General features: G+C 69.0%; 48 protein-coding genes and 1 riboswitch (2 of these 49 cut by a window edge). Of the genes, 23 read left to right on the forward strand and 25 right to left on the reverse strand.

All coding sequences use genetic code 11. The features are described 5' to 3' along the window. The 4 genes from gcvH to NNJEOMEG_RS02820 all read left to right on the forward strand — a co-directional run. A protein-coding gene (gene gcvH / locus NNJEOMEG_RS02805) for a glycine cleavage system protein GcvH (protein WP_173081060.1) crosses the window boundary here: on the forward strand, nt 1-224 show its 3' portion. Its footprint begins 154 nt before the window's first position; only the last 224 of its 378 coding nucleotides appear in the window; the start codon falls outside the window, past its left edge; its stop codon occupies nt 222-224. A gap of 11 nt (nt 225-235) precedes the next feature. Beyond that, nucleotides 236-1,567 (forward strand): aminomethyl-transferring glycine dehydrogenase subunit GcvPA, encoded by a 1,332-nt coding sequence (gcvPA, locus tag NNJEOMEG_RS02810; RefSeq protein ID WP_173081062.1) that lies wholly within the window; start codon nt 236-238, stop codon nt 1,565-1,567. Then, a complete protein-coding gene (gene gcvPB / locus NNJEOMEG_RS02815) occupies nt 1,564-3,009 on the forward strand; it encodes an aminomethyl-transferring glycine dehydrogenase subunit GcvPB (protein WP_173081064.1) in 1,446 nt (481 codons plus the stop codon). Before gcvPA ends, gcvPB begins: the two co-directional genes overlap by 4 nt. A 313-nt stretch (nt 3,010-3,322) precedes the next feature. Then, nucleotides 3,323-3,493: a hypothetical protein gene (locus NNJEOMEG_RS02820; RefSeq protein WP_173081066.1), complete on the forward strand. Its 171-nt coding sequence runs from the start codon at nt 3,323-3,325 to the stop codon at nt 3,491-3,493. A gap of 552 nt (nt 3,494-4,045) precedes the next feature. On the opposite strand, the gene rbp is transcribed toward NNJEOMEG_RS02820, so the two are convergent. Together rbp and fumC are read right to left on the reverse strand one after the other, a co-directional pair. After that, entirely contained in the window at nt 4,046-4,348 is a 303-nt protein-coding gene (rbp, locus tag NNJEOMEG_RS02825; protein ID WP_173081068.1) for an RNA-binding regulator, read from the reverse strand. Nucleotides 4,349-4,697: 349 nt separating this feature from the next. After that, nucleotides 4,698-6,098, reverse strand: coding sequence for a class II fumarate hydratase (gene fumC, locus NNJEOMEG_RS02830; protein WP_173081070.1), 1,401 nt, complete (start codon nt 6,096-6,098; stop codon nt 4,698-4,700). A 212-nt stretch (nt 6,099-6,310) separates the two neighbouring features. On the opposite strand from fumC, the gene NNJEOMEG_RS02835 reads away from it, so the two are divergent. Further along, nucleotides 6,311-7,660 (forward strand): dihydrolipoyl dehydrogenase family protein, encoded by a 1,350-nt coding sequence (locus NNJEOMEG_RS02835; protein ID WP_173081072.1) that lies wholly within the window; start codon nt 6,311-6,313, stop codon nt 7,658-7,660. Nucleotides 7,661-7,675: 15 nt separating this feature from the next. Beyond that, nucleotides 7,676-9,619 (forward strand): molybdopterin-dependent oxidoreductase, encoded by a 1,944-nt coding sequence (locus tag NNJEOMEG_RS02840; RefSeq protein ID WP_173081074.1) that lies wholly within the window; start codon nt 7,676-7,678, stop codon nt 9,617-9,619. A gap of 431 nt (nt 9,620-10,050) precedes the next feature. Here the strand turns inward: NNJEOMEG_RS02840 and glyA are convergent, their stop codons facing one another. Then, a complete protein-coding gene (glyA, locus tag NNJEOMEG_RS02845) occupies nt 10,051-11,310 on the reverse strand; it encodes a serine hydroxymethyltransferase (RefSeq protein WP_173081076.1) in 1,260 nt (419 codons plus the stop codon). Nucleotides 11,311-11,347: 37 nt separating this feature from the next. Then, nucleotides 11,348-11,431: riboswitch (ZMP/ZTP riboswitch) on the reverse strand. A gap of 106 nt (nt 11,432-11,537) precedes the next feature. Between glyA and NNJEOMEG_RS02850 the strand changes: the two genes are divergently transcribed. Continuing rightward, on the forward strand, nt 11,538-12,149 hold the full coding sequence (locus NNJEOMEG_RS02850; RefSeq protein WP_235956802.1) for a Maf family protein: 612 nt from the start codon (nt 11,538-11,540) through the stop codon (nt 12,147-12,149). A 14-nt stretch (nt 12,150-12,163) separates the two neighbouring features. Here the strand turns inward: NNJEOMEG_RS02850 and NNJEOMEG_RS02855 are convergent, their stop codons facing one another. Next, nucleotides 12,164-12,745: a class I SAM-dependent methyltransferase gene (locus NNJEOMEG_RS02855; RefSeq protein WP_173081078.1), complete on the reverse strand. Its 582-nt coding sequence runs from the start codon at nt 12,743-12,745 to the stop codon at nt 12,164-12,166. 100 nt (nt 12,746-12,845) lie between these two features. After that, entirely contained in the window at nt 12,846-13,217 is a 372-nt protein-coding gene (locus tag NNJEOMEG_RS02860) for a pyridoxamine 5'-phosphate oxidase family protein (protein ID WP_173081079.1), read from the reverse strand. 132 nt (nt 13,218-13,349) lie between these two features. On the opposite strand from NNJEOMEG_RS02860, the gene NNJEOMEG_RS02865 reads away from it, so the two are divergent. The 3 genes from NNJEOMEG_RS02865 to NNJEOMEG_RS02875 all read left to right on the forward strand — a co-directional run bounded on the left by NNJEOMEG_RS02865 (nt 13,350) and on the right by NNJEOMEG_RS02875 (nt 17,243). Next, complete coding sequence (locus tag NNJEOMEG_RS02865; RefSeq protein WP_173081080.1) at nt 13,350-13,838, forward strand: RrF2 family transcriptional regulator; 489 nt, start codon at nt 13,350-13,352, stop codon at nt 13,836-13,838. Nucleotides 13,839-14,243: 405 nt separating this feature from the next. Then, entirely contained in the window at nt 14,244-16,622 is a 2,379-nt protein-coding gene (locus NNJEOMEG_RS02870) for a methyl-accepting chemotaxis protein (RefSeq protein WP_173081081.1), read from the forward strand. A gap of 156 nt (nt 16,623-16,778) precedes the next feature. After that, nucleotides 16,779-17,243 carry a phosphatidylglycerophosphatase A family protein gene (locus NNJEOMEG_RS02875; protein WP_173081082.1) on the forward strand — a complete coding sequence of 155 codons (465 nt, stop codon included), beginning with the start codon at nt 16,779-16,781 and terminating at the stop codon, nt 17,241-17,243. Between the two features lie 190 nt (nt 17,244-17,433). Here the strand turns inward: NNJEOMEG_RS02875 and NNJEOMEG_RS02880 are convergent, their stop codons facing one another. The 5 genes from NNJEOMEG_RS02880 to NNJEOMEG_RS02900 form a co-directional block, all read right to left on the reverse strand. Beyond that, complete coding sequence (locus tag NNJEOMEG_RS02880) at nt 17,434-17,583, reverse strand: hypothetical protein (RefSeq protein WP_173081083.1); 150 nt, start codon at nt 17,581-17,583, stop codon at nt 17,434-17,436. A gap of 171 nt (nt 17,584-17,754) precedes the next feature. Then, nucleotides 17,755-18,651: a tetratricopeptide repeat protein gene (locus tag NNJEOMEG_RS02885; RefSeq protein WP_173081084.1), complete on the reverse strand. Its 897-nt coding sequence runs from the start codon at nt 18,649-18,651 to the stop codon at nt 17,755-17,757. A gap of 105 nt (nt 18,652-18,756) precedes the next feature. Beyond that, a complete protein-coding gene (gene mutM / locus NNJEOMEG_RS02890) occupies nt 18,757-19,584 on the reverse strand; it encodes a bifunctional DNA-formamidopyrimidine glycosylase/DNA-(apurinic or apyrimidinic site) lyase (RefSeq protein ID WP_173081086.1) in 828 nt (275 codons plus the stop codon). Next, a complete protein-coding gene (locus NNJEOMEG_RS02895) occupies nt 19,584-20,822 on the reverse strand; it encodes a ChaN family lipoprotein (RefSeq protein ID WP_173081088.1) in 1,239 nt (412 codons plus the stop codon). The genes mutM and NNJEOMEG_RS02895 overlap by 1 nt, the downstream gene beginning before the upstream one ends. Then, on the reverse strand, nt 20,813-22,078 hold the full coding sequence (locus NNJEOMEG_RS02900; protein ID WP_173081090.1) for a phenylacetate--CoA ligase family protein: 1,266 nt from the start codon (nt 22,076-22,078) through the stop codon (nt 20,813-20,815). The genes NNJEOMEG_RS02895 and NNJEOMEG_RS02900 overlap by 10 nt, the downstream gene beginning before the upstream one ends. 429 nt (nt 22,079-22,507) lie before the next feature. On the opposite strand from NNJEOMEG_RS02900, the gene NNJEOMEG_RS02905 reads away from it, so the two are divergent. The 3 genes from NNJEOMEG_RS02905 to NNJEOMEG_RS02915 all read left to right on the forward strand — a co-directional run bounded on the left by NNJEOMEG_RS02905 (nt 22,508) and on the right by NNJEOMEG_RS02915 (nt 28,703). Continuing rightward, a complete protein-coding gene (locus NNJEOMEG_RS02905) occupies nt 22,508-23,287 on the forward strand; it encodes an ethylbenzene dehydrogenase-related protein (RefSeq protein ID WP_173081092.1) in 780 nt (259 codons plus the stop codon). Between the two features lie 2 nt (nt 23,288-23,289). Further along, entirely contained in the window at nt 23,290-26,193 is a 2,904-nt protein-coding gene (locus NNJEOMEG_RS02910; protein WP_173081095.1) for an EAL domain-containing protein, read from the forward strand. 110 nt (nt 26,194-26,303) lie between these two features. Next, nucleotides 26,304-28,703 carry a methyl-accepting chemotaxis protein gene (locus tag NNJEOMEG_RS02915; protein WP_173081097.1) on the forward strand — a complete coding sequence of 800 codons (2,400 nt, stop codon included), beginning with the start codon at nt 26,304-26,306 and terminating at the stop codon, nt 28,701-28,703. A gap of 102 nt (nt 28,704-28,805) precedes the next feature. Here NNJEOMEG_RS02915 and NNJEOMEG_RS02920 read toward each other — a convergent pair whose 3' ends face one another. The 3 genes from NNJEOMEG_RS02920 to NNJEOMEG_RS02930 form a co-directional block, all read right to left on the reverse strand. Further along, nucleotides 28,806-29,120: a cupin domain-containing protein gene (locus NNJEOMEG_RS02920; protein ID WP_173081214.1), complete on the reverse strand. Its 315-nt coding sequence runs from the start codon at nt 29,118-29,120 to the stop codon at nt 28,806-28,808. 81 nt (nt 29,121-29,201) lie between these two features. Beyond that, nucleotides 29,202-30,524, reverse strand: coding sequence for a P-loop NTPase (locus tag NNJEOMEG_RS02925; protein WP_173081099.1), 1,323 nt, complete (start codon nt 30,522-30,524; stop codon nt 29,202-29,204). Then, a complete protein-coding gene (locus NNJEOMEG_RS02930; RefSeq protein ID WP_173081101.1) occupies nt 30,521-33,157 on the reverse strand; it encodes an HDOD domain-containing protein in 2,637 nt (878 codons plus the stop codon). The genes NNJEOMEG_RS02925 and NNJEOMEG_RS02930 overlap by 4 nt, the downstream gene beginning before the upstream one ends. Before the next feature lie 189 nt (nt 33,158-33,346). Here NNJEOMEG_RS02930 and NNJEOMEG_RS02935 point away from each other — a divergent pair, with 189 nt between their 5' ends. Beyond that, nucleotides 33,347-34,792, forward strand: coding sequence for an HD domain-containing phosphohydrolase (locus NNJEOMEG_RS02935; protein ID WP_173081103.1), 1,446 nt, complete (start codon nt 33,347-33,349; stop codon nt 34,790-34,792). Nucleotides 34,793-34,894: 102 nt separating this feature from the next. Here NNJEOMEG_RS02935 and NNJEOMEG_RS02940 read toward each other — a convergent pair whose 3' ends face one another. The 3 genes from NNJEOMEG_RS02940 to NNJEOMEG_RS02950 all read right to left on the reverse strand — a co-directional run bounded on the left by NNJEOMEG_RS02940 (nt 34,895) and on the right by NNJEOMEG_RS02950 (nt 36,286). After that, the gene (locus NNJEOMEG_RS02940) at nt 34,895-35,056 is read right to left on the reverse strand and encodes a rubredoxin (RefSeq protein ID WP_173081105.1); all 162 of its coding nucleotides are present in this window, start codon (nt 35,054-35,056) and stop codon (nt 34,895-34,897) included. Nucleotides 35,057-35,231: 175 nt separating this feature from the next. Continuing rightward, nucleotides 35,232-35,726 carry a rubrerythrin family protein gene (locus NNJEOMEG_RS02945; protein WP_173081107.1) on the reverse strand — a complete coding sequence of 165 codons (495 nt, stop codon included), beginning with the start codon at nt 35,724-35,726 and terminating at the stop codon, nt 35,232-35,234. Between the two features lie 101 nt (nt 35,727-35,827). Next, complete coding sequence (locus NNJEOMEG_RS02950; RefSeq protein WP_235956803.1) at nt 35,828-36,286, reverse strand: Fur family transcriptional regulator; 459 nt, start codon at nt 36,284-36,286, stop codon at nt 35,828-35,830. A gap of 162 nt (nt 36,287-36,448) precedes the next feature. On the opposite strand from NNJEOMEG_RS02950, the gene purD reads away from it, so the two are divergent. Beyond that, entirely contained in the window at nt 36,449-37,729 is a 1,281-nt protein-coding gene (gene purD / locus NNJEOMEG_RS02955) for a phosphoribosylamine--glycine ligase (protein ID WP_173081109.1), read from the forward strand. Continuing rightward, nucleotides 37,726-38,214 carry a 5-(carboxyamino)imidazole ribonucleotide mutase gene (gene purE / locus NNJEOMEG_RS02960; protein ID WP_173081111.1) on the forward strand — a complete coding sequence of 163 codons (489 nt, stop codon included), beginning with the start codon at nt 37,726-37,728 and terminating at the stop codon, nt 38,212-38,214. The genes purD and purE overlap by 4 nt, the downstream gene beginning before the upstream one ends. Before the next feature lie 324 nt (nt 38,215-38,538). Here the strand turns inward: purE and recJ are convergent, their stop codons facing one another. The 7 genes from recJ to NNJEOMEG_RS02995 all read right to left on the reverse strand — a co-directional run bounded on the left by recJ (nt 38,539) and on the right by NNJEOMEG_RS02995 (nt 45,351). Then, on the reverse strand, nt 38,539-40,233 hold the full coding sequence (recJ, locus tag NNJEOMEG_RS02965) for a single-stranded-DNA-specific exonuclease RecJ (RefSeq protein WP_173081113.1): 1,695 nt from the start codon (nt 40,231-40,233) through the stop codon (nt 38,539-38,541). Nucleotides 40,234-40,299: 66 nt separating this feature from the next. Next, nucleotides 40,300-41,163 carry an HDOD domain-containing protein gene (locus NNJEOMEG_RS02970; protein ID WP_173081115.1) on the reverse strand — a complete coding sequence of 288 codons (864 nt, stop codon included), beginning with the start codon at nt 41,161-41,163 and terminating at the stop codon, nt 40,300-40,302. A gap of 6 nt (nt 41,164-41,169) precedes the next feature. After that, nucleotides 41,170-42,030 carry a tetratricopeptide repeat protein gene (locus NNJEOMEG_RS02975; RefSeq protein ID WP_235956804.1) on the reverse strand — a complete coding sequence of 287 codons (861 nt, stop codon included), beginning with the start codon at nt 42,028-42,030 and terminating at the stop codon, nt 41,170-41,172. 96 nt (nt 42,031-42,126) lie between these two features. After that, a complete protein-coding gene (gene gmk, locus NNJEOMEG_RS02980) occupies nt 42,127-42,750 on the reverse strand; it encodes a guanylate kinase (RefSeq protein ID WP_173081117.1) in 624 nt (207 codons plus the stop codon). Further along, complete coding sequence (locus NNJEOMEG_RS02985) at nt 42,737-43,000, reverse strand: DUF370 domain-containing protein (RefSeq protein WP_173081119.1); 264 nt, start codon at nt 42,998-43,000, stop codon at nt 42,737-42,739. The genes gmk and NNJEOMEG_RS02985 overlap by 14 nt, the downstream gene beginning before the upstream one ends. 9 nt (nt 43,001-43,009) lie before the next feature. Next, nucleotides 43,010-43,891 (reverse strand): YicC/YloC family endoribonuclease, encoded by an 882-nt coding sequence (locus NNJEOMEG_RS02990; RefSeq protein ID WP_173081121.1) that lies wholly within the window; start codon nt 43,889-43,891, stop codon nt 43,010-43,012. 86 nt (nt 43,892-43,977) lie between these two features. Then, the gene (locus NNJEOMEG_RS02995; RefSeq protein WP_173081123.1) at nt 43,978-45,351 is read right to left on the reverse strand and encodes a MiaB/RimO family radical SAM methylthiotransferase; all 1,374 of its coding nucleotides are present in this window, start codon (nt 45,349-45,351) and stop codon (nt 43,978-43,980) included. A 193-nt stretch (nt 45,352-45,544) separates the two neighbouring features. Between NNJEOMEG_RS02995 and NNJEOMEG_RS03000 the strand changes: the two genes are divergently transcribed. The 7 genes from NNJEOMEG_RS03000 to NNJEOMEG_RS03030 all read left to right on the forward strand — a co-directional run bounded on the left by NNJEOMEG_RS03000 (nt 45,545) and on the right by NNJEOMEG_RS03030 (nt 54,284). Beyond that, nucleotides 45,545-46,225, forward strand: a complete 681-nt coding sequence (locus NNJEOMEG_RS03000) for an EAL domain-containing protein (RefSeq protein WP_173081125.1) — start codon at nt 45,545-45,547, stop codon at nt 46,223-46,225. A gap of 122 nt (nt 46,226-46,347) precedes the next feature. Next, a complete protein-coding gene (locus tag NNJEOMEG_RS03005) occupies nt 46,348-46,761 on the forward strand; it encodes a Ros/MucR family transcriptional regulator (RefSeq protein ID WP_173081127.1) in 414 nt (137 codons plus the stop codon). 159 nt (nt 46,762-46,920) lie between these two features. Beyond that, nucleotides 46,921-47,163 (forward strand): hypothetical protein, encoded by a 243-nt coding sequence (locus NNJEOMEG_RS03010; protein WP_235956805.1) that lies wholly within the window; start codon nt 46,921-46,923, stop codon nt 47,161-47,163. A gap of 600 nt (nt 47,164-47,763) precedes the next feature. Further along, the gene (locus NNJEOMEG_RS03015) at nt 47,764-49,209 is read left to right on the forward strand and encodes an outer membrane homotrimeric porin (protein ID WP_173081129.1); all 1,446 of its coding nucleotides are present in this window, start codon (nt 47,764-47,766) and stop codon (nt 49,207-49,209) included. A gap of 163 nt (nt 49,210-49,372) precedes the next feature. Then, nucleotides 49,373-49,936, forward strand: coding sequence for a hypothetical protein (locus NNJEOMEG_RS03020; RefSeq protein WP_173081131.1), 564 nt, complete (start codon nt 49,373-49,375; stop codon nt 49,934-49,936). 510 nt (nt 49,937-50,446) lie between these two features. Next, nucleotides 50,447-52,876, forward strand: coding sequence for a glycosyltransferase (locus tag NNJEOMEG_RS03025; RefSeq protein ID WP_173081133.1), 2,430 nt, complete (start codon nt 50,447-50,449; stop codon nt 52,874-52,876). A 187-nt stretch (nt 52,877-53,063) separates the two neighbouring features. Further along, nucleotides 53,064-54,284, forward strand: a complete 1,221-nt coding sequence (locus tag NNJEOMEG_RS03030; protein WP_173081135.1) for a cyclic di-GMP phosphodiesterase — start codon at nt 53,064-53,066, stop codon at nt 54,282-54,284. Between the two features lie 72 nt (nt 54,285-54,356). Here NNJEOMEG_RS03030 and NNJEOMEG_RS03035 read toward each other — a convergent pair whose 3' ends face one another. After that, nucleotides 54,357-55,121, reverse strand: a complete 765-nt coding sequence (locus tag NNJEOMEG_RS03035) for a bestrophin-like domain (protein WP_173081137.1) — start codon at nt 55,119-55,121, stop codon at nt 54,357-54,359. A 130-nt stretch (nt 55,122-55,251) separates the two neighbouring features. Next, nucleotides 55,252-56,598, reverse strand: the 3' portion of a protein-coding gene (locus NNJEOMEG_RS03040; protein WP_173081139.1) for a C40 family peptidase. It continues 102 nt past the right edge of the window; 1,347 of the gene's 1,449 nt are visible here — the last part of the coding sequence; the start codon falls outside the window, past its right edge — the gene reads right to left on this strand; it ends in the stop codon at nt 55,252-55,254.

Here is a 56,598-nt window from a genome sequence, read left to right on the forward strand (position 1 = left end):
GCTCGGAGTTCGGCTCCATCGAGTCGGTGAAGGCCGCCAGCGAGCTGTACTCCCCGGTCACGGGCGAGGTGGTGGAGGTCAACGAGGCCCTGGAGGGCGCTCCCGAACTGGTCAACCAGGACCCCTTCGCGGGCGGCTGGATGATCAAGGTGAAGCTCTCGGCCGAGCCCCAGGGCCTGCTGGACGCCGCCGCCTACGAACAGACCGCCGTCTCCTGCCACTAGAAGGAACGCCCATGCCCTACGTCCCCCACACCCCGGAGGACGCAAGGGCCATGCTGGAGACCGTCGGCGTCTCTTCCGTGGAAGAGCTCTTCGCCGAGATCCCCCTGGCCCTGCGCCCCAAGAGTTTCGACCTGCCCCCGGGCCTCTCCGAGTCGGACACGCGCGCCAAGCTCGAAGACATGGCCTCGCGCAACAACACCGCCCTGGTGAGCTTCCTGGGCGCCGGATTCTACGACCACTACGTGCCCTCGGCCGTGGACGCCCTCACCGGACGCGGCGAGTTCTACACGGCCTACACGCCCTACCAGCCCGAGGCCAGCCAGGGCACGCTCCAGGCCATCTTCGAGTACCAGACGGCCGTGAGCCGCCTGCTGGGCATGGACTGCGCCAACGCCTCGGTCTACGACGGCGGCACGGCCCTCTGCGAGGCCGTGATGATGGCCGTGCGCCAGACCAAGCGCACCAAGGTGCTCATCAGCGAGACGGTGAACCCCATCTACCGCATCCTGGTGGACACCTTCACGCGCAACCTGCACCTGTCGCTGGTCACCGTGCCCCACCGCGAGGGCGCCACCGACTTCGCCGCCATGCAGGCCGCCCTGGACAAGGAAACCGCCTGCGTGGTGGTGCAGAATCCCAACTTCTTCGGCCGCGTGCAGGACGCCTCCGCCCTGTTCTCCGCCGCCAAGGCCGTCGGCGCGGTGTCCGTGCTGAGCGCCTATCCCGTGCTGGCCAGCGTGCTCAAGACGCCCGGGGCCATGGGCGCGGACGTGGCCGTGGCCGAGGGCCAGAGCCTGGGCCTGCCCCTCTCCTTCGGCGGCCCCTACCTCGGCGTGATGACCTGCACCAAGGCCCTGGTGCGCCAGATGCCCGGACGCATCGTGGGCCGCACGGAGGACTCCAAGGGCCGCACCGGCTACGTGCTCACGCTCCAGGCGCGCGAGCAGCACATCCGCCGCCAGAAGGCCACCTCCAACATCTGCTCCAACCAGGCCCTGTGCGCCCTGCGCAGCCTGGCCCACCTGTGCCTGCTGGGCGAGGAAGGCCTCAAGCGCACGGCGCTTCTCTCCATGGAGAACGCCCGCTACGCCGCCGGGAAACTCACGGCCATCAAGGGCGTGAGCCTGCTGGGCCAGGGCCCCATCGGCAACGAGTTCGCCGTCACGCTGCCCCGCGCCGCCCAGGACGTGTGCCTGGCCCTCATCGGGCGCGGCCTCGTGCCGGGCTTCCCCTTGGGCCGCTACTACCAGGGCCTGGAAAACGCCCTGTTGGTGTGCTGCACCGAGAAGACCTCCAAACGCGACATCGACATACTGGCCGCCTGGCTGGAGGACGAACTATGAGCACCGTGTTCCAGCAGTCGCGCCCCGGCCGCGAGGGCGTGTGGCCCAAGACCCCCTCGGGACAGGCCTCGGACCTCCTGCCCCCGGACCTCCTGCGCGACGGCCCCTCCGGCCTGCCCTCCCTCTCGGAGCTGGACGTGGTGCGCCACTTCACCACGCTCTCGCGCAAGAACTTCGGGGTGGACGGCAACTTCTATCCGCTGGGGTCGTGCACCATGAAGTACAACCCCAAGTTCTGCGAAAACGTGGCCGCCCTGCCCGGCTTCGCCCGGCTCCACCCCATGCTGCCCCAGCTGCCGCGCGGCGACGAGCTGACCCAGGGCGCGCTGGAGGTGTTGTACGAGACCGAGCGCTGGCTCTGCGAGATCACCGGCATGGACGAGTTCACCCTGCATCCCATGGCCGGGGCGCACGGCGAGCTGACCGGCGTGCTGATCATGGCCGCCTACCACGCCGACAAGGGCAACAAGAAGACCAAGATCATCTGCCCGGATTCGGCCCACGGCACCAACCCGGCCTCGGCGGCCATCGCCGGGTACGAGGTGGTCAGCGTGGCCTCCAAGGACGGCATCGTGGACCCCGAGGCCCTGGCCGCCGTGCTGGACGACCAGGTGGCGGGCATGATGATGACCTGCCCCAACACCCTGGGCCTGTTCGAGCAGAACCTGCCGCGCATCGTGGAGCTGCTGCGCTCCGTGGACGCCCTGCTCTACTACGACGGCGCGAACCTCAACGCCGTGATGGGCAAGATGCGCATGGGCGACGCCGGGTTCGACATCGTGCACGTGAACCTGCACAAGACCTTCGCCACGCCCCACGGCGGCGGCGGTCCCGGCGCAGGCCCGGTGGGCGTGTGCGCCCGCTTGGCGGACTACATGCCCATCTCGCGCGTGGTGAAGGACGCCTCCTGCCGCTTCCACCTGCGCTACGACTACCCCAAGTCCATCGGCTACGTGGCCCCGTTCTACGGCAACTTCGGGGTGGTGCTCAAAGCCTACGCGTACATGGTGCGCCTGGGCCGCGAGGGCCTGATCAAGGTGAGCGAGAACGCGGTGCTGGCGGCCAACTACCTGCGCAAACGCCTGGACGACGTGCTGGAGGTGCCCTACGACCGCATCTGCATGCACGAGTTCGTGGCCTCGGCGGCGAAGCAGTCGGAAAAGGGCGTGCGCGCCCTGGACATCGCCAAGGCGCTCCTGGACAAGGGCTACCACGCCCCCACGGTGTACTTCCCGCTCATCGTGAAGGAATGCCTGATGTTCGAGCCCACGGAGACCGAGTCCAAGGAGACCCTGGACACCTTCGCGGACGACCTGCGCGCCATCCTGGCCCAGGCCGAGACCGACCCGGCCGCACTGCTGGCCGCCCCCGTGACCCTGCCCGTCACCCGCCTCGACGAGACGGCCGCCGCCAGGGGCATGCACATCACCGAAGACATGTAGCGGCGACGCACGAACCGACCAGATGAACGACGCCGCCCGGATGCGAGTCCGGGCGGCGTTTCGCGTCCTGGCGGACGTGAACGGCGCGGCGGTCCGCGCTCCACGCATGCCCGCGCTACGCGGGCGGACGCACGGGAGAGGCCGCGGGCCTGTGCGGGGATGCCCTGGCGCGCCCGCTCCTCGTTCCCGCAACTAATCCTTGCCGCCGGGGCGTGGGTGGTTCATAATCCTACGTTGCCGGGGCAACGAACGCTCGCGCCCGAGGCGCGCACGTCCCCCCGGGACTCCCAACACCCATCACGAAGGACCATCCATGGCGAAGAAGCCCAACTATTCGTTCGAGAAGCGCCAGAAAGAGGCCGCCAAACAGAAGAAGAAGGAAGAAAAACTGCTGCGCAAGCAGGAAAAGAAGGCCTCGGGCGAGGAAGGCCAGGAAGAGCCGGGCACCGAAGATTCCGGACAGGCACACCCCGTCCAGGAGTGATCCCGGAGCGGCCCGGCCGCTCCGCCATCGCCGTGCGCCCCCCACGCAGGCCCGGCCCCGAACGGCATGGCGCGGCTTCACGTCCGCGTACGAAGCGCGCCGCAAGGCCTGATGCCAGCCGACGCCCTCTCCGGCGCGGGGCTTCAAGGCGGCGTCCGTTCCGGCTGCCCCCAGCGGAACCGCCTGCCCGCTCCGCCCAGGTGGCGGGTCCGGGGTCGTCCGAAGAGGCCTGCCGCCCCGCAGCCGTCAAGACCGCCCGCTGACCGGGAGTGCACCCGCATTCGTCCCGCGCTCATCCCGTGGCCGCCAGCCCGAGGCCGCGCATCCAGGGATCGGCCGCCACCGGCCGTTGCACCTTCAGTAGGATCGGCCATTCAGCCTCCGCAGGGAGACGGCGCGCCCCGTGCCGCCCGAACCGGGAGTACACGGCCGACGTCCTCCGCGCCGTGGCGTGCGCCGGGGCCGCCGCGACAGGCAAGGCAGGCGCTACGCAAAAAAAACGGGCCGGGATCGCTCCCGGCCCGCGGTCAGGCATGTTCTCCCGAAGGAGTTCTACCAGCGACGGCCGCCGCCACCGCCGCCGTAACCACCGCCGCCTCCGCCGGAGCGGGGCTTTTCCTGGGCCTCGTTGACCTTCAGCGTGCGGCCGCCCACCTCGGTGCCGTTGACGCCCTGGATGGCCGCCAGGGCGCCCTCGTCGTCCATCTCCACGAAGCCGAAGCCGCGCAGGCGTCCGGTTTCGCGGTCGGTGATAAGGGCCACGCTCAGCACTTCGCCGTAGGCGCTGAACACCTTGCGGATATCATCTTCGGTGGACTTGAAGGACAGGTTGCCGACATAAAGCTTCTTGGCCATGGGCATTCGCTCCCGGGTTTTGGCATGTCTTTTCTCATCGGCAGGAGCTGGCGTTCGGACGAGCCCAAGACCCAATGAATCCATGCGCGTTGAAGGTTGAGAAGTCCATACTATCATCCGCGCTCCGGGCGCAAGGAGCTTCCGGGGGGAAACATCGATTTTTCTGCCGGTTTTCGGGCCTTCGAGCACGTTGTCCGGCGTGTCGACGCGGAGCTGCCCATCGAACCGGAGCCCGTCCGCCCCTGACCGGGCATCACCTGAGCCGACCGCTTCGGCCCTGACTGGCCCAGGCCTGACCGGCCCCGGGCCTCTCCCCCCTGATCCGGCCGCCTCCACCGGGGCCGCATCCCTACCCGCCCGCCACGTAGGGCTTGGTCATCTTGGCCGGGTCCACCACCCTGTCGAAGGTGGCGGCGTCCACGAAGCCCAGCTCCAGGGCCGCCTCGCGCAGGGTCAGGTCGTGCTCCATGGCGTGGTGGGCGATCGCCGAGGCCTTGTCGTAGCCGATCACGGGCGAAAGCGCCGTCACCAGCATGAGCGAGCGGCCCACGAACTCACGGATGCGCTTCTCGTTGGGCCGCAGGCCCTCCACCAGATACTTGCGGAAGCTTTCCATGCAGTCGGCCAGCATGCGCACCGAGCCCATCACGTTGTGGATGATCAGGGGTTTGTAGGCGTTCATCTCCAGATGGCCGCCCGCGCCGCCCAGGGTGACGGCCAGGTCGTTGGCGGTCACCTGGATGGCCACCATGGTCAGGGCCTCGCACTGGGTGGGGTTCACCTTGCCGGGCATGATGGAGGAGCCCGGCTCGTTTTCGGGAAGGATCAACTCGGCCAGCCCCGCGCGCGGCCCGCAGGAGAGCAGCCGGATGTCGTTGGCCAGCTTGCCCAGCGAGGCGGCCAGGGTCTTCATGGCCCCGGAGAGCTGCACCAGGGCGTCGTGGGAGCCCTGCACGGCGAACTTGTTGGCGGCGCTCTCGAAGGGCAGGCCCGTGAGCCTGGCGACGTGCGACACCGCGGCCTCCGCGAACCCGGGCGCGGCGTTGATGCCCGTGCCCACCGCCGTGCCGCCCAGGGCCAGCCTGTAGACGTGGCCCAGGGCCTGCTGCAGGCGCTCCTCGCCGTCCTCCAGGAGCTGCACGTAGCCGGAGAACTCCTGCCCCAGGGTGAGGGGCGTGGCGTCCTGCATGTGCGTGCGCCCGATCTTCACCATGTCCGCCCAGGCGTCGGCCTTGGCCGCGAGCGCGGCGCGCAGGGCGCGCAGCGAGGGCAGAAGGCGCCCCGTGACGCCCATGGCGGCGGCCATGTACATGGCCGTGGGGAAGCTGTCGTTGGTGGACTGGGCCATGTTCACATGGTCGTTGGGGTGCACGGGCTTCTTGGAGCCCAGCGCCGTGCCCGCCATCTGGCAGCAGCGGTTGGAGACCACCTCGTTGACGTTCATGTTGAACTGGGTGCCGCTGCCTGTCATCCAGACGTGGAGGGGGAACATGTCGTGGCGCCCTCCGGCCAGGATCTCGTCGCAGGCGGCCACGATGAGGTCCGCGAGCTTCGCGTCGAGCCGACCCTGTTCGCGGTTGGCCAGGGCGCAGGCCTTCTTGAGCACGGCATAGGCCCCGACCAGCTCCCGGGGCATCAGCTCGCCGCCGATGCTGAAGTGTTCCAGCGAACGCTGCGTCTGCGCGCCCCAGAGCTTGTCCGCCGGGACCCTCACCTCGCCCATGCTGTCGGATTCGATGCGCTCTTCCATGAACCGGACCTCCTGATGGCCTGACGCGGCCTGCGAATAGGGATTACACATGACCGTAACACCCGGTGCCCCTTGCGCGCAAGAAAAAGCCCCGCAAGATGTCCGCCCCGCTCCGATCCGCGATTTTGCTTGCCTTGAAACCGCACCCGTTCTAGCGTGGTCCTCTTCGCACTTGTGATGTTTTCAGAACGCACCTCTAGCCAACGGACGCCATGGAAACCGAACTCTTCATCGTCGGGGGAGGCCCCGCCGGGTACGATGCGGCCCTCGCAGCCGCCCGCCGGGGCATCAAGGCCATCCTGCTGGAGAAGGAGCACCTGGGCGGCTCCTGCCTGAACTGGGGCTGCATCCCCACCAAGTTCCTGCTGGCCGCCGTGGCCCCCCTGGCCGAAATGGAAGGACAGGAGCGCCTCAAGGTGGCCTCCGGGCAGTACCGCGTGGACCTCCCCGCCCTGGCCGACCGCAAGAAGCGCCACATCGAGGCCACCCGCAAGGCCATGGCCGCCCAGTTGGAAAAGCTGGGCGTCACGCTCCTGCGCGGGGAGCTCAAGATGATCGGGGCCGTGAAGTCCGTGGTGGAAATCGAAGGCGAGCCCAAGACCGTCTCCTACAAAAGGTGCATCCTGGCCACGGGCAGCCGCCCCGCCGCCAAGCCCGGCCTCAAGGCCGACCACGACGCCGTGCTCAACTCCGGCGACATCCTGGGCCTGCGCGAGGTTCCCGAAAGCCTCGTGGTGATCGGCGCGGGCTTCATCGGCCTGGAGCTGGCCCAGTTCTTCTCCCGCATGGGCAGCGCCGTCACCCTGCTGGAGGTGGCGGAGCGCATCGCGCCCGCCGAGGACGAAGAGGTCAGCAAGGCCCTGGCCCAGAGCTTCAAGCGCCAGGGCTGGGCCATGCACACCGGCGTGCGCGTGGCCTCCCTGGCCACAGTGGACGGCCAGGCCCGCGTGGAACTGGAGGACGGCCGCGTCATCACCGCCGCCAAGTGCCTGCTCGCCGTGGGACGCCAGCCCAACTCGCGCAACCTCATGCTGGAGATGCTGGGGGCCGAGGTGAAGGGCGCGGGCTGGGTGCATACCGACGAACACCTTCTGGCCAGCCCCACGGTCTACGCCGTGGGCGACGTGAACGGCCGCACGCTCCTGGCCCACGCGGCCTCCAGCCAGGGCGAATGGGCCGTGCGCCACTTCGCGGGCGAGGAAACCCGGCCCTACGAGCCCGGCCCCATCCCCGGCTGCATGTACGGCGCGCCCGAAACCATGCGCGTGGGACTGCTGGAAGCCGAGGCCCGCGCCCAGGGCCTGGAGGACGTGACCGTCACGCGCGCCCAGCTCATCGCCAATCCCATCGCCCAGGCCCACGGGGCCACGGGCGGCCTCGTGAAGTGCGTGTGGAGCGAGGGACGCCTCAAGGGTGTCACGGCCGTCGGCCACGGCGTGGCCTCCCTGGCCACCCTCTCCACGGTGCTGGTGGGCCAGGGTTTCACCAGGAAGCAGTGCGAGGACGTGGTGTTCCCCCATCCCACCCTGGACGAGGCCCTGCGCGCCGCGCTCCTGGCCTGATTCCGGGGCCGGGCCGTGTCCGAGCGAACCGTCCGGAGCGCCTGCACGCGCCACTGCGGCGACGGCTGCGCCCTGCTGGTGGACGTGGGGCCTGAAGGCGTCCGAAGCGTCCGGGGCAACCCGGACCACCCCTTCACGCGGGGGCGCATCTGCGCCAAGACCGCGCGCTTCGCCCAGCGCCTCGCCAGTCCCCGGCGCGTCACCACGCCCCTGGTCCGCCATGGCGCGGACTTCCGTCCCGCCTCCTGGGACGAAGCCCTGGAGCTGATCGCCCGGCGCATGGACGCTCTGCGCCCCACGCCGGAGCGCATGCTCCACATCCACTACCACGCCTCCTTCGGGCTGCTGCATCAGGCCGGAAAATTCCTCTTCAACACCCTGGGCGCGTCGGGCTTCTCCGGGGCCATCTGCCTGGGGGCCGGCGCCGAGGCCATCCGCCGGGACTTCGGGGCCATCCGGCAGGGGCCGCTCGAAGAATCCGCGCAGGCCGCCCGCATCGTCAACTGGGGCCGCAACGCCCGCGCGCAGTCCGCACACCTGGCGGCCATGCTGGGCCAGGCCCGCGAGAACGGCGCGCGCGTGCTGGCCATCCACCCCGGCGACGCTTCCTACGACCGCGACCACGAGATCATCCTGCGCCCCGGCACGGACCGCTTACTGGCCGCCGCCGCGCTCAAGCTGCTGGCCGCACGCGGCCAACTCTCCCCGCTGGCCCTCGATCGCTGCGCCAACGCCGGGGCCTTCCTGGAACTTCTGGACCGCTGGCCCCTGGACGACCTGCTGGAAGCCTGCGACGTCCCCCTCGAACAGGCCCGGACCCTCGCGGACTGGTACGCCCCCGCCAACGCCCCCTGCCCTCCCGGACTCCTCGACGCCACAGCCACCCACATCGGCCGGGGCCTGCAGCGCTACGCCCACGGCGGGGCCAGCGTGCGCTTCGTGGACGCCCTGGCCATGCTCTCGGGCAACGTGGGCCGCCCCGGCGGCGGCGTGTGGTTCCTCTCCCCGGACCCCGGCCTCGCCGCCTGGGACTGGACCGGCGTCCCCCCCGGACCCTCCCGCCGCTTCCCCATCGCCGGACTGGCCCGCGCCGTGGAGGCCGCCGACCCGCCCGTGGACTTCGTCTGGGTGGAGGGCATGAACCTCGTCACCCAATGCCCGGAGAGCCTGGCCCTGGAGCGCATGCTCCGGGAACGCTTCACCGTGGTGGTTGAGCCCTTCCTCACCGACACGGCTCGCGCCGCCACCGTGGTGCTGCCCCCGGCGCTCATGCTTGAATGCGAAGACGTGCTGCGCCCGGGCGAACACGCGGGACTGCTCCACGCGGCCAAGGCCGTGGACCCGCCCGGGGAGTGCCTGCCCAACTTCGAGATAGCCGCCCGTCTGGGCGCGCGGCTGGCCGATCCCGTGATCCTGCCGGACGCCGAGACTGTGATGGAAGCCGCCCTGCGCGACGGCAAGGCGGGCTGGACCCTGGAGACCCTGCGCCGCGAGGGCTGGCTGGCCGCCCCCGTCGACCCCGCGCCCTGGTCCGGCGGCATCTTCGCCCACGCCGACGGGCTCTACCATCTGCCGGACGCCCTGCCCTCCTACTCCCCTGTGGACCCGGACTTCCCGCTGCGCCTGCTCTCGCCCGTGCGGCGCGAGCACCTGCTCTCCCAGATCCCCGAGGACGAGCAGCAGGCCCCGCCCACGCTCTATCTCTCGCCCCGGGCCGCGGCCTTCGACGCCCTGGACCTCTCCGGCCCCGTGCTCCTGGAGACGGCCCTGGGCTCCATGACCGTGCGCGTGGAGTCCCTGCCCGGCCTGCACCCCGAGACGGCGGTCTACCCGCGCGGCGACTGGCTCTCGCACGGAGGCTGCGTCAACCGCCTGATCCGGGGCCGCACCGCCGACCTGGGCGGGCAGGCAGCCTACTACGAAGAACGAGCCCGCCTGGTGAACGCCCCGGTCGCCTGACCCGCTCCCGCCTGAGCCACAGGCAGGGACGGCCGCGGCCCAGCAAGAGGAAGAGCCTCCGGCGGCCAGGGCTCCGCCCCGCACCCCGGCAAGGCTCTGCCCTGCACCCGCCGGGGGGAGAGCCTCCCCCCGGACCCCGGCAATTGCTTCGCGTCGGTGGGAGGGGCGGCAGGGCCGGGCGTCCGGGGTCTCTCCGCCCCCTCTCACACAGCCCTACCCGGTGAAACCCGCAAAGCAACTTGGGATTCCAAAGGGCGTAGCCCTTTGGCCGCCGGAGGCTATTCCTCCTTCCTCCTTCCCACCACCGCCGCAACCGAACCGTACGCCACCGCGAAACGGAGCGGGATTCCAAGGGCGCAACTCTCTTGCCGCCGGAGGCTCTTCCTCCGACGGCTTTCCTCCCCCAGCCGCAACGTCGGCGGGCGTTTCGTTTATTGCAGGCCTGGCACGGGGAATCCGGCGCACATCGTCGCCACTTCAGCGCGCACTGTCGCGCGCAGGGCAGCGTCCCGGGGGTTGCGCAACAGGGCGTCGATCCAGCCTGCCAGGCGGTCCATCTCCTGCTCCATCATGCCGCGCGTGGTGGCTGCCGGGGTGCCCAGGCGGATGCCGCTGGGTTTGAGGGGCGGATTGGGGTCGTCGGGGACGATTTGTTTGTTGGTGGTCAGGCCTGCTTCGTCGAGGAGTTCTTCGGCGGTTTTGCCGTCCAGGTTGTAGCCTTGCTGGGTGTTCACCACGAGCATGTGGTTGTCGGTGCCGCCGGTGACGAGGGGCGCGCCGCGTGCGGCGAGCGCGGCGGCCAGGGCGCGGGCGTTAGCGAGAACCTGTCGGGCGTAGACGGCGAAGGCGGGCTCCAGGGCTTTGCCCAGGGTGACGGCGATGCCCGCCACGGCGTTCATGTGGGGGCCGCCCTGGAGCCCGGGGAACACGGACTTGTCGATGCGCTGGGCCAGTTCCTTGCGGCAGAGGATGATGCCGCCGCGCGGGCCTCGCAGGCTTTTGTGGGAGGTGGTGGTCACCACGTCGAAGCCCGCGTCGAAGGGGTTGCGCATCACGCCGCCGGCCACGAGTCCGGCGTAGTGGGAGGCGTCGCACATGGTGAAGGCTCCTGCCTCGTCGGCCACGTCCTTGAAGGCGGCGTAGTCCAGGTCTCGCGGGTAGGAGGTGTAGCCGCAGAGCACCAGCCTGGGCTTGTGGGCGCGGGCCATGGCGCGCACGGCGTCGAAGTCGATGGTCCCGTCGGCGGGGTCGGTCTTGTAGCGCACGAAGTTGAAGAGCCTGCCCATGTGGGAGACGGGCGCGCCGTGGGTGAGGTGTCCGCCGTGGGAGAGGTCCATGGCCAGGATGGTGTCGCCGGGTTCCAGGAGCCCCAGGTAGACGGCCTGGTTCATGGGCGAGCCCGAGAGGGGCTGCACGTTGACGTGTTCGCAGCGGAAGAGTTTGCAGGCGCGCTGACGGGCCAGCTCCTCCACCTGGTCGGTGTAGCGCTGTCCGCCGTAGTAGCGGCGTCCGGGGTAACCTTCGGAGTACTTGTTGGTGAACACGCTGCCCAGGAGGGCGAGCACTTCGGGATAGGTGTAGTTTTCGCTGGGGATCAACTCGATGCCGGAGGCCTGGCGGGACTCTTCCCCGGCCAGGGCGGCGAAGACTTCGGGATCGGCGGATTGAAGCAGGTCACGGTGGGCGCGCATGGGCTCCTCCTTTGCGGGAAGGTTGGCATCGCGGTCGCGATGCAGCCCAGGCGAGCGGCTTGCAGACGGTTGCGCGCTCCCCCGTGGTTGCCCACGTTTCTCGCCAGTCACGCGCTCCGGTGTGTGGGAGGCGTGTAGCGCCGGGCCGGGGGTTGCGTCAAGGGTCGGGCTGGGGCAAGGAGGAGTGCCCGCGCGGCAGGCGCGGTCCGCAAGCAAAGGAGCAGGACGTGAGCAACGGAGCATTCGTGGAGAGAGCCGACATCGTGCTGGCGTCGGCTTCGCCCCGGCGCAAGGAGCTGCTGGGGTCGCTGGGCATCGCGTACCGGGTGATTCCCTCCCTGGTGGACGAGCCCGACCCGGACCCGGCCGAGACGCCGGGCGGCTACGCCCTGCGCATGGCGCGGCTGAAGGCGCGCGACGTGGCCTGGGGTCATCCGGGCTCGTACGTGCTGGGGGCGGACACGGTGGTGGCCGTGGGGGGGCACATCCTGGGCAAGCCCCGGGATCAGGCCGATTCCCGGCGCATGACCGCCATGCTGGCCGGGCGGGAGCACACGGTGGTCACCGGATGCTGCCTGATTGGCCCTGGCGGCGCGGCGCTCTGGGAGGAGGCCGTATCCTCCAGGGTGACGTTCGCGCGGCTCACGGAGGAGGCCATCGCGGCCTACGCCGCGACCAAGGAACCGATGGACAAGGCGGGCGGCTACGCCATCCAGGGCCTGGGCGCGTTCATGATCGAGCGCATCGAGGGTTCGTACACGAGCGTGGTGGGCCTGCCGCTGGCGGAGGTTGTGGCGGTGCTGGCGGCGCACAAGGCGATCGCCGCCAGGGGCGTTTAAGGGGCACTCGCCGGTCAGGCGGGCTTGATGCCCATGGCCCAGATGTCCAGAAACGGTTCCGGGCGCGTGGTGGTGCGCACGTTCGTGAAGCCCGCCTCTTCGAGCAGGCTTTTCAGCGTGTCCGGGGTGAAGCCCGTGCGGTGTGCCATGTGCTGGTTGCCCCTGGCCAGGCTGGGCCGGTAGCCGTAGACCATGTCCAGGGGAGTAACGGGTCCGGCAGGCGGCGAGAAGACGGGCTCCAGGATGCGGCCCTCGACGATGAGCCGGGCCACCTGCTGGAGGTCCGGGCAGGTGACGAGCGCGTGCCCCCCGGGCGCGAGCACGCGGTAAAACTCCCGCAACGCAAGGGGGACCTCGTGCGCATGAAGGTGCTCCAGGTTGTGCGAGGAAAACACGGCGTCCACGCTGCCGTCGGCGATCACCGGCATCTCGCGGATGTCGCCCACGAAGTCCGGCTCCGCCGCCGGATTGATGTCCAGGCGGATTTCCCGCCAGGCGGGCGGCCGGTAGTCGGGCGGGAGTTTCTCCGGGTCGCGCGTTCCGCACCCCACGTGCAGGATGAGCCGGGGGCCGGACTGGGGAGAGGCGTTTTCCATGGCCACAGCGAGTAGCCCGGCGGGAAACGCCCCGTCAAGACGATCGACGGGACCGCGCCCCGGAGCGCCCGGGCGTCGCCGGGGCAACGGCCCGTGGAGCCTAGATCGTCTGCCGCAGTCCGGTGACGGTGACCTCCAGCACCCGGGTGAGGAAAGGGAACCGTTCCTTCATCATCGCGAACTCCTCGCCCCGCTCCACGAAGCGCGCCGCGCCCTCCAGCAGGAAGCCCGTCCCCGGACCCATGCGCCCTTTCACCTCCCGGCTCCCGAGTGTGAGCAGCACCTTGGGGTTTTTGAGCACCTTCTCCTCGGTCTTGCGCATCTTCCAGGCCGGGATGAGCAGCCTCACGCCGTCGGCCATGACCAGGTAGGAGTTCCAGGTGTTCGCCACGTGGGCCTCGCCGTCCGCACACGACACGATGGACACCACGCCCTCGTGTGCCGCCACTTCCCTGAACGTTTCGTTGAACATCAGCCCGCTCCTTGTTTGACACAATTACAGATAAAAGCTATCCAGGATATCGCTAGTCCATAAAGAGGAGCCCGTCAAGACAAAACCTCCGGCATGGAGTAGTCTGCGTGAACACGCGGGAGGAGGAACAGGGTGCAATTCAGCGTCGGCGTGGAGTACGCCTTTCATTCGCTTTTCTATCTGGTGGACCTTCCCGAGGGGAAGACCGTCGGGATCAGGCGCATTGCGGAGTTGCACGGCATCACCGAGACGTACCTCTCGAAGATTTTCGCCAAGCTCCGCAAGGCGCAGATCGTCACGTCGATTCCCGGCGTCAACGGCGGGTACGCCCTGGGCAGGGACGCGGGCGACATCTCGTTCTGGGACATCATCGAAGCCGTGGAAGGCCCGGCCTCCATGTTTCAGTGCGCCGAGATCCGCAAGCGCAACCTCTTCGTGGACGATCCGTCGGTCTTTTCGGATCGCTGCCCCTGCCTGATCAAGGTGGTCATCCAGGAGGCGGAGGACCTCTTCCGCGACCGCCTGCGCGCGAAATCCCTCCGGTGGCTCTTCGAGCAGGTTCGCGAGGGTTTCGCTCCAGACAAGAAGGCGGCCATCGCCCAATGGATCGACACCGTGTAGCGCTCCGCCGCGAATGCTCCGCCGATCGCCCGGAGCGGCTTCCCCGAGGCGCGGTCACGCCTGCTTCGCCCGGATTGTCCGCGCAAGCCTGCACGCGAAACGACCGCCCCGAAGGGTCTCTGGCCCGGACACCGCCGCACTCTACGGAAGCCCCCACCCGGCAGGCCCCCGGGATCACCAGGGACGCGCCGAGGGCGTCGGTCCCGTGCGACACCCTTGACAGAATCGGCGTTTAGCGCTCTTAGTTGTTGCGGATATTAACGAGTTCAGAATGGCAGCGGTTTTTCAGGGCGTAGACGCCATCATCGCGGGGAGGCATCCCCATCTTGGAGCGGCTCCGGCATCGGCTGGGAGGCGGCGTGTTGTCGTGCGCCAAGCCGCCAGCTTGAAGCTAGGAGGCTTACCGTGTTTCGCAGGATCAAAAGCATCAACACCGTCATTTCCATCATCCTGACCGTTCTGTTGCTGGCGGGCATCGGCGCCATGGTCGCCGGGGTTTCGGCATCGGTATATTCCAGCACCTTCGACATCCAGACCGGCGGCATGCGCGAATCGGCCCGCGCGCTCCTCTCGGAGACCGACGAATACATCGATTCCTGCCTCGCCGTCGTGCGCACCCTGGCGCAGCAGGAGCAGGTGCGTGAACTGCTCTCCGGGAACCAAGCCCTGCACGGCACGGTGAAAGACCAGCTCGGCGCCTCCTTGAAGGCGCGGCCGAACCTCAACAGCGTTTTCCTCATCGACGCCAGCGGCAAAACCGTGGCCGGACAGACCGCCCAGGGCGGCTCCATGGACGAAACCGACCTCTCCGGCAGGCCCTACTGGACGGAAGTGCTCCAGGGCCGGGAATCACTCGGCCGCCAGATCAGCAAGGGGGCGTCCACGGGCGTGCTGGTCTTTACCGTGGTCGTCCCCGTGAAGGACGCCAACGGCCGGGTCATCGGCGGCGCGGGCCTGGCAGTGAACTGGTCGCGCTTCATGGAACGCTACATCCTGCCGGTGAAGATCGGCAGCCAGGGCTACGCCTACATCCTGGACGACAAAGGCGCGATCATCGCCCATCCGGACCAGGCCAGCGTCCTTCGCGACGTCTCCGATCTCGGCTTCGTGCGCGATACGCTGGCGCGCAAGAACGGCGTGATGCGCTACGAATACAAGGGCGTGGAAAAGGTGCAGGCCTTCGCCCAGGTTGAGCGCACCGGCTGGATCGTGTGCGTCAACGCCACCGAGGAGGACCTTGCCGCTCCGGCCGTCCGGCTGCGCAACGCCCTCATCCTGGGCGGCTTCACGGGCTTCGCCGCGCTTCTTGTCCTGATCCTCCTGCTCATGCGGCGTCTCGTGATCCGGCCCTTGCAGAACGTGCAGGCCTTCACGGGCCGCATCGCCCAGGGCGACTATGCGGCGACGCTCCAGGGCTCCTTCCGCTACGAACTGGGCGATCTCGCCCGCGACATCACCCGCATGACCGGAGAACTCAAGGACAAGCTCAGCTTCTCCCAGGGAGTGCTCCAGGGCATCGCCTCGCCCTTCTTCATCGGCGACAAGGACTGCAAGCTCGCCTACGCCAACAAGCCCCTGCTCGACCTCATGGACCGCCCCGGCGACGCCGAAAGCTACCGCGGCCGCAACCTGGCCGAATTCCTTTTCGGAGATCCGAACCGCGACACCATCACCGCGCGCACGCTGCGCGAGAACAAGGTGTTCAACGACGTGGACGCCGATCTCGTCCTCCACAACGGCAAGAAGCTCCACGTGCGCGTGGACAGCGCGCCCCTCTACGACCTGGACCGCCAGGTGAGCGGCGTCATCACCTCCCTCATGGACGTGACCAGCCTCAAGGACCAGCAGGAACGCATCGCCCGGCAGAACGAACGCATCACCGAGGCGGCCCACACCTCGCAGACCGTCTCCGGGGCCATGACGCAATCCACCGAGGGCCTTGCGGCCCAGATCGAACAGTCCAGCAAGGGCGCGCGGCTCCAGTCCGCGCGCATGGCCGAAACGGCCGCCGCCATGCAGCAGATGAACGCCACGGTGCTCGAAGTGGCCCGAAACGCCTCGCAGGCCTCCGAGACATCGGGGAGGGCGCGCGGACAGGCCGAGGCTGGGGCCAAGGTGGTGGGCCGAGTCATCGAATTCATCGCCCAGGTAAAGCTGAACGCCCACCAGTCCCGCGAGGACATGGGCATGCTGGGCGATCGGGCCCAGGGCATCGGACAGGTGCTGGACGTCATCTCGGACATCGCCGACCAGACCAACCTCCTGGCCCTTAACGCGGCCATCGAGGCCGCCCGCGCCGGAGAAGCTGGCCGGGGCTTCGCGGTGGTGGCCGACGAGGTGCGCAAACTCGCCGAAAAGACCATGACCGCCACCAGGGACGTGGGCGAGGCCATCCGCAGCATCCAGGAAGGCGCGCGCAAGAACCGCGACAACGTGGAACTGGCCGTGAACGCCAGCGAACAGGCCACCGCCCTTGCCGGACAGTCCGGCGAGGCCCTGGCCGAGATCGTGCGGCTCGTTGAACTGGCGGCCGATCAGGTTCGCTCCATCGCCACGGCCTCGGAGGAACAGTCCGCCGCGTCGGAGGAGATCCACCGCTCCGTGGAGGAGGTCAACCGCATCTCCGAGGAGACCGCCGCCTCCATGGACGAGGCGGCCCAGTCCGTGCGCGACCTGGCCGGACAGGCGAGAAGCCTGCTGGAGATGATCGCCTCCATGCAGGGCGGCGAGCCCGACGCCCGCAAGGCCCTGGCGGCAGGGACTCCCCGCTCCCTGGGTCGCTGAAGGCGCGGTCGGCGCTCCCGGGCCTGCCCGACGGGCCACGCGAAACTCCCGGGGGCTCGGCCCCGGGAGGCCCGGAAGCCTGCGCCGGTCATTGACGGCGAACCCAGCCGGCCCTAGGCTGTCCTCTTTGCGCCAACCCCAGCCAGCGAGTATCCCATGTCCCTCATCGACCGAATCGCCACCTGTTTCGCATCCCTCGGCCCCCTTGGCCGCCTGCCGGCCTCGGGCACCTGGGGCTCCGCCGCCGCCGCGCTGACCGCCCCGGTGTTCTTCATGCCCGCGCCCTGGGCCGTGCGTCTGCTGGTGCTGGCCCTGGTGTTCGTGGGCGGCGGCCTGGCCTGCGACATCGTGGAGCGCAACACCGGCATCAAGGACCCCGGCCTGTGCATCATCGACGAAGTGCTCGGCCAGTGGATCACCTACCTGCCGTTCGCCGCGCTCACGCCCTGGCAGCTTTTCTGGGGCTTCCTGCTCTTCCGCGTGTTCGACATTCTCAAGCCCGCGCCCGTGCGCGCCTCGGAGTGCTGGATGCCCGGCGGTTACGGCGTGATGCTCGACGACGCCCTGGCGGGCGTCTACGCGGCCATGGCCCTGGGCCTGCTCCTTGCCCTCGGGCTTTAGCCGCGGCGCGGGGCGTCCCTGGAAGCGGCCGGGCCATCCCGGAGATCCGGCGCGACCCGTCGCTCAACTGCCCGCCAAAAAAGCCAGGCCCGCGCGGCGTCATCGTCCGCGCGGGCCTGGCCATTCACCGCATGCCGGATCGTCCGCTCGCGCAGGCCGCAAGCGGTTTCGGTCGACGGGGCCGAAGGCGTCAGGCGCGCTTGCTGCCCTCGCGCTTCTTGGCTTCCTCGAAATCGAGCTTGAGCATGCTGCGCTTTTTCTCGCGCGTCTGAAAGGTGAGCCTGGCCCCCAGGTAGAAGCAGACCAGGATCACGACGCCCCAGAAGATGTATGCGTTCACGCTGCCGACCTTCCCTGCCCCCATGGGGCTCCACTCTTCGATGTCGAGACGCCTCTCGCGGGCGCGCGCTCATCGTCTATGCGCTCCGCCAGGGGCGCGGTCAAGGCGCGCCAACGAAAAACGGGCGCGGTGAGCACACCGCGCCCGCACCATGCGTCCGGCGGCCGATGATTATTCGCAGACCCCGCTCTTGCGGGCGTTTTCCATCATTTCACAATCGCCCTTTTCGCAGGCGGCCTTGAAGTCCGCGCACATCTTATCGGGCTGGTTGAGCTTCAGATAGGCCGAGCCGCGCCCCTTGTAGACCTCGGCGTCGGTGTAACCCATCTGGATGGCCTTGTCGTAGTCCTGGATGGCCCGCGTGAAGTTGGCCAGCTTGTAGTAGGTGTGGCCGCGCATCACCACGGTGAGGGCGTCCTGCCCGTTGAGCGCGAGACATTTGTTGTAGTCGTCCAGGGCCTTGTCGAGGTTGTTGAGCATGAAGTTGGCGTGCCCGCGCCCGGCGAAAAAGCTGGGATTCTTGGAATCGAGCTTGATGGCCTGGTCGAACTGGCTCAGTGCCTGTCCGTAATTGTTCTGGCGGCCCAGTTCCATGCCTTTTTCGTAGAGTTCCTGGGCGACGCCTCCGCCCGGCTCTTTGGCCGGAGCGGGCGTGCCCGCCGACGGCGCGGCGGGGGGAGGAGTCTTGCGCAAAGCCTCATCGGCCTTGCGCTCGGCCTCGGCATTGGACTGCACGAATGCCGGATTCTTCTTGTGGCGGCGCGACTCCTTCTTGGACTTGGAGGACTTGGACGAGCCGCTTTTGGCCTCCTGCTTGCCCTTGACGTCGGCGGTCTTGCCGGATTTGGCGTCCTGACCTTTGGCCGGGGGAGCCGTCTTTGCATCGGCCTTCTTCCCCGCCGCCTTGGCGTCCGCCTTCTTGTCCTGGGACTTGGAGGCCGGGGCCTTCGCGGACTTGTCGCTCTTCTGTTCCTTCTTGGCCGGTTCCGCCCGAACTGCGGAGATGCCGACGCAAAGCGGCATGGCCGCCAACACAACAATAAGATAGATGATGTATTTCAAGCGCATGAGTCTATCCAGCTTCCTTGCGGCCACCTTGTGGCCGTTGCAGACACTAGCCGCTCGACGCCTGAGCGACAAGAGGCGCGGCCCCCTGGAATCATGAAGATTAGTTCATGTTGCCGGGGGCGGTTGGCAAGCCCTGCAGAACGTGGACGTGCGCCCGGCCACGCGGGCGGACTCCATGGCGCGGGCGCAGCGCGGACAGGGCTGCCCGGCCCGGCCGTACGCCTGGAAGGACCACTGGAAAGACCCCTCGACCCCATGGGCCGTGCGGTAGTCCCGGATGGTGCTGCCCCCGGCCTCGATGGCCCGCTGGAGCACCTCCTGGAGCGCGGCCAGCAGGGCTTCGAGCTTCCCGGGCGCGATGCGGTCCGCCGGGGTTTCCGGGTGGATGCCCGCCCGGAAGAGGGCCTCGTCGGCGTAGATGTTGCCCACGCCCGCCAGGACGTGCTGGTCCAGGAGCAGGGCCTTGATGCGTCCGGCGCGTCCGGCCAGGGCCTGGCGGAAGGCTTCCGGGGCGAGGCCGATGGGCTCGGGGCCGAGGTCGCGCACGAAGCCCCAGCCCTCCAGTTCGCCCGGGCCGAAGGCGCGGCAGGAGCCGAAGCGGCGCATGTCCTGGAAGTGGATGGCCCGGCCGTCGTCCAGGGGCACGAGCAGGCGCAGGTGACGGTGGGGCTGGGCATCGGGCCGGGCCACGAAGACGCGACCCGTCATGCGCAGGTGGAAGGCCAGGCAGCCGCCGTTCTCGAGTTCGAGCAGCAGGAGTTTGCCGCGACGCCCTGTCCCGGTGAAGGCCAGCCCCGTACAGTCCTTGAGGAAGGCCTCCGGGTCGCCGGGGAAGGCGCGGCGATCCAGCACGTCCAGGCCCGCCACGCGCCGCCCGGCAAGAAGGGGCGCGAGCCCCCTGGCGATGGTCTCCACCTCGGGGAGTTCGGGCATCAGGAGTCCGTCTTGGCCTGGGGCAGGGGCACCACGATTTCCACGGCGCGGCCTTCGCGCAGCACCTCCAGGCGCAGGGGGTCGCCCCGGCGCATGGCCTCGATGCCCGCCTCGTGCAGGTCCTTGATGTCCTTGAGGGGGCGTTCGCCAGCCCTTGAGAGCACGTCGCCGGGCAGGACGCCCGCGGCCTGGGCCCGGGAGCCCTCCTCCACGCGCTCCACGCGCGGCACGCCCTCGCGCGTTTCCAGGAGGATGCCCAGGCGGGGCCTTTTGGGCTCGGGGCAGTAGTAGAAAGCGTTGGCCATTGCGGGATCGGGGGTCTCTCCGCCGCGCCAGGGCATCACGAGCAGGCGCTGCCCCTCGGGATCGAAGGCGGCCAACCGTGAAGCGATGCCCCAGCCGTACTCGACGTGGCCGCCCCCGGCCACCACGGCCACGGGCCTGCGCCAGGCCACGCGGGCCTCCACGGCGCGGCGCGCCATGGTGGTGTCCCAGAGGGACTGCACGTCCACGAAGCTCTTCCAGAGGGCCTTTTGCGAGGCGCCCTTGCGGGGCTGGTGGGCCTCGAAGACCTCCTGCAGGCTCTTGAGCTGTTCGGGGGGCGGCGGCACGAGACGCGCGGGCAGCCCGAGGCGTTCCATGATGGAGAGGCTTTTGAGCCCCGTGCGCCCCACCTTGCGGGCTGTCTCCCGGGGGGCGTTGAGGGCGAAGAGCGGCAGCTTCATGGCCTGGGCCACCTCGAAGATGGGGCGATAGGCCGCGAAGGGGAAGCCCCAGGTCTTGTCCCACTCCAGCTCGGCCTCAAGCTCGTCAACGCCGATGAGGCCGTAGTTGAAGCGGTCCAGGACGATCTGGCGGTCCAGGCTGACCATCTCCAACCCCACCACGGGGGGGGTGCCGGCCAGGGCCATGAGCTCGATGATCCGGGCCTGCGCCTGATGATCGCAGGCCGAGGCGTGGGATTCGCCAAGAAGCACGTAGGCGGAGCACACGGCCTGGGCGGCCAGCCAGGCGGGGTCGAGGGCCTCGCCCGAGGCGCTGGCGAACTGTCCGGGCTGGACGGGCTGGGCCTGGCTCTGTTCGGGCGCGGGGTCCACGTCGGGAGGCCTTTGCTTGCAGCCCGGCGCGGCCGAGAGAAGGCAGGCCACTGCCAGGGCGGCCAGCAGGGAGCGGGCCGGGCCGCGACGCCCCGGGGGGGGCGTCGCGGCCTGGAGGGATGGTCGGGGGGTCAATCCCACTTGCGCTTGTCCTCGATGGGCCTGATCTGGGCCGGCAGGGTGCCGGGGGCCAGGATCTTCAGCTCGGGGCGCAGCTTGATCTTCTCGCGGAACATGTGCAGCAACTCGTCCTCGCGCTTGAAGTTGGAGGCCTCGATCATGAGCGTCATTTCGTCGATGCCGCCCGGGTTGGTGACCTCGATCTGCCAGCGCTTGATCTCTTCGAAGCGGGCGATGACCTGCTCCACCTGGTGGGGGTAGACGAACATGCCCTTGATGCGGGCGGTGGTGTCCACGCGGCCCACGATGTTGCCCAGGCGCGGGGAGGTGCGCCCGCAGGAGCAGGGAGCGCGGTCGATGTAGGAGAGGTCGCCCGTGGCCAGACGGATGAGCGGGTATGTCTTGTTGAAGGCCGTCACCACGATCTCGCCCACCTCGCCGTCCTTCAAGGGGATGCCGGTGTCGGGGTGGCAGATTTCCACGAAGGCGCGGTTGGCTATGTGCAGGCCGTTCTTCTGGAAGCACTCGTAGCCGATGCAGCCCACGTCGGCGGTGCCGTAACCCTGGCGCATGATGAGGTCGAACTTCTTCTCCAGGTTGGCGCGCATCTTCTCGGAGAATTTCTCGCCCGTGACGAAGGCCACTTCCAGGAAGAGGTCCTTGCGCAGGTTCAGCCCCGACTCCTCGCCCTTCTGGGCCAGGTGCATCAGGTAGCTGGGCGTGCCCACGAAGCCGGTGATGCGCAGCTTCTGCATCACCTCCAGCTGGGTGGCGGTGTTGCCGGGGCCTGCGGGCATCACGGCGCAGCCCAGGTTCTTGAGGGGCTCCTCGAACATGAGGCCCGTGGGCGAGAGGTGATAGTTGAAGGTGCACTGCACCACGTCGCCGGAGCGGAACCCCGTGGCGTAGAAGCCTTCGGTCCAGCCCCAGTAGTCGTCCTCGCGGTCCTCGGGGTCGAAGATGGGCCCGGGGGAGAGGAACACGCGGCGCAGGTCGCCCAGGTCCTTGGTGAGCAGCCCGCCCAGGCGCGGCCCCATGGACTGGAGGAAGATCAGTTCCTTCTTCTTGAGGATGGGGATGTGCTTCAAGTCCGAGAGTTGCTTGAACTTGCCCACCTGGAACTGGGCGCGGTCGAAGCGCTTTTTCACGTCCTCGGAGTAGCGGTAGGCGTAGCTCAGGAGATCCTTGAGCTGGATCTGGTAATACTGGCGGCGTTCGGATTCGTCGAGCACCTCGCGGCGGGAATAGATGCCTTCGGTGCGGTCCTTGCGGGTCATCGGGGGGCTCCTTGTGGGTGGCGGGATTGCCTCAGACTAGCAGAAAAAGAAGGTTTCAATAATCCCTTCGCTCAACAAAATCAAGTGCTGCCGTCCGGCCGCGTGGGGCGGAAGTGCCCTGTCCTGCTTCCGGCAAATCACCCCCCGCAACCAATCGCCGACCATCCCGAAACTGAATAATTCCTAGCCACCCAAGAGATTTGACGCGCTCCGGCAAATCTCCTAAAGATGATTCTCACGGGCCATGCGCAAGGGGCACCCCCACGCCCGACACTTTACAGGTGATTCAGATGGATTGACGTTTCCTTTATGCAGTCCGCCTCTCGCTTCACAAATCCGGCACGGATCCTTCTACTTGCCTGCGTCCTCCTGGCGACCTGGACGAACGTCCATGCGCAATCGCCTCGCCGGGAACTCTTCGCTCCCCGCGTGACCGACGCCCCCGACATCACGAACCCCGACGACCCCGCATGGGCCGCTGCCGCCGCCCTCACGGTGCGAGACGCCGTCGCCGACATCCCCGTGACCCTCAAGGCCCTGCACGACGGCCAGTACGTCTACATCCAGACCATCTTCCCGGACCCGGACGAGAGCCGCCAGCACCGCACCCTGCGCTGGGATCCGGGCCGCAGGACCTATGTGGACGGCCCCGAGCGCGAGGACGCCATGGTCCTCAAATGGAGCATGGTCTCCCACGCAACAGGCCTGACCCTCCACGAGAACGCCCCCTACGTGGCCGACGAATGGTACTGGAAGGCCTGCCGCTCCGACCACTCGGGTCACGCCGACGACAAGATCCAGATCTATTCCGCCTATCCCGACCCCACCGCCAAGGCCCTGCTCTCGGAGAACGGCAAATTGTTCTACCTCACCCGCAAGGGCGACGAGGGCGAGGAGGCCGTGAAGGCCTTGCTCTACGCCAACTATTCCGGCGAAAGTGTCCCCAAGTTCGCCTTCGCCCGGCCCTCGGGATCGCGCGCGGACGTGCGCGCCAAGGGCCACTGGCGCGAGGGCCGCTGGACCGTGGCCTTCGCCCGCAGGCTCGTCACCGGCCACGCCGACGACGTGGCCTTCTCCCTGGACGGGGCCTACCCCTTCGGCGTCTCCCGCTTCGAGATCGCCGGGCGCGACCCCGAACCCGGAGCGGAAGAGCCGCTCTTCGGCTGCGGCGACGTGGGGGAAATCCTCGTGCTGCGCTTCGGACGATGAGCATGTCCGTCACGGCCCTTCATCGCTGCGTCATCGCGCTCCTGGTCGCCTTCTTCACGGCCACCACATGGCTCTATGTTGACAACTCCGCGCGCACGGCCGATGCGGTCATGACCTTCATCCGCCAACAGGCGGGAACCAGCGCCCGGCTCCAGAGCGCCGGGGAATCGCTCATCCAGGCCCGGCAGCTCTACACCTACATCGCCACCGACCGGTCCGCTCAACTGGGCGATCCCGTCAACATCATCGACGCCCTGACGCGCCGCGCCCTCGGCCTGGTTCCCGAACACCGCGCCGCCTTCGCCCCCGTGGAGACCACCCTGTCCACCCTGCGCGCCGGTCTGCTGCGCATGGACGAAATGCGCCAGGCCGACGAGTTCTCCGACGCCATGACCGCGCTGACGGACGAGGTGAAACGCCATCTGGCCCTGGCGCTCATGCAAGGCGAAATGGCCGCGGCCTCCGGCGAGTTTCCCGAGGGCTTCTCCACCTTCCTGAACAACGCGCTCCAGGCGCTGGGGCGCATCGCCAACGCCTACCTGCGCGCGCGCCCCGACAGGCTCCCCGTGTTCACGAACCTCATGGGAAAGATCCAGGAAGACGTGGCGAGGCTCCTGGACGACCACGAAAACGGCCTGGATCAGGCCGCCCTGGAGACCCTGGCTGCTGACCTGCTGACCATCCGCACCAACGTCCCCCGCATTCGCGACACCAACAACGACCCCAATTTCCAGAACTACACCAACAAGAGCATGGCCGACGAATTGCGCCGCCGCTGGGACTCGGCAATGCTCGCCGTGCAGAACGCCCGGCAGGACCACGCAAGGCGCATGGACGAGGAAGCCCTGATGCGCGTGGCCCGCATCCGCTCCGCCGTGAACACCTTCGAGCTGGCCTCCGGCGCGATCCTGGTCCTGGCCTTGGCGGCCCTCTTCGCGGCCGGCCGGGCGGTGTCGCGGCGTGTCCGCGAGCTGCGGCGCGGCGCGGCCCTGCTCTCGACCGGTCACCTGGATCACCGCATTTCCCAGGCCGCCCGCGACGACTTCGGCAAGCTGGCCGAAGAGTTCAACGCCCTGGCCGAGGGGCTGCAGTCCGAAAAGGAGCGCACCCGCGAGGCCTTGCACGCCCTGGAGCTCTCGCGCGGAGAACTCGACGCCCGCGTGCGCGAGCGCACCGCAGAGCTGACACGCGCCCTGGAGAGCCTGCGCCTGATGGACTCCGTGTTCTCCCACTCCTCCCAGGGCGTGGTGATCTGCGACGCGGACCTGCGCATCGTGGACGCCAACCCGGCGGCCTCGCGCATCACGGGGCACCCCCGGGAGGACCTCCTGGGACGCCTCCCCGGCGACTTCTGCGTCCCCGGCGAGGTGGACCGCCTGCGCGCCGCCCTGCACGACGCCCTGGACCGGCAAGGACGCTTCGAGGCGGAGCTCGACATCGTGGCAAGGGACGGCCGCCGCGTCCCCCTGCACTTCCTCATGGCCCGCCTGGGCGGCGAGGCCGAAGGCCCAAGCCACTCCATCGGCATCTTCCAGGACCTGTCGCTTCAGCGCGAGGCCGAAAAGCGCCTGGCCGTCCAGTCCATGCGCGACCCCCTCACGGGCCTGCCCAACCGGGCCCTGCTCTTCCGGGAGAGCGCCCGGCGCATGGTGGCGGCCGATCCGGAGCACCCCGTCCTGGCCATGCTGCTCATGGACCTGGACAACTTCAAGACCCTGAACGACAGCCTGGGGCACGCCGAAGGCGACCGCCTCCTGCGCGAAGTGGCCCACCGGCTGACCACGGAAGCGGGCGCAGGGGCGCTGGTGGCCCGCCTTGGCGGCGACGAGTTCGCGGTGCTCTCCGAACGCCTGGAGGACGAAGGCCACGCGCTGGAACTGGCCAGGCGGCTCCACGCCAGCTTCGCCCCCCTCTTTCAGACCGCCGAAGGCCTCTACCGGGCCAACGCCAGCATGGGCATGGCCGTCTTTCCCAAGGACGGCGACTCCCCAGACCTGCTCTTCAAGAACGCCGACATGGCCCTCAACCGCGCCAAAAGCCACGGCAAGGGCCTCATCGAGGTCTACACCCGCCAGCTGGCCGACCAGGTGCTGGCCCGGGCCGCCCTGGAGCGAGACATCCACGCCGCCGTGGCGGGACGCCATTTCGAGGTGCACTACCAACCCATCGTGCGGGTGGACCAGCCCGTCATCGCCGGGGCCGAGGCCCTGCTGCGCTGGCGGCGCGAAGGCGAACTCATCTCCCCGGGCGTGTTCATCCCCATGTGCGAGGAGATGAACTTCATCCAGGACATCACCGTCCTCCTCCTGGACGCCGTGGCCCGGGACGTGGCCGCCTGGCGCGCCGAGGGCCAGACGCCCCACGTGAGCGTGAACATCTCCGCCGTGCAGTTCTCCGACCCCTCCTTCCACGAGCGCCTGGCGCACATCCTGGCCGCGCGCTCCATGCCCCGGGAGCAGCTGGGCCTGGAGATCACCGAGACGGCCATCATGAGCAAGCCCGAACTGGCCGCCAACACCCTGCGCCACCTCCGCGAGCAGGGCCACACCGTCTCCATCGACGACTTCGGGACCGGCTATTCCTCCCTGCGCAACCTCCAGCGCTTCCCCCTGACCACCCTGAAGATCGACCGCCAGTTCATCAGCGGCCTGGGTTCCCGGGAGACGCGGGCCATCGTCAAGGCCTCCATCGCCATGGCCAAGGGCTTGGGGCTCTCGGTGGTGGCCGAGGGCGTGGAACGCCCCGAGGAGCTGGACTTCCTGCGCGACTGCCGCTGCGACTTCTACCAGGGATTCCTCTTCAGCCCCGCCGTCACCGCCCAGGATTTCCTGGCCCTGCTCCTGCGCCAGCAGTCCGGGACGCTCGTGCAGGAGGAGACGTTCCTCCTGCCGCCCCTGCTGCACTGAGCATCCGGCCGACGCGCCGGACAAAACCCCGTCATCGGAACGCCATCGCCTCCGGATAAACGCTTGCCCGGCAGCGGCAACGCGTTTTCCACCACAACCGGAGAGACACCATGGCTTCCCTGAGCCTGCGCACCTTTTTCGCGGGCATCGTCTGCGTCGGCGTGCTCGCCGTCATGACCGCGATGACCCTTTACGTGGTCTACAGCTCCAAGCGGTCCACCCTGGAGATGCAAACGGCCACCATGCGCACCATCAACACGAACCTGGCCGACTCCCTGGGCGATTTCGTGGAGCGCGGCCGCAGCGAGGCAGCCTTCCTGGCCAAAAGCCGTTCCACCCAGCAATACCTCTCCGGCGCCGACCCCGAGGGTCTGCGGGTTCTCCTGGCCAATTCCGCGGGGCGCTCCGGGCTCATGGATTCGGTCTTCGTCTTCGACACGAAAGGTGTCGCCTCGATGGTGCACGACGCCTCCGGCCGCGAGCAGCGGCCCGTGGACCTCTCCGACCGCGAGTACGTGCGACGGGTGCTTGCCGGGGAGGACGCCACGACGCTCATACCCCTCAAAAGCCGCATCAGCTCCAAGCCGGTGGTGATCTTCGCGGCCCCCGTACGCCTGGACGGCGGCATCAAGGGCGGAGTTGCCGTGGCCATGAGCGTGGAAAACCTGCTCGCGCGCCAAATCGACGGCATCAAGGTGGGCGGGCGCGGCTATCCCTACGTTCTCGACGGCAAGGGCATGGTGGCCCTCCACCCGAAACGGGACCTCATGGGGCGCGACTTGTCCACCATGCCCTTCGTGGCGGCCTCGCTCAAGAGCCCTGAAGGATATCAGACCTACGAGTGGGAGGGTCTGGACAAGATCCAGGTGTGGCGCAAGGTGCGCGACTCGGACTGGGTGGTGGTCACCTCGGCCTACGTTGAGGATCTCGCGGCCGGGGCCAACGCCCAGCGCGACGCCATGATCTGGGCCGGACTGCTGGCGGCGGCGCTGCTCATCGCCGCCATGGCCTGGGCCGCGAACCGCATCGTGATCGCGCCCCTGCGACGCCTTTCGGAGCACGCGGCCCGTATCCGCGAGGGCCGCTACGACGCCGCCCCTGAAGGCCGCTTCCGCTTCGAGTTCGCCCCCCTGGCCGACAACATCCAGGCCTTGGCCCTGGAGATCAAGCAGAAACTCGGCTTCAGCCAGGGCGTGGTGGCCGGACTGACCACACCCTTCTTCATCTGCGACGAGAACGACCGCGTGGTGGCCTGCAACCAGCCTCTCGTGGAGCTCTTTGCCCTGGGCGGCACCTCCGGGGACCACATCGGAACCGAAGCGGCCGCCCTGGTGGGCAAGCCCGCCGAAACGCTCCTCGCCCGGCGCTGCCGCCTTTCCGGCCAGTCCATCCGGGACCACGAACAGGTTCTGACCAACAGACGCGGCGAGACGCTCTCCGTCAAGGCAGACTGCGCGCCCATCACCGACCTGGACGGAGCGTTCATCGGCACCATCACCCTCGTCACAGACCTCACCGCCATCCGTCGCCAGCAGGACGAGTTGCGCCTGCAGCGCGACGCCATGGCTGACGCGGCCATGCAGGCCTCCGAGGTGGCGGGACGCCTCGGAGCGCTCTCCCGGGAGTTGGCCGTGCAGGTCGGCCAGGCCAGCAGGGGGGCCGCCGACCAGAACTCGCTGGTGGAATGCGCCTCGACCGCCGTGGAACAGATGGGCGAGGCCGTGCGGGACGTGGCCCGCAACGCCGAGGACGCCGCGACGACGGGCCAACAGGCGCGGGAAAAGGCCCTGTCCGGAGCCAGGGTGGTTTCGAGCGTGGGAGCCGCCGTGGAGGACGTGCTCGGGGCAGCGGAGGCGCTCAAGACCGACATGCGGGAACTGGGCGTGCACGCGGAGGGCATCGGGAGGATCATGGCGGTGATCTCGGACATCGCCGACCAGACGAACCTGCTGGCTCTGAACGCCGCCATCGAGGCCGCCCGCGCGGGCGAGGCCGGGAGGGGTTTCGCCGTCGTGGCCGACGAGGTGCGCAAGCTGGCGGAAAAGACCATGAGCGCCACCCAGGAAGTGGCCCTTGCCGTGGACGCCATCCAGCAGGGCACGCGCCGTTCGCTGGCAGGGGTGGACCGCACGGGCGGCTCCGTGCAGGCGGCTTCGGAACATGCCGGACGCTCCGCTGAGGCGCTGGCCGGAATCGTGACGCTGACCGACGCCTCCGCCGAACAGGTCCGTTCCATCGCGGCGGCGGCGCATCAGCAGTCGGCAGCGGCGGGCGAAATGCGGCGCAGCGTCGAGGCGGTGCGCCAGCTTAGCCAGGAGGTGGCGAAGGCCATGTCGGCCGGAACGGAGGCCGTCGAGGATCTGGCCGGCCAGGCCGGGTCCCTCGAACGTGTGGTCGAGCGCCTGACGCTCCTTTCGCGGGAGGACGCGGCGCTCGCAACCGGCGCGGTCCCTCCGAGCCGCAACGTCGGCCGTCTCATGGGCGCGCTCCCGGCAGGGCCCAAGCAGTAACGACGGTGCCGGCCCGGGTCTCCCGGGAAGGTCCGCCGCGGTGAGCGGTGAACGCACCGGTCCGGCCCGACGCCGGACCGGGGAGATCCCGCAGTGGTTCGCTCAGATGGGCGGGGCGATGGTCACCAGCACGCGCATGTCCGTGACGGCGCGAACGCCGTGGGGTTCGGCGATGTCGCTCACGAGCACGTCGCCCGTCTTGCAGGGGATGGCGTCGTCCTCTGAGAGGAACTCGCCCTCGCCCGAGAGCACCACGATGGTGAGCTGGCCCTCGATCTCGTGGGAGTGCACGGGCATGTGCTGCCCGGCCTTGAAGTTGAAGTTGATGATCTTGAAGTGCTCGGAGTCGTGCACCAGGAAGCTGTGGAAGGTCAGGTCGGTGAATTTCGCCTCGTCGAAGACGCTCACTTTCTTCATCATGGCGTGCCTCCTCGGGAAAAATGAGTGGATTCCCACCCTACCCCATCGGCCGCGCCGCGTCGAGCCCCGAGCGAACGATCAGTGCTTACCCTGGCCGCGCGACGCCATGCGGCGCACCGCCCCGGCCAGGTCCTCCACGCGGAAGGGCATGTCCATCACCTCCGTGGCCCCGCGCCAGACCGGCGGCGCATCGTGGGAGGCCACGGAGCGCACGAAAACCAACCCCGCTTCGCCCAGACCCGCCATGCGCCGGGCCAGGCCGTCGGGGTCGCCCCGCCAGTAGACCACGGCAGCCTCGGTGCGCCCGGCCCCGTCCGGGTTCACCTCCATGCCCGAGGCCCGAAGGCTCTCGGCCAGGATCTGCCCGATGGACTCGTCGGAGCTGATCACCGCCACGCCCGCGCCGTCGCGCCCCCCGGGGCGCTCCCGGCGCGCGGGAAGATCAAGGCCCGTGCGCGCCCGAACCACCAGGGCGCGCAGGCGTTCCAGGTCACCCGGCCCGGCCGCCGGGCCAAGGGAATCCAGCAGAGAGAGGGCATCGTCCAAGGCGCGCACGGCATCCGGCCCGGCGGATGGCGCGCCCGAGGCCTGGGCAGCCTCCCGCATGCGCACTTGCAGGGCCTTGGCGAAGGCCAGGGCTCCTGCCGGGTCCGTGCCCGGGGGCGCGCCCGCCGTGTCCAGGCGTCCGGCCAGTTCCATGAGGGCGCGGGCCGCCGGGGCCGCCGGGAAGAGCTTCACCAGGGCCCGTTGGCGCGCGGCGGCGGCGGCCACGTGGTGGTCGCGCGGCACGTGGCCGGCATAGCGCAGGTCCAGGGAGAGGTGGCGGGCCATGGCCCGGCGCAGGCGCTCGAAGATGTCGCGGCCCTGCTCCGGGCCGCTCACGCGGTTGACCACCAGGGACGGGGCGCGGCGCAGGCCGTTGCCCGAGAGCACCTTCACCAGGGCGTAGGCGTCGGTGAGGGCCGCGGGGTCGGGGTTGGTCACCAGCAGCAGCTCCGGGCAGGAGAGGAACAGCGAGACCACCTGGGCCGAGACGCCCGGCGAGCCGTCCACCACCAGATAGTGGTAGCCCGCCAGTTTGGAAAATTCGCGGGCCATGGCCAGGCGCGCGGGGCGGTCCAGGTCGGCCAGCCGGGCCACGCCGGAACCGCCTGGGATCACGTCCACGCCCGGGGCCGCAGGTATGGCGGCCTGCTCCAGGGGCACGCCGTCGAAGAGCACGTGTTCGAGGGTCCACTCCGGGGTGACGCCCAGGAGCACGTCCACGTTGGAAAGGCCCAGGTCCGCGTCCAACAGGCAGACCCGGCGGCCAAGGCGTCCCAGGGCAAGGGCCAGGTTCACGGAGACGCTCGTCTTGCCCGTGCCGCCCTTGCCGCTGCCCACGGCAAGGACGCGGTTCATCCGCCGCGTCCCGTAAGCCGCTCCACTTCGGCCAGCAGGCGCTCCACCTGGAAGGGCTTGCGCATGCAGGCGGCCGCTCCCAGCTTGATGGCCTGGGCCTGCTCCTCCTCGGTGGCCATGCCCGTGAGCACCAGCACGGGCATGTCCGGCCCGGCGAAGGTGGCCGATTCGCGCAGGAGCGAAAGCCCGTCGCGCCCCGGCATGCGGATGTCCAGGATGAGCAGGCGGTAGCGCCCCTCGCGCAGGAGGCGCAGGGCCTCCTCGCCGTCGGAGGCCGTGCGCGTGGCGAAGCCCCGGGACTCCAGGGATTCGCGCAGGATCTCGCGGATGTGGGCCTCGTCGTCGGCCACGAGCACGGCCGCCTCCTCGCGGCGGGCGGAGGTTTCGTCGGCCAGGACGGGGCGCGCCGAGAGGTCGCGCGGGAGGGTTACGGTGAAAAGGGAGCCGCGGCCGGGCTCGGTGTCCACGGCGATGGTCCCGCCGTGGGCCGTGACGATGCCCCAGGCCGTGGAAAGCCCGAGTCCCGTGCCCTTGCCCTCGGGCTTGGTGGTGAAGAAGGGGTCGAAGATGCGCTCCAGGTTGCCGGGGGTGATGCCCGTTCCGGTGTCGGAGACGGTGAACGCCACGGCGTCGGAGGCCGTCAGGCGGCGCAGTCCGGCGCGCAGCACGCCCCCGCCCTCCTCCATGGCGTGCTGGGCGTTGAGGGCCAGGTTCAGGAGCACCTGCTCCATCTGGTGGGCGTCGGCGCGAATGTCGGGCACGTCGGGGGCGTAGTCGCGCTCCAGGCGGATGTTCTGGGCGGCGAGGCCGCTCTCCACCAGGGCCAGCACGCGCTCCAGGCACTCGCGGGGGTTCATGAGTTCCATGCGCGGGGGGGCCGGGCGGGCGAAGTCCATGAGGCTCGTGAGGATGGCCCCGATGCGATCGATCTGCTCCACCATCTGGCGCAGGCCCTTCTTTTTGGCCGGGTCGGACTCGCGCATCTCCAGAAGCTGCGCCCGGGCCGAGATGATGGCCAGGGGGTTGTTGATCTCGTGGGCGGCCCCGGCCGCCAGCTGGCCCACGGCGGCCAGGCGCTGGGTTTTGAGGAGCTTGTCGTTCATCTCCTGCATGGAGCGCATCATCAGGGCCAGGCGTTCGCCCCTGCGCTCGCGGCTGTCGGCCAGGTCCAGGCGGCGAAAGGCCTGGGCGGCCAGCTGGGCCAGCAGGCCCACGGCCCCGCGCATCTCGGGCTCCACATGGCCGGACCCCGGGGCGAAGAGCAGCTCGCCCGCCCCCAGGCCGTTCTCGCGCACGGCCACCGTGGCCACGCCGTGCTGGAAGTGCACAGGCGGCCCCTCGGGACCGGGCAGCGCGGCGGACCGGATGCGCATGCCGCGCGCCAGTTCGCCGTAGGGCCAGGGGAGCGCGCCGGGCTCCTGGGGTGCGCCGGAGTCGTCCAGTGGCACGCGAACCGGGCCTTCGCCCGCCTCGCTCCAGAGCCTGCCGCGCAGGACGCGGCCGTCGTCCTCCAGGAGGCAGGCCAGGCCGGAGGAGGCCCCGAAGCGGTCGCGCAGGCAGCGCGCCAGGGCCTTGAGCACTGCATCATCGCTCTCGGCCTTGGCCAGCTCGAGGCCGGCCTGGGCCACATGGCGCAGGGCGCGGGCGTCGCGCTCCTGGGAGCGGGCGCGCCCGGCCAGCCCCAGGCCCGTGTCGCCAAGCCTGCGGTTGGCCCGGGCCAGGGCGTCGAAGTAGAAACCCGCCGCGTCCTGGGGCATGGCGAAGAGACCCGAAAGTTCGGCGAAGCGCCTGCCCAATCCGCCGCGAATCTCCGCCAGGGCGGCTTTGTCCAGGCCCAGTTCGCGGGCGGCGGCCAGGCTCTCGCCCTCGTCCTGGGAGGGCGCGGCCAGGCCCATGGACTCGTGGGCGATGCGATCGGCCAGGGCGGTGAACAGGGGGATGAGCCCCGCCGCCCCCGCCGCGAGCAGGGCCTGCGGCGGCTGGTGGTGCATCCAGGCCGACTCGGCCAGGCTGGCGGGCAGGCCCCAGCGCTCCAGGAGCCACTTGCCGGCCAGGCAGTGGTCCGCCCCCAGGGCCTCCTGCTCGGCGCGCACCAGGCGTCGGCCGGAGAGGAACTCGTCGGCGTAGAGCTTCGCCGTCTCGCCGGGGGCGCAGGCCAGGAGCGCCAGCTTGCCGCAATCGTGCAGGAGCCCGGAGGCGAAGGCCGCGCCCGCCAGATTCGGGCGGACCTTTTCGGCAAGCATGCGCGCGGCGCAGGCGCAGGCCAGGCTGTGGCGCCAGACATCGGACACGGCAGGATCGCCCGCGCCGAAATCCTTGAAGAGCCCTTCGCGCACGCACACGCACAGGGCGGCGGTGCGCACGGTCTCCGCGCCCAGGAGCATCACGGCCTGGCGCACGTCGTCCACCTTCTGGGCGCGGTTGAACTCGGCGGAGTTGGCCAGGCGCAGGATGTGCACGCTCACTGCCGGGTCAGCCTCCACGGCCTGGGTGAGATCCTTGGGGGAGGGAGCGTCGGAGGCGGCAACTTCCAGGAGGCGGGAGGCGGAGGCCGGGGCCGAGGGAAGCCTGTCCAGGCCCTCCACCAGGGCTCGCACCCTGTCGGCCTGACGCCTGGTGTCGGGTTGATCCATGGGTTGATCGCCGTCGCTGGTTCGGGTGTGGGGGCGTTTCGGGCTCACTACATCAAAACCCCGGAAAGGCAAACCGCAACGGACACAGGATTTCTGGATGCTCCCAGATTCACTGGACATCCCTGTCTTCAACGATGTAATATGTCCCTGAGGGTCTGTTGTGCCCATCCTTTCGACCGGTAGGCGCGCATGCAAGGCCTTGGGCCGAGAATCCTGCTCGTGGACGACGAGCCCGGCGTTCTGGAGGTTTGCGCGGAGTCCCTGGCCGATCTGGCCCAAACCGTCAGCACGGCCCGCGACGGCCTCCAGGCCATGGAGCACCTGCGCGAGGGCTCGTTCGACCTCGTGGTGAGCGACCTGCGCATGCCCGGAGCCTCCGGGGTCGACCTTCTGCGAACGATGAACTCCTCGGCCCCGGACACGGACCTCATTGTGCTCACGGGATACGGCACCATCGAAAGCGCGGTGGAGTGCGTGCGCCTGGGCGCGGTGAACTACCTGCTCAAGCCCTTCAAGGTGGAAGACCTGCGCGCCGCGGTCATCAAGGCCTTCACGGAGCGCTCCCTGCGCGTGCGGGCGGGCGCGGGCGGGCTTTCGCGCATGCTGGCCCTTTCGGCCGCGCTTTCGGCCCGCCAGGAGGCCCGGGCGCTGGTCAAGGAGTTCCTGGCCCAGGTGAGTCAGGCCTTCGCTCCCGACGGCATCGCCTTCTTCTCCCACGGGTCCGACCGCTCCGACGGCCAGCGCCACATCTTCCTGGGCCCCTACTTCCGGGAGAATCCCGGCGTGCGGACCTGGTTCGAGTCGCTTTCGGCGGGTCTTGCGCGCAAGGGGCGCCCCATGCTCTTCGAGGAACAGCTGCTGCGCGACGCCTTTGCCGCCCAGGAGGCGCGCCCGCCCATTTCGGCCTTGGGCGCGCCGCTCACCTTCTCGGAGGGCTCCGGGGCGGTGGTGGCGCTTCGCGCGGCCGGCTCGGCCCCTTACGGAGTGGAAGACCTCAAGCTTTTCACGCTCTTTGCCTCCCACGCCTCGGTCTGTTTCGAGTCCACGCGGGCCTGCACGCGTCTCAAGGCCGTCAACGAGGAGATCGTCTTCTCCCTGGTGCACGCCGTGGAGGCCAAGGACACCTACACGCGGGGCCACTCCGAGCGCGTGAGCCGCTACGCCGTGAAGCTGGCCCGCCACCTGAAACTGCCCACCCGGGAGGTGGATTTGGCGCGCACGGCGGGCATGCTCCACGACATCGGCAAGATCGGCGTGCCCGACAACATCCTCAACAAGGCCGGACCGCTCGACGAGTCCGAGCTGCCCGTGATGCGCCAGCACCCCGCCATCGCGCGCACCATCCTGGGCAAGGTGGAGAGCCTGGGGTCCGTGCTCCCCGTGGTCTACCACCACCACGAGCGCTTCGACGGCACGGGCTATCCCGACGGCCTCGCCGGGGAGAGTATCCCCTTCCTGGCCAGGCTGGTGAGCGTTGTGGACGGCTTCGAGGCCATGACCTCCGACCGCGCCTACCACAGGGGCCGCGCCCTGGAGACCGCCCGCGACATCCTGCGCCAGGGCGCGGGGAGCCAATGGGATCCGGTGTTTGTTCACTCCTGGCTGGAGCTTCTGGACAAGCCCTCCGCGGCCTGAGCCCTCCGGCAACGCGAAAGCCCCTCCCGCCCGTGCGGAAGGGGCTTGATGGCGCGGACGCCCCGCGCTCGGGGAACGCGCCGGGCGTTCAGCCGCCCGTGCCTACGCCTCGACCTTCTCGAAGAATTCCTTTTCGGCCCCGCACTTGGGGCACACCCAGTCCTCGGGAACCTCTTCCCAGGGGGTGTCCGGCTTGACGCCGTGCGCCACGTCCCCTTCGGCGGGATCGTACACGTAGTCGCAGGGGCATTCCCATTTGTCCATGACGGCTCCTCCATCGAGTTGTTCAGCCATGCGCGCGTCCCGCGCGAGCCCGACAGCCCCCAGCATAGACTGATTCAGCGGCCTGTACAACAACCTCGCCGGAGAGACGCTTGCGGGCCGGGCCCGAAGCGCCCCCGGGAGACGCCCCGGGAATCGCCGAAGGCGTGGCCCGACGCTAACCCACCGAATAGAAGGCCTTGGCGGCCGCCTGGCAGACAGGGCACTTCTCGGGTGCGTGGTCCTCGCAGGTGTAGCCGCAGACGCTGCAGACATAGTATTCCGTGTCCTTGAGGCCGGCGGGATCGGCCAGGGCCTTGGCGTAGAGGTCGGCGTGGACCTTTTCCACGGCGTTGGCGTAGCGGAAGCTGCGCTCGGCCTTCTTGTTGCCCTCGGCCACGGCCGTCTCGATCATGGGGGGGTACATGCTCTCGAACTCGTGGGTCTCGCCGGCGACGGCGGCCTTCAGGTTCTCGGCCGTGGTCCCTATGCCGCCCATGGCGGCCAGGTGCGTGTGGGCGTGGATAGTCTCGGCCTCGGCGGCGGCGCGGAACAGTTTGGCAACCTGCTTGAAGCCCTCCTTGTCGGCCTGCTTGGCGAAAGCGAGGTACTTGCGGTTGGCCTGGGATTCTCCGGCGAAGGCTTCCTGAAGGTTCGCGTCGGACTTTGACATTGATCGCTCCTTTTTAGCCGGTAATTCCGACTTAGTAATTTTTCTGAATAGAATGATAAGCCAAAGCGCTCGGACTGGTCAAGCGCTTTGAAAGGAAAAAACTACTGCTCGCCCATGCAGCGCGTGCACACGCCGCGCAGCACCACCCGCCTGTCGTCCGCACGGCCCAGGGCCTCGGAGTCCAGCGGCAGGGTGAGACGGTCGAACTCGTCCCAGAAGAAGTCGTAGATGGCCTTGCACCGCGAGCAGACGAAGTGGTGGTGCGGGCTGGTGTCGGCGTCGAAGCGCCCCTGGTCCCCGGTGACGGGCACGCGCATGATCAGGCCCAGTTCGTCGAAGGTGGACAGGGTGCGGTACACGGTGTCCAGGGAAATGGTGGGCAGCCTGCGCCGAACGCGCCCGAAAACCATCTCCGCGCTGGGATGGTCCTTGGCTCCCACGAGTTCGCGCAGGATTTCCAGGCGCTGGTGGGTCAGGCGAAGACCTTTGTCCAGGGAGATGGACTTGAAGCGTTCCAGGGCGGAATCGAAGTCCATGACCGTTGATTGCGTCTGCAGCATAGGTTCCTCCCCCGCAGTCGGTTCGTGTTACGAATAGATTATTTCCTGCCGAAGTCAAGCGCAACCAGGAACTATTCCCACAAAGTACCGCCACGCAGGCAGTCGGTTTGCTTTCGCCCCCCACTTGCGCTACCTCACGGTCATTTCCCGTAAGGAGAGCCAATGAACGTCCTACTGGTGGGCTCGGGCGGCCGCGAGCACGCCCTGGCCTGGAAACTGTCGCGGAGCCCCCTGGTGGAAAAGCTCCGCGTGGCCCCCGGCAACGGCGGAACGGCCCTGGTGGCCGAGAACGTCCCCATCGGGGACACCGACGTGCAGGCCCTGGCGGACTACGTGCGCGACAACGCCATCGACTTCGTGGTGGCCGGCCCCGAAGCCCCCCTGGTGGCCGGACTCACCGACGCCCTGGCGGCCCTGGGCGTGCCCTGCTTCGGCCCGGACGCCTACTGCGCGCGGCTGGAGGGCTCCAAGGCCTTCGCCAAGGAGGTCATGGCCGTCTCGGGCGTGCCCACCGCCGCCTTCCGCGTCTTTACGGACCTGGAAGCCGCCCGCGCCCATGTGGCCGAACGTTCCCTGCCCATGGTGGTCAAGGCCGACGGCCTGGCCGCCGGCAAGGGCGTCGTGGTGGCGAAAACCCGCCAGGAGGCCCTGGACGCCCTGGAGGAGATGATGGCCCGCCGCGTGTTCGGCCAGGCCGGAGACACCGTGGTGGTGGAAGACTGCATCCTGGGCGAGGAGGCCTCCTTCCTGGCCTTCTGCGACGGCGCGACCTGCGCCCCCATGCCCTCCTGCCAGGACCACAAGGCCGCGGGCGAGGGCGACACCGGGCCCAACACCGGCGGCATGGGCGCATACTCCCCCGCTCCGGTGCTCCCCGACACCGAGTGGGAGCGCATGGCCGACCTGGTGATCCGCCCCATCCTGCGCACCCTGGCCGAGCGCGGCCACCCCTTCAAGGGCGTGCTCTACGCCGGGCTCATGATGACCCCGGACGGCCCCTCGGTGCTCGAATACAACGTGCGCTTCGGGGACCCCGAGTGCCAGCCCCTGCTCATGCGCCTTGAGTCCGACCTGGCCCAGGTGATGCGCGACTGCGTGGCCGGAAAGCTGGACCCCGCCTCCCTGCGCTGGAGCCCCAAAACGGCCCTCTGCGTGGTGCTGGCCGCAAAGGGCTACCCCGGCGACTACCCCAAGGGCATGGAGATCCGGGGTCTGGAAGCGGCCGACGCCCTGCCGGACTCCAAGGTCTTCGTGGCCGGAGCGGCCCTGAAGGACGGCGCCCTGCGCGCCACGGGCGGACGCGTGCTGGGCGTCTCGGCACTGGGCGAGGGCCTGGCCAGCGCCCAGGAGAACGCCTACCGCGCCGTGTCCGCCGTGGGCTTCGAGAACTCCTATTTCCGCCGCGACATCGGCTCCAAAGGCATCAAGAGGATTTCGCAATGACCAAGGTCGCCATCTTCATCGGCTCCATCTCGGACAAGGACGTCATGAGCCCCTGTTCGGAGGTGCTGGGCCAGTTGGGCATCGAGCACCTGTTCACCGTCACCAGCGCCCACCGCACCCCGGAGCGCACCGAGCGCTTGGTGACGGAACTGGAGGCCAAGGGCTGCCAGGTGTTCATCTGCGCGGCGGGCATGGCCGCGCACCTGGCCGGAGCCGTGGCCGCGCGCACGCTCAAGCCCGTGCTGGGCGTGCCCGTGAACGCCTCGCCCCTGGGCGGCATGGACGCCCTGCTCGCCACCGTGCAGATGCCCCCGGGCTTCCCCGTGGGCACCCTGGCCATCGACAAGGCCGGGGCGCGCAACGCCGCCTGGCTGGCCGCCCAGATCCTGGCCCTCACGGACAAGAGCCTGGAGGAGAAGATCCGTCAGGCGCGCGAAGGCTTCGCCCAGAGCGTGGAAAAGGCCGCCAGGGAGCTGGAGGTCTAGCAGGCCGTTGATAAAGTCGATTTTTGCAGCCTGTTCAAAAAAACCGCTGGCAAGGCGCGGGGAGAAAGCCAAGCCCGAAGCGTATTTCTCATACGTGAGGGTCTGGTATTTGCCCTGCAACGCAGCCAGCGTGCCTTTTTCAACAGGCTCCTAGCAGGCCGGACTTCGCGCCGCCGGGAACGCCCCGCGCCGGGAGTTCCCGGCGGCGTCCCCCCCCCGCGAGGCCAACCGGCCCGCGACGGCAAAGAGCCCCGATCCAGGACGTCGCGATGACCGCGCGTCCAGGTCCCGGGGCTTTTTCGCGGGCCGCAGGCGGCCCGGAGATCAGGAGACGGCCCAGTCCTTGACGCGCAGTTCCACGCTGGCCAGGCCGTTGTAGGTGTCGAGCTTGGGGGTGAAGGCCAGGGTCAGGGGCTTGCCCTGCACCTCGGGCCCCAGTTTGTCGGCCATGCGCCAGGCCTTGGCGCGAAGCGTCACGCCGGCGCCAGGGTCGCGCACTTCCAGGACCACGTGGTTGGCCCCGAAGGTGCGCCTGCCGCGCACGTCCAAGGGCGGCGAGGAGAACACGGGCTCGGGGTTGCCGCAGCCGAAGGGTCCCAGCAGGTCCAGCTCCTTGAGCAACTCCTGGTGGATGTCGGCGAAGGAGAGTTCCCCGTCCAGGCGCAGGCTGGGCACGGGGTCCGTCTCGCCCAGCTGGGCGCGCACGGCCTCGCGGAAGGCCGCGCCCAGGGTCTCCAGGTTCTCCGGGGCGAGGCTCAGCCCGGCGGCCTGGCGGTGCCCGCCGAAACCCAGCAGATGCCCGCCGCAGGCCTCCAGGGCCGCGTAGAGGTCCACCTCCGGGATGGAACGCCCCGACCCTTTGAGCTTGCCGTCGCACGCGGTGATCACCAGCGCGGGGCGGTAGTGGTTCTCCACCACGCGCGAGGCCACGATGCCGATCACCCCCTGGTGCCAGTGGGGCGCGTGCAGCACCAGGGCGGGCGCGCCGGCCTGGAGCCGGGCCTGCTCCAGGGCCTCGGCGGAGATGGCCTCCTCCTCCTGGCGGCGGCGGACGTTAAGTTCGTCGAGCTGCTTGGCCAGGGGCCGGGCCGCGCGCAGGTCGCTCGCCAGGAGCAGGCGCAGGGCGTCGCCCGCATGCCCGAGGCGACCTGCGGCGTTGATGCGCGGGGCCAGACCGAACGTGACCTGGGAGGCCTCCAGCGGGGCCTTGGGATAGTATCCCGCCGCCTCCTTGAGGGCGAAGACGCCCGGGCGCGCCCCCTCCGCCAGCAGGAGGAGCCCGTTCTTCACCAGGATGCGGTTCTGGCCCGTGAGGCTCACCACGTCGGCCAGGGTGCCCATGGCGGCCAGGTCGAGGAACTGGCGGATGTCCAGGGGCTCGCCCGGCAACATGCGGTTGAGCGCGGCGGCCAGGAAGAAGGCCACGCCCACGCCGGCCAGGTCGCGCCCCGGGCCGTCGGCCAGCTTGGGGTTGGCCACGGCCAGGGCGTCCGGCAGTTCGGGGCCGGGCAGATGGTGGTCGGTGACCACCAGGTCCAGGCCCAGCTCGCGGGCGCGGCGCGCCTCGGCCACGGCCCCGATGCCGCAGTCCACGGTGAGCACGAGCTGCGTTCCGTCCCCGGCCAGGCGCTCCAGACCCGCGCAGGAGAGTCCATAGCCCTCTTCCATGCGCGCCGGAATGTGGCTGGCCGCAGCGTAGCCGCGCTTGGCGAAGAAATCCAGGAGCAGGGCCGTGGAAGTGACGCCGTCCACGTCGTAGTCGCCCCAGACGGTGATCTTGCGGCCCGCCTCCAGGGCCTGGGCCACGGCGCGGGCCGCCGCGTCCATGCCGGGGATCTCCTGGGGGCGCATGAGGTGGCGCAACCCCGGGCAGAGGAACACGTCCATGGCGTCCGGCGTCTCCAGACCACGATTCCAGAGCAGACCGGCCAGACGGGGGGAGACGCAGAGTTTCCCGGCCCAGTCGTTCAGGACCTCGGGCGCGGGGACCTGGCCCCGGGGACGCCAGAGCTTACGCACGCGGCGCGTCCCCACGGGCGGCCCGGCGCGCGCCGGGTATGGCGGATTGGAAAGCGGACGAAGGGCTCATGCGGCCAGCCCGGAGGCGAAGACGCCGGGGTCGTGGCGCTCCAGGAGGGCTTTGACTTCCGCGAGCAGGTCCTCGGGGATGAGGTTGAACTTGTGGAGCACCTCGCGCCAGGGGCAGGCCACCAGGGCGTCGGGGTTCACGGCCACGTGGGCCACGGCGTCGGCCACGCAGAGGGCCAGGGCCTGGCGGCGGTGCCCGGGGGAGTGCATGGGGGCGTGGTGCCAGTTGACGGGCTCGGTCAGGTCGGCGGGGAGGTTCCACGCGCCCATGACCATGGAGCCCAGCACGCCGTGCTCGATGCCCCAGTACTCCTCTTCGGCCTCGGAATAGGGGATGGCGCGTTCGGCGGCCAGGGCCTCGATGGCGCGCCAGTCGTCCGGGCGGTGCAGTGCGGTGAGCAGCTTGCCCAGGTCGTGCAGGACGCCCGCGGTGAAGAGATTGTCGCCGTCGAGGCCGCCCATCGCCGGGGCCAGGCGGCGGGCCACCAAGGCCACGGAGAGCTGGTGCTCCCAGTAGGGGGCGAGGGGGAAGTCCTTGGGGAAGCCCTTGACGCTGGTGAGCCCCTTGACGCCCACGGCCAGCACCAGGGAGCGCACCTCGTTGAGCCCAAGCACGGCAATGGCCCGGCCGACGGTGGTCACTTCCTGCTGGAGGCCGTAGAAGGCCGAGTTGGCCATGGTGAGCACCTTGGCGGTGAGGCCCTGGTCGCGCGAGAGGGTCTCGGCGATCTCCTCGATGGGCGTGGCCGCGCCCTGCCCCGTCTGGCTGTAGAGGGTGGTGAGCAGCGCGGGGGAATAGGGCAGGTCGTGCCGCTGGCCCGGCAGGTCGAGGAGGAATTGCTGGCCGCGTTCTTGGCTCATGGCGGCCTAGATGCCCACGTTGATGGGCTGGCGGGAGGGATCGTCCCTGGGGAGCAGTTCGCGCACGCCGGGCAGGTCGAGCGAGACCTTGTTCTGCTCCACAAGATATTTCACGAACTTGCGCGCTTCCACCAGCTCCGGGTTCAGGCGCAGGGCGTTCTTGAGGTATTCAAGGCACTGGGTCGCGTTGTCTTTCTCGAAGTAGGCCCGGGCTATGTTGTAGAAGAGGTTCTCGTCGGATTCGGTGAGGCTCTCGGCCTTGCGGTAGTAGTCGAGGGCCTGGTCGAGCATCTTGTTCTTGCGCAGGCTGATGCCGAAGTCGTTGAAGAGGTGCTTGTGCTCGGGCTCGAAGGCGGCGTCCAGGCGCACGAGGCGCTCGAAGATGTCGTTGGCTTTGTGGGCCTCGCCCCGGTCGAGGTAGGTGAGCCCCAGGCCGAAGTTGGCGCGCACGTTTTCCTCGTCCACCTTGAGGGCCTGGCCGAACTCCAACTCGGCGCTGAAGATCTCGCCCTTCTCGCGGTGGCGCTCGCCCTTCTGGATGGTGCGCGAGAGTTCCTGGAGCTTGGGGTAGACCGTGGAAATGTAGAACTCGGGCTCCGGAGCGAACTTGGCGAGCAAGTCCTCGATGGTGATCTTGCGTTTGGGGCCGGAGGGAATGTAGTTCTTGTTCAGGGGCTGGATCTCGAGTTGATTCTCTTCCAGCTCCTCCACGAACCAGTAGGTCTTCTGGATGGTCTTGCGCGTGGTGGTGCCGGTGCCCACCTTCTGAATTGACTGCGTGGAAAAGATGCCCTTGATCTTGTCCCGGGGGCGGGAGGCGACGCGGGGCGACTGCCCCCCCTCCTGGATGTCCATGGACTCGCTCATGACGTTGGCTCCCGTTCGGGATGCGAGACCCTTCCAAGGCCCCGCCTTCCTTCGCATACCCCGAAGAGCCTTCCGCCGCAAGCGATCATCGATCTATCACGTCCACTGTGAAAGAAGCGCATCCACAAGTTCCGGGTGCAGGGCCGGGGCGCTGCGTGCGGCCAGGTAGACGGCGCGCAGTTCGTCCACCGCGCGCTCCAGAACATCGTTGACGATCACGTGCTCGAACCAGTCCGCCTGGGCGATCTCGCCCCGGGCGTTCTCCATGCGCAGGGCCACGGTTTCGGGGGAGTCGGATGCCCGGCCCTGGAGGCGGCGCAGGAGTTCCCCGCGCGAGGGGGGCAGCACGAACACCGTGTGCCCCAGGCCCAGGTTCGCCTTGAGCGCCCTGGCCCCCTGCACGTCGATGTCGAAAAGCACGTCCCGGCCCTGGGCCAGCATGTCCAGCACGGCCTGCTTCGGGGTGCCGTAGTAGTTGCCGTGCACCTGAGCCCACTCGGCGAAGTGGCCCTGGCCGATGAGCTCGCGGAAGCGCTCCTGGCTGGCGAAGAGGTAGTCCACGCCGTCCTGCTCGCCCGGGCGCGGGGCGCGCGTGGTGCAGGAGATGGAATAGCCGATGTCCGGGAACTCCCGGCGCAGGGCCTTGATGAGCGTGCTCTTGCCCGCGCCCGAGGGGGCGCTTACGATAAGGGCCAGTCCCAGCCGTCTACTTGTCGTCATCGTCGTCGTCCTGGCTGAAGCGTTGGGAGATGGTCTCGGCCTGGATGGCCGAGAGGACCACGTGGCCCGAATCCGTGATGATGATGGACCGGGTCTTGCGGCCCTGGGTGGCGTCCACCAGCCGCTGGGAATCCTTGGCGTCCTCGCGCAGGCGGCGCATGGGCGAGGACGCGGGGTTCACGATGGCCACCACGCGCGCGCTGATCACGTAGTTGCCGAAGCCGATGTTGAGCAGTCCTGTTTTCTGCACGCCACGGTCCTATTCGATGTTCTGCACCTGTTCGCGCACCTTTTCCAGCTCGGCCTTGAACTCCACCACGATGCGGCTCACCTCGATGGACTGGGCCTTGTTGCCGCAGGTGTTGATCTCGCGGAAGGCCTCCTGGAGCAGAAAGTCCAGGCGCTTGCCCACGTCGCCGTCCTGGCCCAGCAGTTCGCGGATCTGGTCCAGGTGGCAGCCCAGGCGGGTGAGCTCCTCCGACACGTCGAGCTTGTCGGAGAGCATGGCCACCTCCTGGAGCACGCGCTCCTCGGGGGCCTCGATGCCGACCTTTTCGAGAAGGGCCGACAGGCGCGTGCGCAGGGCCTGGAACTTCTCCTCCTTCACGCGCGGGGCCAGGACCTTGATCTGGCCGTGCCAGCCGGCCAGGCGCTCCAGGCGGCGCAGGATGTCCGCGGCCAGGAGCGCCCCCTCGCGGGCGCGGGCGGCCTGAAGATCCTCCAGGGCCAGGGCCAGTCCCCGGCGCAGGGCCTCGGCCAGCTCGTCGGGAGCGTCGGAGAGCCCCTCCTGCCAGAGGTGGGAGATGGTCATGAGCCGGGTGAAGTCCGGCTCGAAAGAGCGGCCCATGTCGCGCGCCAGGCCCTCCACCGACTGGAGCATGGCCCGGGCCAGGGGCTTGTTCAGGGCCACGTCCAGGGCCTCGGCCCGGTGGGGCTGGCAGTTGCAGCTCACCTCGATGCGGCCGCGATCGGCGTGGGCGCGCACGATCTTCTCCAGGTCGGCTTCCTGGGAGCGCAGGAACAGGGGCAGACGCCACTTGAGGTCCAGGTAGCGGCTGTTGACGGAGCGCGCCTCCCAGACCACGCTGGCGTAGTCGTTTTCCGTGACGGAGCGGCCGAAGCCGGTCATGCTTTTGGGCATAGGGTTCCCTGCCGGGCCGGGCGCGAGGCCGCGTCCGGGCGGCGCTGCTTTGGATTGGCGGCCCGGGGCGGGCGCGCCTGAAGCGTTCACTCTACCTTTTCAAGCGGGCGTTCGTAAAGGGGAGGCTCCACGCGGGGAGCCGCCTCACCGTCCGCCTCCCCGCCGTGGGGACGCGACCGGGGAGACTCCAGAGGCTCGGCCAGCAGGAGGGCCCCCTCGGCGCGCACGGGGCGCACCTCCACCAGCGCGCCGGGGCGCAGGCCTGCCGCGCCGGCCCCCTCCAGGCGCACCTCCACGTAGTGCTCGCTGGCCCCCGAGGGCGGGTCGTCGCGCTCCAGGGCCACGGTGAGGCGCGGCGCACGGGCCAGGCGCGCCACGTAGTCCTGCTCGCGGCGCAGGGCCTCCTCGCGCAGGGCGCGGGCGCGCGCCTTCTTCACCTCCCGGGGCAGCTGACCGGGCGCGCGGGCCGCCACGGTGCCCGGGCGGCGCGAATAGGGGAACACGTGGGCGTAACACAGCCCCGCCGCCCCCACGAAGTCCAGGGTGGCCCGGAAGGCCGCCTCGCTCTCCCCGGGAAAACCCGTGAGCAGGTCCGCCCCCGCCGCTGCCAGCGGGTTCTCCCGGCGTAGTCCCTCCAGGAAGCGCCGCACGCCCTCCGGCCCGTAGTGGCCCCGACCCATGGCGCGCAGCACGCCCTCGTCGGCGCTTTGCAGCGAGATGTGCACGTGCGGACAGACCATGCGCGAACCGGCCAGAACCTCCAGCGCGCGCGGGCCGAGCATGCCCGGGTCCAGCGAGGAGAGGCGCAGCCTGGCCCGGCCCGCCCACTCGGGGGTCAGGGCGGCCTCCAGGCGCGCGAGCATGTCCCAGAAATCCCCGCCGTCCGCATCGAACTGGCCCAGATTGATCCCGGAAAGGATGAGCTCCCGGCTGCCCGAACCCAGGAGTGCCCGGGCCTCGTCCAGGATGCCCGCGAAGGGCCGCGAGCGCGCCCCGCCCCTGGCGCGGGGCACGATGCAGTAGGTGCAGCCGTGGGAGCAGCCGTCCTGCACCTTGAGCACCGGGCGCGAGCGCTTGAAACGGCGGATGGCGAAGGCGGGCCAGTCTCCGGCGCGGGGGGGCCGCGCCGCGCCGTCGGGCAGGGCGCACAGCCCCTCCTTGCGGGACTGGGGGATCACGTTGTCCCGGCCCGCCAGCTCCACGAAGGGGCCGGGCTCCACCTGGGAGGCGCACCCGGCCACGAGCACGCGCGCGCCGGGGGCCTCGCGCAGGGCGCGGCGCACGGCGCCCCGGCTGTCGGCAACGGCCCCGGCCGTGACGGCGCAGGTGTGCACCAGCACCACCTGTGCGTCCGCGGCCTGCCGGGACTCGCGCCACCCGGCGTCCTCCCAGGCCTCCCGCACGGCCTGGGACTCGTACTGGTTGATCTTGCAGCCAAGGGTTTGAATGAAGAAGCGCATCTCCGCCCCTACCCCAAAGCGTCCGCCAGGTGAAGCCGGGCCATAGTCCACTTTACAGGACGACAGTCCCATTCAAAGGACACAATTCGCCCTTTTCTCAGGAACGCACAGGTTGCCACAAAACGTAACACTTTGTTTTATTGGATGTAATTACAAAGAGCACCATGGCATGCAATTTGCCAGCATGCGAGCCATGCACGCATTCATCTCCAACGCGAACGCTCAGGGCGGCTTTCATAACTCCCCCACGCTCTACTGCCCCCTCTACGAGCTCGCGGACGAGACCGTCGCCGCCGTGGAGTTGAGCCCCGCCGTGCTTCGTTCACGGCTGCTGCCTGGATTTTCCCATGCCAAGGCCCTGCTCCGGGGCGAGCACGCCCTCTTCGCCAAGGATGCCTTCGCCTGCGTGCGCCTGGGCACGCGCGAACTGGCCGACCGCGAGGCCCCCGCACGCCTTTTGCGCGCCGTCCGGGACATGGACCAGGACGCGGCCCGCTTCTGCCTGTTCTTCTCCGACTCGCTCTGCAAGGCCCTGGGATTCCGCACCATCGAGCAGCTGATGTCCTTCAAGCGCAGCGGGTTCCGCCTGGGCATCGACATCGACAGCCTGGACGCTGCGGCCGGCCCTTTCCTTGAAATGCTCCCGGCCGACGTGCTGCGCCTGGGCGCGCTGGACACCGTGGCCCTCACCAGCGACCCGGACGGCGCGGCCGAACTTGCGAGCTTCACGCACTTCGCGGACAACCTCCTGATGATTCCAGCAGCCAGTGGCGTGCGCAACAGGGCGCAACTCTCCATGCTGCGCCAGACCGGCATGCGCTTCGGCCAGGGCCCCCTCTTTCCGCCTCACTCGGAACGCCTTGCGATTGTCTAGCGCCCTCTGGCATCCGCGGTCTCTCAGGGCCCCTGAGAAAAAACAGATTTACAAAACTATAAATTCAGATAGATTCAATCCATCTATTTTGCTGGATTGTTTCCGTTGTTTAAGGAGACCTCATGGACGACTATTTGAAGGAAGCACTGGAGATTGTCAGGGCACAGGCTAAAGTCCGCGTGATGACCTCCCAGGAAATCGTAAGCATGGTGCGCAACCTCATGCACGGACTCAAAGCCGTCGTGCAGGGAGGTTCGGGAGCATCATCGCCAACCGCCCAGGAAGACGCCAAGGGCAAACCCCTGGACGCCAAAAAGGCCATCAGGGAAAAGTCCATCATCTGCATGGAATCCGGCAAGTCCATGAAGGTGATCACCAAGCGCCACCTGGCCAAGTATGGCCTGACCCCCGACGAATACCGCGCCAAGTGGGGCTACTCCAAGGACACCCCCCTGGTCTGCAAGGAACTCCAGCGCGCCCGCCGCAAAAAAATGCAGGACATGCGCCTGTGGGAGCGCCGCAAGAAGCCCGAGTAGGGCTTCGGATACTTTGAAAAAAGCCCCCGTGCATGCGCGGGGGCTTTTTTCTTGGCCGGTCCCGGCCATCCGGCCCAGCGCTTTACATCATTTTGAGCTTATGACATATAATGGGGGAAGTGCTCCGTCGGCTTGAACTTCGCCAACCGGGAGGCCGTCATGTCCGCCAGATTCGATCCTTCCCTGCTTTACGCCGAATGCCGCCGTTGCAAATCGCCCGTGCTCTCCCTCCTTCCCCCCGACGAAACGGTTCTTCAGATGGGCGTCCCGCCGGAACTCCTCGACGCGGACTGCCTCCTCCTCTATGAGGGCTGCCCGCATTGCCAGCCTGGTCGCGCCGCCTACCAGCCCCGCCTCGTCCGCCTGCTGCCCAGCGAGGGACACCGCGCCGGCCTCCATTGAGCCGGGCCAAGCCCCGGTCCCGACCGCCCTCCCAAGCGCTTGAGCGCCGCGCACGCCCCGGCCGCACGCCCGCCGCGGCCGCCTGCCTCCATGGCCCGTCGCTTCGATCCGCCCCCTGGCCGACAAGGCTCCTGTCGGCCCGGAAGCCGGGCAACTCCCCACGGCCGAATGCCCTGCTCATCGTGTGCCCGAGATGCCCGGGACGGCTTGACCATGACAATCAGTCTCAATAGTATCCTCTTCCAGAACATTCACACCTAGTGGAAGAGATGTGTGAATGCCGACAACCTGCTGAATTTACAACACGCCCATTCTTTCACAATGGATGCGCATTAACAAAAACGTCATTCGATTTGACTTGTCAGCAGGATGTTTTCAATTTACACATCGTTTGCCCGTGTTACGGATGCGCGTCATCATCCGATCCGACGGCCTGGGCAGCAAGGCGCGACGCCACGCGCCGCCCCGGACGCCTTCACGCGGCAAGGGCATGGAGGGAAGAGGCCCCGCTCTCGGGCGAGGCCGGGCGGCTTCCCGCCCTGTGCCATGCTCTCCTGGCAGTGGCAGCGTTTATCAACTCGAGGAGGAGGATCAAACCTTATGAAACGTTTTCTGGCACTGGCCCTGCTTGTGAGCATGGCCCTTTGCGCCGCCGCCGCTTCCGCGGCCACCGAGGTCAAGATGACCGGCGACGCCCGCATCCACGCCAACATGTGGAGCAAAGCCAACTACACCGGCTGGGACGGCACCGGCACTCAGACCTACGACGCCTTCACCATCTGGGAGCGCTTCCGCCTGCGCACCGACTTCATCACCAACGAGAACCTCAAGTTCCGTTTCGGCATCCGCGCCAACAACACCCCCTGGGGCAACGGCACCTACACCGTGGACAACCCGCGCGTGGCCATCGACGTCTACCAGGCCTTCCTGCAGTTCAAGTGGCCCGGCACCGACGTGGAGTTCACCATCGGCCTCCAGCCCCTGGCCATCGCCCACGCCTCCTTCTTCGCCGGCAGCTCCCTGATCATGGACACCCAGGTCGCCGCCGCCATGGTGAACATCCCCGTGGTGGACGACAAGGTGAAGATCGTGGGCGGCTTCATGCGCTTCCTGGACACCAACCGCGACATGGACCCCACCACCACCCAGGTGCCTGACGAGTTCGACGGTTACTACCTCTCCGTGCCCATCACCCTGGACGGCTTCAGCGCCACCCCCTGGGGCCTGATCGGCGTGGCCGGCCGCAACGCCAACTACGGCGTCGGCGCCGGCAACTGCGGCCTCTACAACGCCACGCTGCAGCAGAACCTGATGGCCGCCGGCACCTTCGCCCTGGCCCCCGGCTTCCGCAACGCCCAGAACATCTACTGGTGGGTCGGCGGCGCGTTCGAAGTGACCGCCCTGGATCCCTTCAAGTTCTACGCCGACGTGATCTACGGCGAGGGCAACGGCAACGACCGCTCCCCCAACCGTCGCAAGGGCTTCTTCTTCGACGTGGCCGCCGAGTACACCGGCCTGGACATGCTCACCCCCCAGATCGCCTTCTGGTGGTCCACCGGTGAAGACGCCTCCCTGCGCAACGGCTCCGAACGTCTGCCCACCATCGCCGGCACCTGGGGCTCCAGCACCTCCTTCCTGTTCGACTCCGACCAGGCCTTCACCAGCACCTACGTGGGCGTGAACCCCGTGGGCTCCTGGGGCTTCACCGCTTCGCTCAACAACATGTCCTTCATGGCCGACCTGAGCCACCGCCTCACCTTCGCCTACGTGCGCGGCACCAACTCCGCCGCCGGCCTGCGCCGCGCCAACGCCATCCTGGGTTCCGGCCAGTTCTACCAGATGGGCCGCGACCTGGCCGAGACCGAGTACCTGCTCGGCATCAACTTCGACAACACCTACAACATCTACGAGAACCTGGCCGCCATCGCCACCTTCGGCTGGTCCCACGGCGAGTTCGACAGCTCCGTCTGGGGCCGTCGCTTCGTCAACCAGGCCCGCAGCGGCGACATGTTCATGCTGGGCATCGGCCTCCAGTACAAGTTCTAGGACTTGTTTCCGATCGCCTTCCTGGCGGCCGGGGGAAACCCCGGCCGCCTTTTTTGTCGCTCCTCTGAGAGCCTCGCCACCGGAGACGCCCACACCGCCATGGCTGCCCCCCCCCCCCGGCCACCCGCTTGCCAGCCCGGATGTTTCAGGATATCCGTCCGACATGATGGCGTTCCTTCCCAGCGTCCCCCCGCGTGGCAGGTCCCCGTTTCCGGCTGCAACGCTCCTGGCTTGCGCGGCCCTGCTGGCCCTGGCGCTGGCGGGCTGCACCTCCAAGCTCACGGCCGCGCATCTCGTGGTGAAACCCTGGGAGGATGGCGGGTCCCTGAAGATCTACGCCAAGTTCATGCACTTCGACCTGCTCACGCAACCCCACGAGGGGCAGTTCGAGGTCAAGGGCACGGCCTGGCCCATCAAGGAGAACCTCCCGCTTTGGGCCGACACCGTGGAGGACCTCACCCTGGCCGCCTACCTCTGCGACGAAAAAGGCAACGTGCTCGTCAAGGCCCAGAAAACCTACCCCACCCAGGCCATCACGCCCTCCGGCTTCGCCTTCGACCTGCTCATGAAGCACCCCAAGGACCCCTCCGGCGGATACTTCGTGGCCGTCGGCTACAGCGGCATGTTCACCGCCTCAAAGCCCCCCGCCGCCGTGAGCCCCGGCAGCGGCAGCATCGCCGGGAACTACGTCTTCTTCGCAAGCGAGAAGGCCGCGCTCTCCAAATAGCCTCTCCGCTGGCCCGCGCGCCTGCCGTCCAACCTGCCTTGCTCCTCCCGACTCGGCCCTGCGTTTCGGGGCCGCCCGAACCCGTTCCGGCCACGGCGCGCCTTATCCGGCTTCCTTCGTGCCCCGCCCTCCCGGCACGTCCCGGCGCGCCGCCCCGCCCCCGACACAGGACCGCCTCCAGCTGTCACGCAATCCACCGCCTGGCGTCACGACGCACAACCCCGCGCATGCTAGCCCTCCCGGAACAGGGAGGACGCAGGCCTTGGCAGCACAGCCACCATCATCCGCCGACGCAAGCCGCCGCCAAGCCCGGCGCACGCCGCGCCCGTCCGTGCGGACGCGCCGCAGCGCCACCCGCACCACCCTCTCCAGCCTTCATGCGGCCCGGTCCGCCCGGACGCTCCCCCCCGCCGCCCGGCGCGGCCACTCGCCGGACAACCCCAGAACCACACGCCGGATCGGCCCCACGGGGCCGATCCGGCGTTTGAGCCTCAATCCAGGAGCCAGGCCATGAAAATCGACCTCCACGTCCACTCCAAGCACTCCACCCGCCCCTCCCAGTGGTTCCTCCAGAAGCTCGGCTGTCCCGAAAGCTTCACCGAACCACGCAAGCTCTACGAGATCGCCAAAAGCAGGGGCATGGACCTGGTGACCATCACCGACCACAACACCATCGCCGGAGCCCTGGAGATCGCCCATCTGCCGGGGACCTTCGTGAGCGAGGAGGTCACCACCTATTTCCCCGAGGACGGCTGCAAGGCCCACGTGCTGGTCCTGGACATCGACGAGGCCATCCACCAGGACATCCAGAAAGTCCGAGAGAACATCCACGATCTCGTGGCCTACCTGCGCGGGGAGGGCATCGTCCACGTGCTGGCCCACCCGCTCTTCGGGGTCAACGACAAGCTCACGCCCTGGCACTTCGAGCGCATGCTCCTGCTCTTCGAGACCTTCGAGCTCAACGGCACCCGCGACGCCTACCAGAACGACACCCTCCGAAGCCTCCTCACCGGGCTGACGCGCAAAGACATGGAGCGCTTGGCGGACCGCCACGGCCTGGAGCCCGTGGGCGCGACCCCGTGGGTCAAAGGGCTCACCGGCGGCTCCGACGACCACAGCTCCCTGGGCATCGCCTCCATGCACACCCACGTGCCGGACGCGAAGGGCCTGCCGGCGTTCCTGGAGTCCGTGGCCCAGGGCCGCGCGCGCCCCGCCGGGCGCACTTCCTCCCCCAAGGCCATGGCCCACAACCTCTACGCCATCGCCTACCAGTTCTACAAAGCGCGCTTCGGGCTGGAGCGCACCGTGGACAAGGACGTGCTGCTCACCTTCCTGGACCGCTTTCTCTCGGGCGATCCGGGCCGCAGGGCGGGCGTGGTCTTCCGGCTCCAGGCCCTCTGGACGGCCGTGAAGCGCTCGCGGCGCGCCCCGGCCTCGGGCTCGCTGCCGGACATGCTGCGCCACGAGGCCGAGCGCCTGATCCACGAGGACAAGGCCCTCTTCGCCATGGCCAAGTCCGGGACAGCGCCCGGAGCCGCCCCGCGCTCCGGGGAGCACGCCGGGGCCAGCCTGGAGGACGAATGGTTCCGCTTCGTCACCCGCGCCTCCGACAAGGTGCTTGCCGGGTTCGGCGACAGGCTGCTGCGCCAGCTCTCCGGGGCCAACCTCTTCGACGTGTTCAACGGCCTGGGCGCGGCAGGGGCGCTCTACACGGCCCTGGCGCCCTACTTCGTGGCCTACACCGTCTTCACCAAGGACCGCGCCCTCTGCCGCCAGGCTCACGCCGCCCTGCGGGGCGGAACGGAAGGCCAGAACGTGAAGGTCGGCCACTTCACCGACACCTTCCACGACGTGAACGGCGTGGCCCTCACCCTCAGGATGCAGGTGGACATGGCCCTCAAGCACGGCAAGGAGCTGCGCGTGATCACCTGCTCGCGCCAGGACGGCGCGGACATCGAGGGCGTGCGCCAGTTCGCGCCCATCGGCAGCTGCGAGTTGGCCGAGTATCCCGGCCAGACCTTCCACTACCCGCCCTTCCTGGAGATGCTCGAATACGTCCACGAGCAGGGCTTCACCCACCTGCACTCGGCCACGCCCGGCCCCATCGGGCTCGCGGCCCTGGGCATCGCGCGCATCCTCAAGCTGCCGGTCTACGGCACCTACCACACGGCCTTCCCCCAGTACGCCAAGGCCCTCACGGGAGACGACGCCATGGAGGAACTCATGTGGAAGTACATGCTCTGGTATTACAATCAGATGGATAAGGTCTTCGTGCCCAGCAAGGCCACCGGGGACGAGCTGGCCGCAAAGGGCATCGAGCGGCGCAAGATCACCCTGTTCACCAGGGGCGTGGACATCGAACGCTTCACCCCGGCCAAGCGCGACGGCATCCTGGAGCGCTGGGGCGTGCGCAAAGGCCCCGCCCTGCTCTACGTGGGCCGCATCTCCCGGGAGAAGAACCTGCACCTGCTGGCCGAGGCCTTCCTGGAGCTGCGCCGCACCCTGCCCGAGGCCAACCTTGTGGTGGCCGGAGACGGACCCTACGCCCGGGAGATGAAGCAGGGGCTCGAAGGCAAGGGCGCGGTGTTCACCGGCTACATCCAGGGCGACGACCTGGCCCGCCTCTACGCCTCCTGCGATCTCTTCGTGTTCCCCAGCGCCACTGACACCTTCGGCAACGTGGTCCTGGAGGCCCAGGCCTCGGGCCTGCCCGTGGTGGTGGGCGCGCAGGGCGGCCCACGGGAGAACGTGGAGGACGGCGTCACGGGTGTCGTCGCGCCCCGGGGCGACGCGCAAAGCCTCTGCCGGGCCATGGCCGAACTGCTGCGCGACGAGCCCCGCCGCAAACGCATGAGCCGCGCCGCCCGCGCCGCCATGGAGGAGCGCTCCTTCGACAAGGCCTTCATGGAAACCTGGGAGCTCTACCGTTGCGCCTGCTGACCCGCCTGGCACGGCCCGGCACCAGACGCAGACCCGGGTCGGCGTCCGGGGGAGACGTCCGTTGCGGGATTCCCCGTCCGGCGCGCTCACCTGACGCGCGGCGCTTTACCGGCGCGCCCGGAAAGTGTAGCGTTCTGGTGGGCGAATGCGTGCCGCGCCCGAGTCCAAGCAGAGAAGCGGGCCAGACATGCTCAAGGAAATCCCCATCGACCAGCTCGTCCCGGGCATGTACGTGGAGCGCGCGGGAGAAGGCACCCTGCGGAGCCCTCTCGAATCCGTGCGCGACTGGATGCACGACACCGAGCGCATCCGCGCCCTGAAGGATTCCGGGGTCCGGACCGTCACGGTGGACACGGAAAAGACCCTCGCCCCGCGCCCCGGGAGCGCGCAGGCCTCCGCCCAGAGCCCCGATCCGGCCCCCGTCCAGACGCCCGGCCAGCATTCCGGACCGGCTCCCGAAGAGTCCCGGGATTCCGCCCCGCCCCCGGACGCCCCGGCCGGGAAGGTCTACGCCCACTGCCTGGGCCATGTGATGGACGTGATGCGCAAGGTGCGCGAGGGCCTGGAGGTGGACTACTCCCAGTCCTTCGCCGCCGTGGACACGCTCCTTTCGGGCATGGCGACGGACCCGGCCCAGCTGCTGCTGCTGGCCAAGCTCCACCACCACGACGAATACACGCTGCGCCACAGCCTGAACGTCTCGCTCCTGGCCCTGCTCTTCGGCCGCCACCTGGGCATGGAGGGCGAGGAACTGCGCCGCCTGGGCTTCGCCGGGCTCTACCACGACCTGGGCAAGTTCAGGATCCCCCTGGACATCCTCAACAAGCCCGGACGCCTCTCCGAGAGGGAATTCGACGTGATGCGCCGCCACAGCGTGCTGGGCTACGAGTTGCTGCGCGGCCAGCCGGGCATCACCACCGACATCCTCCTGGGCGTGCTGCACCACCACGAGCGCTACGACGGCCAGGGCTACCCCCGCAAGCTTCAGGGCGACGAGAAGGACCCCTTCTCGCGCATCCTGACCATCGTGGACATCTACGACGCCCTCACCAGCGACCGCGTCTACAAGAAGGCCTTCACGCCCCACGACTCGGTGAAGTCCATGTTCGCCTGGCGCAACGAGAGCTTCCACCCGGGACTGTTGGAGAAGTTCGTGGAGTGCTTCGGCGTCTACCCGCCGGGTTCCTTCGTGCGCCTGTCGGATCAGACCTACGCCGTGGTGGTGGACTCGCGCCCCGAGACCCCGGCGCGCCCCCTGGTGAAAGTAAGCCACTCGCGCAGGCTCGCCCCCCTGCGCCCCGAACTGGTGGACCTGGCGCGCACCCCCAAGGACGGCCCCGGAGGCCTGGCCATCGAGGCCTGCCTGGACCCCCGGAGCCTGAACCTGGCCATCGACCGCCTCGTCTAGTGGCGCGGCCTCGCAAGGCGTCCGTCGCCAGGAAGGCAGCCGGGCCAGCCCTCCCGCGAGGGGCCTTGCCCGTCATCCCCCTCCGGGGGCGGCCATGGCGGCATGGAGGGCCGCGAAACGCTCGGGGCCGATGTGGATGATCCCGGAATAGGGCGTGTCCAGCTCGTAGAGGATGAACACGTTGCCCAGCACGAGGCTCAGCATCATGGCCGCGAAGAAGAGGTCCGCCGCCGGATGCTCGGCGTCGATGAAGTAGAAGCCTGCCACGGTGAAGAACGCCCCCAGGAGCACCAGGACCCAGATGGGCGTGTAGAGGTTGCCGCTGGCGGCCAGCATGCGCCGGTGGCGCAGCCTGTTGATGTCCACCATCTTGTCCAGGATGAACAGCCGAAGCTGGGCCGCCTGGGCGTCGGGCACGGCCATGCCGTGCAGGGCCTGCCAGACCCCGCGATAGATCTCCTCGCCGCCGTCGTCGCGCTCGCCCCGGGCCATGCGCTCCCAGCCCGGCCCCATCACCCAGCCCACGTGGGCGCGCAGGGCCTCCCGGAAGGGGCCGGAACCCGGCAGCTCGCGCGAGAGCTCGTGCTCCACGCGCAGGAGGTCGGCCTCCTGGGTGGCGGCCTCCTCCAGGGAATTGTAATCCTGCAGGAGCGTGACCACCGCAAGCCCCAGAAAGAGCGTGTAGAGCGTGGTGAACGAGCCGAAGTTCGTGGCGATGAGGTTCTTCTGGGCCAGGCTAAGGCGATGCGGCCTGCTGGAACCCAGGCGCTTCACCATGGCCAGCAGCGCCAGCACCGCCGCGCAGACCAGCAGGGTGTTCTTGAGATCGATGGTCACGGCGCGCCTCCCTGGCGCTGGGCGGTCCCGCGCCGTTCTTCCGATGCGGCGATCGCGACTCCCGGCGTCGCGGCGTCCCTGCCATGGTCGCGGCGCGCGGCCCGGGCGGGCCGCGCGGACAACGCCGGGGTTACTGGTCCGGGTCCGGGGCTTCCTCCTCGGTGGCGGGCTCCTGGGCGTCCTTGCCTCCGGCCGGGGTCACCAGGGTGATGCCGCGCACGCGGCCCAGCATGATGCGCTCGGGCCCCACTTCCGGGTAGTTCTCGCCCAGGCGCAGCGTGGTGATCACGGCTTTGCCCACCACCTTGCGTCCCTCGGCCCCGTTTTCCAGGGTGCGCATGCCCCACATGTTGTGGAAGGCCGCCGGATGGCCCTTGTACTGCCCCACATAGAGCAGGATGTGCCCGGGCATCCAGATGAGCGTGCTGAAGGGGATGGCGTTTTTGAGGATCACCTGCTCCTTTTCCTCGCCGGTCATGCCGTCCAGGGGGATGAAGGTGCCGCGCTTGGCCTGGGCGGCGGAGTTGCGCGGCAGCCAGAGGCCGAAGGGGGCCAGCACGTCGCGGGTGGCGGCGGAGCAGTCGCGCTTGCCGTCCAGGCCGCCCCAGCCGTAGGCCTGCCCCATCATCTGGTTGGCCGCGCGGGCGATGTTGCGCGGCGTGGCCGCCTGGGGCATGAGCGCCGCCTCGCCCTGGGTGAGCCACACCGTCGAGACCGCCGCCTGCCCGCCGGGACCCGCCTGGGGGACCATGATCTTCAGGCGCACGCCGTCGGTCTCCTCCACGGGGAGCACCGCGCCCACGCCGGCCGAAAGCCCGGGCGTCAGGGGGACCTTCTCGGCCGTCACGGTGGCGAAGGCCCGGGTGAGCCAGCCGTTCATGAAGGCGTCGTCCACGTAGGCCAGGTCGGCGGAGCGCACCCAGCCCGGGGCGATGGCCGACTCCACCAGGGCCCACTGGCCGTCGCGGCTTACGTGGTCCACCAGCACGGGCGTGCCCACCCACAGGGCGGACATCTGGAGCATGTCGAAGGGATAGCCCTGGCCCGGACGCCCGGGCGTGCCGTAGCGGGGGTCCATGGTGGGGATGGCGCGCAGGTTGGTGTTGGCCACGGCGATGGCCGGGCGACGGGCCTTGGCGAAGGAGCGCAGGTTGGCGTTCCAGATGATGCGGTCGGCCCAGGGGCGCAGGCGGGCCGCGCCGAGTTCGTCGTAGCCGGGCTTGCGCGAGTAGGCCGTGAGGGAGCGCTGGGCCGACTTGAGGGCGTAGGCCGGGTTGGCGCCGCGCCAGGGTCCGAAGAGGCGCTCAATGTAGATCTCGGCGCGCATCTTGGCCGAGCCGGGGTCCAGGAGCGGGGCGTCGGCCTGGGCCTTGTCCATGTAGGCCAGGGCGTCCTGGGGCATTTCCTTGAGGTCGTCGATGGCCTTTTCGGTGGTCCAGGAGGGCTTGGGCTTGAAGGTGACGTCCATGCCGGACGG

Source organism: Fundidesulfovibrio magnetotacticus (assembly GCF_013019105.1).
GTDB lineage: Bacteria > Desulfobacterota > Desulfovibrionia > Desulfovibrionales > Desulfovibrionaceae > Fundidesulfovibrio > Fundidesulfovibrio magnetotacticus.

Bases quoted from the DNA above. Each gene is read 5' to 3' on its own strand.
- gcvPA (WP_173081062.1), top strand. From the start codon at position 236: ATGCCCTACGTCCCCCACACCCCGGAGGACGCAAGGGCCATGCTGGAG.
- gcvPB (WP_173081064.1), top strand. From the start codon at position 1,564: ATGAGCACCGTGTTCCAGCAGTCGCGCCCCGGCCGCGAGGGCGTGTGG.
- NNJEOMEG_RS02820 (WP_173081066.1), top strand. From the start codon at position 3,323: ATGGCGAAGAAGCCCAACTATTCGTTCGAGAAGCGCCAGAAAGAGGCC.
- rbp (WP_173081068.1), bottom strand. From the start codon at position 4,348: ATGGCCAAGAAGCTTTATGTCGGCAACCTGTCCTTCAAGTCCACCGAA.
- fumC (WP_173081070.1), bottom strand. From the start codon at position 6,098: ATGGAAGAGCGCATCGAATCCGACAGCATGGGCGAGGTGAGGGTCCCG.
- NNJEOMEG_RS02835 (WP_173081072.1), top strand. From the start codon at position 6,311: ATGGAAACCGAACTCTTCATCGTCGGGGGAGGCCCCGCCGGGTACGAT.
- glyA (WP_173081076.1), bottom strand. From the start codon at position 11,310: ATGCGCGCCCACCGTGACCTGCTTCAATCCGCCGATCCCGAAGTCTTC.
- NNJEOMEG_RS02855 (WP_173081078.1), bottom strand. From the start codon at position 12,745: ATGGAAAACGCCTCTCCCCAGTCCGGCCCCCGGCTCATCCTGCACGTG.
- NNJEOMEG_RS02860 (WP_173081079.1), bottom strand. From the start codon at position 13,217: ATGTTCAACGAAACGTTCAGGGAAGTGGCGGCACACGAGGGCGTGGTG.
- NNJEOMEG_RS02875 (WP_173081082.1), top strand. From the start codon at position 16,779: ATGTCCCTCATCGACCGAATCGCCACCTGTTTCGCATCCCTCGGCCCC.
- NNJEOMEG_RS02885 (WP_173081084.1), bottom strand. From the start codon at position 18,651: ATGCGCTTGAAATACATCATCTATCTTATTGTTGTGTTGGCGGCCATG.
- mutM (WP_173081086.1), bottom strand. From the start codon at position 19,584: ATGCCCGAACTCCCCGAGGTGGAGACCATCGCCAGGGGGCTCGCGCCC.
- NNJEOMEG_RS02900 (WP_173081090.1), bottom strand. From the start codon at position 22,078: ATGACCCGCAAGGACCGCACCGAAGGCATCTATTCCCGCCGCGAGGTG.
- NNJEOMEG_RS02910 (WP_173081095.1), top strand. From the start codon at position 23,290: ATGTCCGTCACGGCCCTTCATCGCTGCGTCATCGCGCTCCTGGTCGCC.
- NNJEOMEG_RS02915 (WP_173081097.1), top strand. From the start codon at position 26,304: ATGGCTTCCCTGAGCCTGCGCACCTTTTTCGCGGGCATCGTCTGCGTC.
- NNJEOMEG_RS02920 (WP_173081214.1), bottom strand. From the start codon at position 29,120: ATGAAGAAAGTGAGCGTCTTCGACGAGGCGAAATTCACCGACCTGACC.
- NNJEOMEG_RS02925 (WP_173081099.1), bottom strand. From the start codon at position 30,524: ATGAACCGCGTCCTTGCCGTGGGCAGCGGCAAGGGCGGCACGGGCAAG.
- NNJEOMEG_RS02930 (WP_173081101.1), bottom strand. From the start codon at position 33,157: ATGGATCAACCCGACACCAGGCGTCAGGCCGACAGGGTGCGAGCCCTG.
- NNJEOMEG_RS02935 (WP_173081103.1), top strand. From the start codon at position 33,347: ATGCAAGGCCTTGGGCCGAGAATCCTGCTCGTGGACGACGAGCCCGGC.
- NNJEOMEG_RS02940 (WP_173081105.1), bottom strand. From the start codon at position 35,056: ATGGACAAATGGGAATGCCCCTGCGACTACGTGTACGATCCCGCCGAA.
- NNJEOMEG_RS02945 (WP_173081107.1), bottom strand. From the start codon at position 35,726: ATGTCAAAGTCCGACGCGAACCTTCAGGAAGCCTTCGCCGGAGAATCC.
- NNJEOMEG_RS02950 (WP_235956803.1), bottom strand. From the start codon at position 36,286: ATGCTGCAGACGCAATCAACGGTCATGGACTTCGATTCCGCCCTGGAA.
- purD (WP_173081109.1), top strand. From the start codon at position 36,449: ATGAACGTCCTACTGGTGGGCTCGGGCGGCCGCGAGCACGCCCTGGCC.
- purE (WP_173081111.1), top strand. From the start codon at position 37,726: ATGACCAAGGTCGCCATCTTCATCGGCTCCATCTCGGACAAGGACGTC.
- NNJEOMEG_RS02970 (WP_173081115.1), bottom strand. From the start codon at position 41,163: ATGAGCCAAGAACGCGGCCAGCAATTCCTCCTCGACCTGCCGGGCCAG.
- NNJEOMEG_RS02975 (WP_235956804.1), bottom strand. From the start codon at position 42,030: ATGAGCGAGTCCATGGACATCCAGGAGGGGGGGCAGTCGCCCCGCGTC.
- gmk (WP_173081117.1), bottom strand. From the start codon at position 42,750: ATGACGACAAGTAGACGGCTGGGACTGGCCCTTATCGTAAGCGCCCCC.
- NNJEOMEG_RS02990 (WP_173081121.1), bottom strand. From the start codon at position 43,891: ATGCCCAAAAGCATGACCGGCTTCGGCCGCTCCGTCACGGAAAACGAC.
- NNJEOMEG_RS02995 (WP_173081123.1), bottom strand. From the start codon at position 45,351: ATGCGCTTCTTCATTCAAACCCTTGGCTGCAAGATCAACCAGTACGAG.
- NNJEOMEG_RS03000 (WP_173081125.1), top strand. From the start codon at position 45,545: ATGCACGCATTCATCTCCAACGCGAACGCTCAGGGCGGCTTTCATAAC.
- NNJEOMEG_RS03005 (WP_173081127.1), top strand. From the start codon at position 46,348: ATGGACGACTATTTGAAGGAAGCACTGGAGATTGTCAGGGCACAGGCT.
- NNJEOMEG_RS03010 (WP_235956805.1), top strand. From the start codon at position 46,921: ATGTCCGCCAGATTCGATCCTTCCCTGCTTTACGCCGAATGCCGCCGT.
- NNJEOMEG_RS03015 (WP_173081129.1), top strand. From the start codon at position 47,764: ATGAAACGTTTTCTGGCACTGGCCCTGCTTGTGAGCATGGCCCTTTGC.
- NNJEOMEG_RS03020 (WP_173081131.1), top strand. From the start codon at position 49,373: ATGATGGCGTTCCTTCCCAGCGTCCCCCCGCGTGGCAGGTCCCCGTTT.
- NNJEOMEG_RS03025 (WP_173081133.1), top strand. From the start codon at position 50,447: ATGAAAATCGACCTCCACGTCCACTCCAAGCACTCCACCCGCCCCTCC.
- NNJEOMEG_RS03030 (WP_173081135.1), top strand. From the start codon at position 53,064: ATGCTCAAGGAAATCCCCATCGACCAGCTCGTCCCGGGCATGTACGTG.